General features: G+C 45.5%; 57 protein-coding genes and 1 tRNA gene (2 of these 58 running past the window's edge). 36 read left to right on the top strand and 22 right to left on the bottom strand.

Annotation, left to right across the window (positions count from 1 at the left end):
- The 5 genes from M2125_RS09130 to M2125_RS09150 all read left to right on the top strand — a co-directional run.
- Positions 1-569 carry the final stretch of a porin gene (locus tag M2125_RS09130; RefSeq protein ID WP_280742858.1) on the top strand. It extends 679 nt beyond the left edge of the window, so only the last 569 of its 1,248 coding nucleotides appear in the window; the start codon falls outside the window, past its left edge; its stop codon occupies positions 567-569.
- A gap of 198 nt (positions 570-767) precedes the next feature.
- A complete protein-coding gene (locus tag M2125_RS09135) occupies positions 768-1,694 on the top strand; it encodes an amino acid ABC transporter substrate-binding protein (protein WP_280741427.1) in 927 nt (308 codons plus the stop codon).
- A 31-nt stretch (positions 1,695-1,725) separates the two neighbouring features.
- Positions 1,726-2,514, top strand: a complete 789-nt coding sequence (locus M2125_RS09140) for an amino acid ABC transporter permease (RefSeq protein WP_280742859.1) — start codon at positions 1,726-1,728, stop codon at positions 2,512-2,514.
- Positions 2,515-2,525: 11 nt separating this feature from the next.
- Positions 2,526-3,194 carry an amino acid ABC transporter permease gene (locus tag M2125_RS09145; RefSeq protein WP_280741425.1) on the top strand — a complete coding sequence of 223 codons (669 nt, stop codon included), beginning with the start codon at positions 2,526-2,528 and terminating at the stop codon, positions 3,192-3,194.
- Between the two features lie 30 nt (positions 3,195-3,224).
- Entirely contained in the window at positions 3,225-3,959 is a 735-nt protein-coding gene (locus M2125_RS09150; protein WP_280742860.1) for an amino acid ABC transporter ATP-binding protein, read from the top strand.
- Here M2125_RS09150 and M2125_RS09155 read toward each other — a convergent pair.
- Positions 3,952-6,180 (bottom strand): tetratricopeptide repeat protein, encoded by a 2,229-nt coding sequence (locus tag M2125_RS09155; RefSeq protein ID WP_280742861.1) that lies wholly within the window; start codon positions 6,178-6,180, stop codon positions 3,952-3,954. The genes M2125_RS09150 and M2125_RS09155 overlap by 8 nt on opposite strands.
- 39 nt (positions 6,181-6,219) lie before the next feature.
- Entirely contained in the window at positions 6,220-6,654 is a 435-nt protein-coding gene (gene mscL, locus M2125_RS09160; protein ID WP_280741422.1) for a large conductance mechanosensitive channel protein MscL, read from the bottom strand.
- Between the two features lie 136 nt (positions 6,655-6,790).
- On the opposite strand from mscL, the gene petA reads away from it, so the two are divergent.
- The 7 genes from petA (at position 6,791) to M2125_RS09195 (ending at position 12,383) form a co-directional block, all read left to right on the top strand.
- Complete coding sequence (gene petA, locus M2125_RS09165; RefSeq protein WP_076024610.1) at positions 6,791-7,393, top strand: ubiquinol-cytochrome c reductase iron-sulfur subunit; 603 nt, start codon at positions 6,791-6,793, stop codon at positions 7,391-7,393.
- Between the two features lie 10 nt (positions 7,394-7,403).
- Positions 7,404-8,804, top strand: a complete 1,401-nt coding sequence (locus M2125_RS09170; RefSeq protein WP_076024611.1) for a cytochrome b — start codon at positions 7,404-7,406, stop codon at positions 8,802-8,804.
- 31 nt (positions 8,805-8,835) lie between these two features.
- Complete coding sequence (locus M2125_RS09175; protein WP_425334182.1) at positions 8,836-9,609, top strand: cytochrome c1; 774 nt, start codon at positions 8,836-8,838, stop codon at positions 9,607-9,609.
- Between the two features lie 70 nt (positions 9,610-9,679).
- The gene (locus M2125_RS09180; protein WP_076024613.1) at positions 9,680-10,291 is read left to right on the top strand and encodes a glutathione S-transferase N-terminal domain-containing protein; all 612 of its coding nucleotides are present in this window, start codon (positions 9,680-9,682) and stop codon (positions 10,289-10,291) included.
- A 20-nt stretch (positions 10,292-10,311) separates the two neighbouring features.
- Entirely contained in the window at positions 10,312-10,704 is a 393-nt protein-coding gene (locus M2125_RS09185; protein WP_076024614.1) for a ClpXP protease specificity-enhancing factor, read from the top strand.
- Between the two features lie 18 nt (positions 10,705-10,722).
- Positions 10,723-10,798 (top strand) — tRNA-Thr (locus M2125_RS09190).
- A gap of 79 nt (positions 10,799-10,877) precedes the next feature.
- Entirely contained in the window at positions 10,878-12,383 is a 1,506-nt protein-coding gene (locus M2125_RS09195) for a tetratricopeptide repeat protein (RefSeq protein ID WP_280741421.1), read from the top strand.
- A gap of 18 nt (positions 12,384-12,401) precedes the next feature.
- On the opposite strand, the gene M2125_RS09200 is transcribed toward M2125_RS09195, so the two are convergent.
- The 6 genes from M2125_RS09200 to hemA form a co-directional block, all read right to left on the bottom strand.
- Positions 12,402-13,718 (bottom strand): MFS transporter, encoded by a 1,317-nt coding sequence (locus M2125_RS09200; RefSeq protein ID WP_280742862.1) that lies wholly within the window; start codon positions 13,716-13,718, stop codon positions 12,402-12,404.
- Positions 13,719-13,740: 22 nt separating this feature from the next.
- On the bottom strand, positions 13,741-15,018 hold the full coding sequence (locus M2125_RS09205; RefSeq protein ID WP_280742863.1) for a DNA recombination protein RmuC: 1,278 nt from the start codon (positions 15,016-15,018) through the stop codon (positions 13,741-13,743).
- A gap of 19 nt (positions 15,019-15,037) precedes the next feature.
- Positions 15,038-15,346, bottom strand: coding sequence for a Grx4 family monothiol glutaredoxin (gene grxD / locus M2125_RS09210; protein ID WP_143742198.1), 309 nt, complete (start codon positions 15,344-15,346; stop codon positions 15,038-15,040).
- Between the two features lie 84 nt (positions 15,347-15,430).
- Positions 15,431-16,285, bottom strand: coding sequence for a peptide chain release factor N(5)-glutamine methyltransferase (gene prmC / locus M2125_RS09215; protein WP_076024618.1), 855 nt, complete (start codon positions 16,283-16,285; stop codon positions 15,431-15,433).
- A gap of 12 nt (positions 16,286-16,297) precedes the next feature.
- Entirely contained in the window at positions 16,298-17,377 is a 1,080-nt protein-coding gene (prfA, locus tag M2125_RS09220; RefSeq protein ID WP_280742864.1) for a peptide chain release factor 1, read from the bottom strand.
- A complete protein-coding gene (gene hemA, locus M2125_RS09225) occupies positions 17,378-18,691 on the bottom strand; it encodes a glutamyl-tRNA reductase (RefSeq protein ID WP_277540640.1) in 1,314 nt (437 codons plus the stop codon). It lies immediately after the preceding gene.
- 1 nt (position 18,692) lies between these two features.
- On the opposite strand from hemA, the gene M2125_RS09230 reads away from it, so the two are divergent.
- Positions 18,693-18,992: a hypothetical protein gene (locus M2125_RS09230; protein ID WP_233126767.1), complete on the top strand. Its 300-nt coding sequence runs from the start codon at positions 18,693-18,695 to the stop codon at positions 18,990-18,992.
- Here M2125_RS09230 and M2125_RS09235 read toward each other — a convergent pair.
- The 4 genes from M2125_RS09235 to M2125_RS09250 are packed head-to-tail and all read right to left on the bottom strand — an operon-like array spanning position 18,981 to position 23,532.
- Positions 18,981-19,748, bottom strand: coding sequence for a uracil-DNA glycosylase (locus M2125_RS09235; RefSeq protein WP_076024621.1), 768 nt, complete (start codon positions 19,746-19,748; stop codon positions 18,981-18,983). The genes M2125_RS09230 and M2125_RS09235 overlap by 12 nt on opposite strands.
- Positions 19,748-21,529, bottom strand: a complete 1,782-nt coding sequence (locus M2125_RS09240) for a M61 family metallopeptidase (protein ID WP_280741416.1) — start codon at positions 21,527-21,529, stop codon at positions 19,748-19,750. The genes M2125_RS09235 and M2125_RS09240 overlap by 1 nt, the downstream gene beginning before the upstream one ends.
- A 31-nt stretch (positions 21,530-21,560) precedes the next feature.
- Positions 21,561-22,277: a DsbC family protein gene (locus M2125_RS09245; RefSeq protein ID WP_076024692.1), complete on the bottom strand. Its 717-nt coding sequence runs from the start codon at positions 22,275-22,277 to the stop codon at positions 21,561-21,563.
- On the bottom strand, positions 22,270-23,532 hold the full coding sequence (locus M2125_RS09250; RefSeq protein WP_076024623.1) for an FAD-dependent monooxygenase: 1,263 nt from the start codon (positions 23,530-23,532) through the stop codon (positions 22,270-22,272). The genes M2125_RS09245 and M2125_RS09250 overlap by 8 nt, the downstream gene beginning before the upstream one ends.
- Before the next feature lie 40 nt (positions 23,533-23,572).
- Between M2125_RS09250 and ychF the strand changes: the two genes are divergently transcribed.
- Positions 23,573-24,667: a redox-regulated ATPase YchF gene (gene ychF / locus M2125_RS09255; RefSeq protein WP_280742865.1), complete on the top strand. Its 1,095-nt coding sequence runs from the start codon at positions 23,573-23,575 to the stop codon at positions 24,665-24,667.
- A gap of 81 nt (positions 24,668-24,748) precedes the next feature.
- Here ychF and M2125_RS09260 read toward each other — a convergent pair whose 3' ends face one another.
- Positions 24,749-25,099: a hypothetical protein gene (locus M2125_RS09260; protein WP_076024625.1), complete on the bottom strand. Its 351-nt coding sequence runs from the start codon at positions 25,097-25,099 to the stop codon at positions 24,749-24,751.
- Between the two features lie 98 nt (positions 25,100-25,197).
- On the opposite strand from M2125_RS09260, the gene M2125_RS09265 reads away from it, so the two are divergent.
- Complete coding sequence (locus tag M2125_RS09265; RefSeq protein WP_280742866.1) at positions 25,198-25,758, top strand: hypothetical protein; 561 nt, start codon at positions 25,198-25,200, stop codon at positions 25,756-25,758.
- Here the strand turns inward: M2125_RS09265 and trpC are convergent.
- Genes trpC through rpe form a run of 5 tightly spaced genes read right to left on the bottom strand, consistent with a single transcriptional unit; the run spans position 25,739 to position 30,367 of the window.
- The gene (gene trpC, locus M2125_RS09270) at positions 25,739-26,542 is read right to left on the bottom strand and encodes an indole-3-glycerol phosphate synthase TrpC (RefSeq protein ID WP_280742867.1); all 804 of its coding nucleotides are present in this window, start codon (positions 26,540-26,542) and stop codon (positions 25,739-25,741) included. The genes M2125_RS09265 and trpC overlap by 20 nt on opposite strands.
- A gap of 11 nt (positions 26,543-26,553) precedes the next feature.
- A complete protein-coding gene (trpD, locus tag M2125_RS09275; RefSeq protein ID WP_280742868.1) occupies positions 26,554-27,579 on the bottom strand; it encodes an anthranilate phosphoribosyltransferase in 1,026 nt (341 codons plus the stop codon).
- A 16-nt stretch (positions 27,580-27,595) separates the two neighbouring features.
- The gene (locus M2125_RS09280; protein ID WP_280741411.1) at positions 27,596-28,162 is read right to left on the bottom strand and encodes an anthranilate synthase component II; all 567 of its coding nucleotides are present in this window, start codon (positions 28,160-28,162) and stop codon (positions 27,596-27,598) included.
- Positions 28,146-29,651, bottom strand: a complete 1,506-nt coding sequence (gene trpE / locus M2125_RS09285) for an anthranilate synthase component I (protein ID WP_277540620.1) — start codon at positions 29,649-29,651, stop codon at positions 28,146-28,148. The genes M2125_RS09280 and trpE overlap by 17 nt, the downstream gene beginning before the upstream one ends.
- Positions 29,651-30,367 (bottom strand): ribulose-phosphate 3-epimerase, encoded by a 717-nt coding sequence (gene rpe, locus M2125_RS09290; protein ID WP_076024631.1) that lies wholly within the window; start codon positions 30,365-30,367, stop codon positions 29,651-29,653. The genes trpE and rpe overlap by 1 nt, the downstream gene beginning before the upstream one ends.
- A 49-nt stretch (positions 30,368-30,416) precedes the next feature.
- Here rpe and apaG point away from each other — a divergent pair, with 49 nt between their 5' ends.
- Positions 30,417-30,791 carry a Co2+/Mg2+ efflux protein ApaG gene (gene apaG, locus M2125_RS09295; protein ID WP_076024632.1) on the top strand — a complete coding sequence of 125 codons (375 nt, stop codon included), beginning with the start codon at positions 30,417-30,419 and terminating at the stop codon, positions 30,789-30,791.
- A 133-nt stretch (positions 30,792-30,924) separates the two neighbouring features.
- A complete protein-coding gene (gene mltA, locus M2125_RS09300; RefSeq protein WP_277540614.1) occupies positions 30,925-32,070 on the top strand; it encodes a murein transglycosylase A in 1,146 nt (381 codons plus the stop codon).
- Positions 32,071-32,087: 17 nt separating this feature from the next.
- Here the strand turns inward: mltA and M2125_RS09305 are convergent, their stop codons facing one another.
- From M2125_RS09305 to bioA, 4 genes are all read right to left on the bottom strand, one after another.
- Positions 32,088-33,284 (bottom strand): M20 aminoacylase family protein, encoded by a 1,197-nt coding sequence (locus M2125_RS09305; protein ID WP_076024634.1) that lies wholly within the window; start codon positions 33,282-33,284, stop codon positions 32,088-32,090.
- Between the two features lie 67 nt (positions 33,285-33,351).
- Positions 33,352-34,068 carry a dethiobiotin synthase gene (gene bioD, locus M2125_RS09310; RefSeq protein WP_076024635.1) on the bottom strand — a complete coding sequence of 239 codons (717 nt, stop codon included), beginning with the start codon at positions 34,066-34,068 and terminating at the stop codon, positions 33,352-33,354.
- On the bottom strand, positions 34,065-35,303 hold the full coding sequence (locus M2125_RS09315; RefSeq protein ID WP_280742869.1) for an aminotransferase class I/II-fold pyridoxal phosphate-dependent enzyme: 1,239 nt from the start codon (positions 35,301-35,303) through the stop codon (positions 34,065-34,067). The genes bioD and M2125_RS09315 overlap by 4 nt, the downstream gene beginning before the upstream one ends.
- Positions 35,300-36,640: an adenosylmethionine--8-amino-7-oxononanoate transaminase gene (bioA, locus tag M2125_RS09320; RefSeq protein WP_280742870.1), complete on the bottom strand. Its 1,341-nt coding sequence runs from the start codon at positions 36,638-36,640 to the stop codon at positions 35,300-35,302. The genes M2125_RS09315 and bioA overlap by 4 nt, the downstream gene beginning before the upstream one ends.
- A gap of 101 nt (positions 36,641-36,741) precedes the next feature.
- Here bioA and bioB point away from each other — a divergent pair, with 101 nt between their 5' ends.
- The 19 genes from bioB to lpxC all read left to right on the top strand — a co-directional run.
- The gene (bioB, locus tag M2125_RS09325; RefSeq protein WP_083657591.1) at positions 36,742-37,779 is read left to right on the top strand and encodes a biotin synthase BioB; all 1,038 of its coding nucleotides are present in this window, start codon (positions 36,742-36,744) and stop codon (positions 37,777-37,779) included.
- A gap of 16 nt (positions 37,780-37,795) precedes the next feature.
- Positions 37,796-38,416 carry a 2-polyprenyl-3-methyl-6-methoxy-1,4-benzoquinone monooxygenase gene (gene coq7, locus M2125_RS09330; protein WP_198929333.1) on the top strand — a complete coding sequence of 207 codons (621 nt, stop codon included), beginning with the start codon at positions 37,796-37,798 and terminating at the stop codon, positions 38,414-38,416.
- Between the two features lie 270 nt (positions 38,417-38,686).
- Positions 38,687-39,115 carry a division/cell wall cluster transcriptional repressor MraZ gene (mraZ, locus tag M2125_RS09335; RefSeq protein ID WP_076024638.1) on the top strand — a complete coding sequence of 143 codons (429 nt, stop codon included), beginning with the start codon at positions 38,687-38,689 and terminating at the stop codon, positions 39,113-39,115.
- A gap of 12 nt (positions 39,116-39,127) precedes the next feature.
- Entirely contained in the window at positions 39,128-40,078 is a 951-nt protein-coding gene (gene rsmH, locus M2125_RS09340; protein WP_280741407.1) for a 16S rRNA (cytosine(1402)-N(4))-methyltransferase RsmH, read from the top strand.
- Positions 40,075-40,341, top strand: coding sequence for a cell division protein FtsL (ftsL, locus tag M2125_RS09345; protein ID WP_280741406.1), 267 nt, complete (start codon positions 40,075-40,077; stop codon positions 40,339-40,341). Before rsmH ends, ftsL begins: the two co-directional genes overlap by 4 nt.
- The gene (locus M2125_RS09350) at positions 40,338-42,110 is read left to right on the top strand and encodes a peptidoglycan D,D-transpeptidase FtsI family protein (protein WP_280741405.1); all 1,773 of its coding nucleotides are present in this window, start codon (positions 40,338-40,340) and stop codon (positions 42,108-42,110) included. Before ftsL ends, M2125_RS09350 begins: the two co-directional genes overlap by 4 nt.
- A gap of 8 nt (positions 42,111-42,118) precedes the next feature.
- Positions 42,119-43,645 carry a UDP-N-acetylmuramoyl-L-alanyl-D-glutamate--2,6-diaminopimelate ligase gene (locus M2125_RS09355; protein WP_280742871.1) on the top strand — a complete coding sequence of 509 codons (1,527 nt, stop codon included), beginning with the start codon at positions 42,119-42,121 and terminating at the stop codon, positions 43,643-43,645.
- On the top strand, positions 43,645-45,087 hold the full coding sequence (locus M2125_RS09360) for a UDP-N-acetylmuramoyl-tripeptide--D-alanyl-D-alanine ligase (RefSeq protein WP_280742872.1): 1,443 nt from the start codon (positions 43,645-43,647) through the stop codon (positions 45,085-45,087). The genes M2125_RS09355 and M2125_RS09360 overlap by 1 nt, the downstream gene beginning before the upstream one ends.
- Positions 45,078-46,247: a phospho-N-acetylmuramoyl-pentapeptide-transferase gene (gene mraY, locus M2125_RS09365; protein WP_076024643.1), complete on the top strand. Its 1,170-nt coding sequence runs from the start codon at positions 45,078-45,080 to the stop codon at positions 46,245-46,247. Before M2125_RS09360 ends, mraY begins: the two co-directional genes overlap by 10 nt.
- Before the next feature lie 49 nt (positions 46,248-46,296).
- Positions 46,297-47,880, top strand: coding sequence for a UDP-N-acetylmuramoyl-L-alanine--D-glutamate ligase (murD, locus tag M2125_RS09370; RefSeq protein ID WP_076024695.1), 1,584 nt, complete (start codon positions 46,297-46,299; stop codon positions 47,878-47,880).
- Positions 47,877-49,148, top strand: a complete 1,272-nt coding sequence (gene ftsW, locus M2125_RS09375) for a putative lipid II flippase FtsW (protein WP_277540598.1) — start codon at positions 47,877-47,879, stop codon at positions 49,146-49,148. Before murD ends, ftsW begins: the two co-directional genes overlap by 4 nt.
- On the top strand, positions 49,145-50,218 hold the full coding sequence (gene murG, locus M2125_RS09380) for an undecaprenyldiphospho-muramoylpentapeptide beta-N-acetylglucosaminyltransferase (RefSeq protein ID WP_076024645.1): 1,074 nt from the start codon (positions 49,145-49,147) through the stop codon (positions 50,216-50,218). Before ftsW ends, murG begins: the two co-directional genes overlap by 4 nt.
- Complete coding sequence (murC, locus tag M2125_RS09385) at positions 50,215-51,651, top strand: UDP-N-acetylmuramate--L-alanine ligase (protein WP_277540595.1); 1,437 nt, start codon at positions 50,215-50,217, stop codon at positions 51,649-51,651. The genes murG and murC overlap by 4 nt, the downstream gene beginning before the upstream one ends.
- A 13-nt stretch (positions 51,652-51,664) precedes the next feature.
- Positions 51,665-52,654, top strand: coding sequence for a D-alanine--D-alanine ligase (locus tag M2125_RS09390; RefSeq protein ID WP_076024647.1), 990 nt, complete (start codon positions 51,665-51,667; stop codon positions 52,652-52,654).
- Positions 52,655-53,512: a cell division protein FtsQ/DivIB gene (locus M2125_RS09395; protein ID WP_076024648.1), complete on the top strand. Its 858-nt coding sequence runs from the start codon at positions 52,655-52,657 to the stop codon at positions 53,510-53,512.
- A complete protein-coding gene (ftsA, locus tag M2125_RS09400; protein ID WP_076024649.1) occupies positions 53,509-54,738 on the top strand; it encodes a cell division protein FtsA in 1,230 nt (409 codons plus the stop codon). Before M2125_RS09395 ends, ftsA begins: the two co-directional genes overlap by 4 nt.
- Positions 54,739-54,786: 48 nt before the next feature.
- Positions 54,787-56,124, top strand: coding sequence for a cell division protein FtsZ (gene ftsZ, locus M2125_RS09405; protein ID WP_076024650.1), 1,338 nt, complete (start codon positions 54,787-54,789; stop codon positions 56,122-56,124).
- A 116-nt stretch (positions 56,125-56,240) separates the two neighbouring features.
- Entirely contained in the window at positions 56,241-56,741 is a 501-nt protein-coding gene (locus M2125_RS09410) for a peroxiredoxin (protein WP_076024651.1), read from the top strand.
- A gap of 27 nt (positions 56,742-56,768) precedes the next feature.
- On the top strand, positions 56,769-57,529 hold the 5' portion of the coding sequence (lpxC, locus tag M2125_RS09415; protein ID WP_076024696.1) for a UDP-3-O-acyl-N-acetylglucosamine deacetylase. The gene runs 154 nt beyond the window's last position; 761 of the gene's 915 nt are visible here — the first part of the coding sequence; it begins with the start codon at positions 56,769-56,771; the stop codon falls past the right edge of the window.

Here is a 57,529-nt window from a genome sequence, read left to right on the forward strand (position 1 = left end):
GTTTAGAGGCTGATTACACATACAACAAGCTCTACATTACTGCTGCTTACCAAGCTCTGAAGCAACAAACCATTGCTAACGACTTGACAGCAATCTGGGCTAACCAACAGGCTAACGGCGCAACTACTGCCCCTGTGGCCCCTGCTGCTGCTTCAATTACTGGCACAGCTTCTAACGTGCAAGACAACCAACTCTATGCTGCTGCAACATATGATTTCGGTATCTTGAAGGCCTATGCTCAGTACGTAACACGTAAAGCAACTGACACTGATAACACTAACTACTACGGTAAGCGTTCTGCTGAGCAGATCGGTGTTCGTAGCTACATCACTCCAACTGTTGAAGCTTGGGCATCTGCTGGTTTAGGCCGTTACACAACTTTTGGTACTACACAACCAACAGCTAACTTCAATGGCTGGCAGTTAGGTTCTAACTACTGGTTGAGCAAGCGTACAAACTTGTACGCTATCTACGGTTCAACAGTAACATCTACAGCTGCTACAGCTTCAGGTACAACTGTTGGTGGTAGCATGAACAACTACGGTATTGGCGTACGTCACACTTTCTAATTTAACGCTAGCGTAAGCTAGTTGATGATTAGTTTGGTATTAAATTAACCCACTGTGGAAACACGGTGGGTTTTTTCTTTATGACTTCCTTTTCTTGAGCTGGCAAATATCCTGATAAATCCCACTTGACCGAAGAATGTATTGTGTAGATCATATGGAATGGAGATTTAGTGAATACTCATTATTAATAAGGGCAATATGACATCCAATAAGCCAGTGCGAGCGCTTTTAGCCTCTCTTTTATTCATTGCTTGCGGTCTATCCGTTTCTCAGGCGGCTTTGGCAGCAAGTGCCACTCTAGATAAGATTAAATCTTCTGGAGCCGTAACGATGGGGGTACGTGAGTCCTCCATTCCGATGTCTTACACCACTGGTGATAATCGCTTTGATGGCTATCATGTTGAAATTTGCCGCATGATTTTGGCCGATATTAAAGATAAGCTTGGCATGAAGACGATCCAGATTAACTATCAGCCAGTCACCTCTCAAAATCGCGTACCCTTGGTCCAAAACGGCACAGTAGATATCGAGTGTGGTACCACGACCAATAACGTTGCGCGTGCGAAAGACGTTAATTTTGCGTATACCTTGTATGTTGAGGAGGTGCGTATTGCTGTAAAAGCAAATTCAGGCATTACTTCAATTGCTCAGTTATCTGGTAAAAAAGTGGCCACAACAACAGGCACCACTTCAGTGAAGTTGCTACGTCAACATGAAAAGGCTAATGGTGTAAATTTTGAAGAGGTATATGGTAAAGATCATGCCGATAGCTTCTTGTTGCTGGAGTCTGGGCGTGCTGATGCATTTGTGATGGATGGTTCTATTTTGGCGGGGAATATTGCTAACTCCAAAAATCCAAAAGACTACAAAATCGTTGGTGAAGTACTCAGCACTGAGCCAATTGCTATCATGACTCGAAAAGATGATCCCGAGTTTTTAGCTGCTGTGGATGCTGCAATTGCAAAAATTGTTGCTAGTGGTGCAATGCCTAAACTGTGGAATAAATGGTTTTTATCGCCGATTCCACCAAAAAATATTGTTGTAGGGCTTGAGTTATCTCCCGCGACAAAAAATGCCTGGGCTAATTTGAATAACAAGCCTGCTGAAGATTACTTAAAGAAATAAGTCGCTTCTTTTTTAATTTAGGCAGGCTAATATGGCTTTAGATTTTGGTGTCTTTTGTAAAAACACCTTAGATGGAGAAGTGGTTGATCACTGCTTATCCTCTTTGCTTGGGCTTGGTCAAAATGCCGACCCAAGTTATTTGGATTGGCTCATGAAAGCTTGGGGTTGGACTTTAGCGGTATCTGGCTTGAGTTTAATGATTGCCTTGCTTCTAGGTGCTGTTATGGGATCATTGCGGACTCTTCCTGATAATGGGCGTCTCAGTAGGTTATTGGTGCGAGCTTCAACTGCTTGGGTTGAGTTATTTAGAAATATTCCAATCTTGGTGCAGGTATTTCTTTGGTATCACGTCATCCCAGCATTTATTCTGCCCTTAAAAGCATTGCCTGCTTATTGGCTGGTGAGTCTAGCTCTCGGCTTTTTTACCTCAGCACGAATTGCCGAGCAGGTGAGGGCAGGCATTCAATCTCTGCCAAGTGGGCAGCGTGCCGCAGCTACAGCTTTGGGTTTAACCACTGTGCAAAGTTATCGCTACGTTATTTTGCCAATGGCTCTACGTATTGTTATTCCACCCTTAACTTCAGAGAGCATGAATCTCATTAAGAACTCTTCTGTAGCATTTGCAGTTTCAGTGCCAGAGCTCACATTATTTGCGATGCAGTCCCAAGAAGAAACTTCTCGTGGGGTTGAGATTTATTTGGCGGTGACAATCTTGTATGCCCTATCTGCTTTTGCGGTAAATCGCGTAATGGCTTTGATAGAGAAGCGAAGTCGTATTCCTGGGTTTATTTCTCCAGTCAATAGCGCTGGTGCACACTAGATGGTGGCGATATGTTAAGTCTAGACATCAGTTTCTATAACTGGGATTTATTCACTAACTACATTCTTAAGGGGCTGGTATTTAGTGCCCAATTAACCGTCCTGGCAACCATTGGTGGAATAGTTTTTGGGACCTTTTTGGCATTAATGCGCCTTTCGGGAAAGCCCCTTTTGGTTTATCCCGCAACGTTCTATGTCAATACCATGCGAGCAATTCCATTGGTAATGGTTATTTTGTGGTTCTTTCTCTTGATGCCCATGTTGATCGGTCGACCAATTGGCGCTGACTTATCTGCAATCATTACATTTATTGCATTTGAAGCTGCTTTTTTCTCTGAAATTGTTAGGGCTGGAATACAGTCAATTCCAAGGGGACAAATTTACGCTGGGGAAGCATTGGGAATGACATACGGCCAAAATATGCGCCTTGTTATATTGCCGCAAGCCTTCAGAAACATGCTGCCAATTTTTATGACACAAACGATTGTTTTGTTTCAAGACACCTCCTTAGTCTATGCAATTGGTGCCTATGATTTATTGAAAGGTTTTGAAATTGCAGGTAAAAACTTTGGTCGACCAATCGAAACTTATATTTTGGCGGCCTTAACGTATTTCATCATTTGCTTTTCACTTTCTAAAGCCGTTCGTTTGATTCAAGCCAAAGTGGCCATCATTCGTTAGTTAATTCTGCTTCTTACTAAATAGATCATCATGATTGAACTTAAAAATGTTTCAAAGTGGTATGGCTCTTTTCAGGTCCTTACGGATTGCAGTACATCCATTAAAAAGGGAGAAGTAGTGGTTATTTGCGGGCCTTCTGGGTCAGGCAAATCAACGCTGATTAAAACAATTAATGCTTTGGAGCCATTTCAAAAAGGCGAGATCAATGTTGATGGAGTTGAGCTGCATGATCCTAAAACCAATTTACCGAAGTTACGTGCTCGCGTAGGAATGGTTTTTCAGCATTTTGAATTATTTCCACATCTCAGCATTACTGAAAACTTAACCCTTGCCCAGGTTAAGGTACTCGGACGTTCTGTCGATGAAGCGAAACAGCATGGCTTAAAGTACCTGGAGCGTGTGGGTTTAATTGCTCAAAAAGATAAATTTCCTGGACAACTTTCGGGCGGTCAGCAGCAGCGCGTTGCAATTGCTCGCGCCCTGAGTATGGATCCGATTGTGATGTTGTTTGATGAGCCTACATCTGCTTTGGATCCAGAGATGGTGGGTGAGGTATTGGATGTCATGGTCAAGCTTGCTAATGAGGGTATGACAATGTGCTGCGTTACCCATGAAATGGGCTTTGCCCGCAAAGTAAGTAATCGTGTGATATTTATGGATCAAGGTCGCATCATAGAGGATTGCAGTAAAGAAGAATTCTTTTCTCGTCCTGAAGAGCGCTCACCAAGAGCTAAAGATTTCTTATCAAAAATATTGGCTAACTAGCCTGCTTTACTAGAAATTCTTCGAGACAATGAACAGGTTGTAGATCTCTAAAAAGAATTTCTTTTTTTTGCTCTATCTGCTGACGGATTTCTGAGGCCTTTGTTTGATTGGTAATGAGTTCTACTGCCAGTAAAACATAGTCAGCATTTGTTTTTGCCACAAGAGAACCAAGACCAAGTCGCTTGAGAATACCGCTTGCAAGTCGACCGCGCATAAATTTTCCGTCTTTTGTGACGATGGGCAGATTACATTCAATAGCCTGCATTGCGGTATTAAAGCCTGAAAAACCTATCGTGTCTAAATACAAGTCAGATTGTTTCATTAGCCCGTAAAAATTTTCCTTACTTAAAAAAGGAATAAATCTCACATAATCAGTAAAAATCAAATTATTTGCTTCAAATATTTTTTCTAGACGACCCCTAAGAATCTGGGTCAATTTACTTTCAAAGTTGAAAAATATGAGTTGGCATTGACCTAATTTTTTTGCAATTTCCACAAAAACCAAATCATTTTCTGGATTGTATTTTGAGGGTGAGCCAGGACATAGAATTAATGGTATGTCATCAGTCAGCCCAAGATTTTCTAGTTTCAAGCCCCTAGGAAGATTGGTCGATGGCAAAAAATAAGCACCTAAATTCGGGAGTAAAAAAATCTTTTCGGAGTAATTTTCTTCTGCATTTTCAGGTTCAAGATCTTCTGCCGAGATGAAGTAATCGATGGTTTCGATGCCAGTCGTTTCTGGGTGTCCCCATGAGGCCAGTTGAAGTGGTGCCAGCCTGAGTGAGGCCAACTCCAAGGTCAATGGATCCATGCCTATTTCTGGGTAAAGCAATACATCAATATTTTTATCTAGAATCGTGCAACACCATTTGGAAAGATCTTGTTTGACCTTTGTATAGCTAGCACTATTTTTTTCGGCTAACTCGGTTTCTTCGTCCATTGCCATTCCAAGGTCGAAGAGGTGAATCTGAAATTGACTTTTATCTAAATTTAATAAGACTCCCTTTGTAATCGCATGCCAAACGGGGTGATTTGAGAAATGCGCGCTCACTATACCCAGTCGAATTTTGCTTGATGATATTCCTCTTGATTTGGTGAGTAATAATCCATTGGCCTGCTGCCAAGATTGCAGAATAAGCGATCTCATTTTTGCGTAACGACTTAATAATTTTTTATTATTGCTCTCTTGATAGGCTAGGTAAAAAAGCGAGCGCGACCCACAATTGATTAACTCTCCACTCGACCTTGAACTTTTTAACCATGCCTCAAGAGTGCCCAATTCCTTTTCAAGCTGAGTTCTCGATAACGCCATTTGATTTGAATCTACTGCTACCTTTGGAATTTGTGCCACGGTTAGGGCAAATCGTGCATTGGCATCATTGGGATTAAGGTCCAAAGTAGCTTGATAATTTTTTTGAGCCTCCAAAGAATCGCCTTGGTCATAAAAAATTTCGCCAAGTAGGTAAGTGGCTCGTGGATTTTGTGGATTTAATTCAAGCGCTTTTTTGGCGTAATCACATGCATCATCAAATTCTTTTAGTGATTTATAAGTATTTGCGCAATTAATGTAGGCATCTAGATACCCTGGACTGATGTGAATGGCCTGCTTATAGTAATTTAATGCTGTCCGATAGTTGCCGACATTGTGATGCACATTGCCAAGATTATTGAATGCCTCGGAAAAATGAGGGTTTAGGTGAATCGCTCTTTCAAGGCTGGCGATTGCATTCTGATATTGGCCAGTTTCATTCAAGCAAACGCCTAAATTGCTGTAAGCCTCTGGATAATTAGATCTTAGCGTAATTGCATTCTGATAGGCAATGATTGCCGCATCTAATTGTTTTAGGTTTCTTAAGGCATTTGCAAGGTTATTGTGAATTTCTGGGATGCTATCTTGAAGGCTTATTGCGAGATTAAACTCCTCAAGCGCCTCTGTAAATTGACCTAGATTTTGATAGATCAGTCCAAGTGTGTTGTGCGTGTAGGGCGATTCATTGTTAATGGCCAGGGCATTTTTCAAGAAATTCAAAGCTTGTGTGTATTCACACTTTTGATAGGCGCAAATCCCAGCAAGATTGAGAGCATCAAAATTATTGGGATCAATTCTTATGGCGTTTAAGAATTTTTTTTCTGCCTCTGTAACCTTACCCGCCTGAAATAAAGTGAGGCCTTCTGAAAAGAGGGTCTGAGATTGCAGTCTCAGATCTTGGACATTGTTCATTAATTCCCGCTTAATTTTTTTGGCGGTCGCAGGGCTGGGCTATTTATTTTTCAAGCTATCCCGAATCTCACGTAGCAAAACGATATCTTCAGGCGTTGGTGGTGCGGGTGCGGGCGTAGGCGCATCCATAATCCGCACCTTATTAACGACTTTCACCATTTGAAATATTACAAACGCCAGTAAAAGGAAGTTAATAGCAATAGTGATGAAGTTGCCGTAGGCAAAAATGGGAACCCCGGCTTTTTTGAGGGCCTCATAAGTGTGTGGAATGTTGTCAGGAGCCGTTCCTAAGACAATAAAAAGGTTGGAAAAGTCAATATGGCCACCTAAAAGAGTCGAAATTAATGGCATCACGATGTCATTTACGAGGGAATCAACAATTTTCCCAAATGCGCCACCAATAATGACGCCGACTGCTAAGTCAATGACATTGCCTTTCACCGCAAAGTCCCGAAATTCTCTTAAAACACCCATAAATGCTTTCCTTTTAGATTTAATCGAGATTAACTCAAAATTACCCTATAACTTTCTTGCATACCCATCTTTTTACTTTAAAATCCTACCTTTAAGCAATTTCCACCCATAAATGCTCTTTTTAGGAATTTTGTAAATGAGTGACAAGCCCTGTATGGACAAGGATCGCCGTAATTGGTTGATCGCTACTTCTGCTGTTGGAGGCGTAGGCGCAGCCGCTGCTCTCTACCCATTTGTTGACAGTTTTGAGCCTTCTGAGCGCGCTAAGGCCGCTGGTGCTGCTGTTGAGATTGATATTACAGGTATGAAGCCTGATGAGATGCGGGTTGTAGAGTGGCGTGGAAAGCCGGTTTGGGTAGTGCGTCGTACTCCTGAGCAGGTTGCTGAGCTTTCTAAGATTGATGGCGAATTGGCTGATCCAGACTCATTGCGTGATCCAGCTCAATTTACCCCACCCTATGCCCAGAACCAATGGCGTTCTATCAAGCCTGAATATCTTGTTGTTGTTGGCATCTGTACTCACTTAGGTTGCTCCCCAAATGCTAAATTTGAGGCGGGCCCACAACCATCTTTACCAAACACTTGGCCGGGCGGCTTCCTTTGCCCATGCCATGGCTCCACATTTGATATGGCAGGCCGCGTATTTAAAAACAAACCAGCCCCAGATAACCTTGAAGTCCCTCCGCACATGTACTTGAGCGACACCAAGATTCTGATTGGCGATGATAAGAAGGCCTAAGGAGAGATAAATGGCATTTCACGAAAAAGAAGTCCCGGCAAACGCTCCAGCCGCTCAGAAATTAATGGCTTGGATTGACTCACGCCTGCCTGTAACTGAGGCCTTTAAAAGGCATATGAGTGAGTATTACGCTCCAAAGAATTTGAATTTCTTCTATATTTTTGGCGCCTTAGCAATTGTTGTTTTAGTCATTCAGATTCTCACTGGTATTTTTTTGGTGATGAACTACAAGCCTGATGCAGCAAAAGCATTTGAGTCCGTTGAATACATCATGCGAGAAGTTCCATGGGGCTGGTTGATTCGCTACATGCATTCCACTGGCGCTTCTATGTTCTTTGTGGTGGTTTATATGCATATGTTCCGCGGCTTGATCTACGGGTCATATCGCAAACCACGTGAATTAATCTGGATTTTTGGTTGCGCAATCTTCTTGTGCTTGATGGGTGAAGCATTCTTTGGCTACTTGCTGCCATGGGGCCAAATGTCCTATTGGGGCGCTCAAGTGATTGTGAACTTGTTTTCCGCCATTCCATTTATTGGGCCAGACCTCTCTTTGTGGTTACGTGGCGACTATGTTGTAGGCGACGCAACGCTAAATCGCTTCTTTGCATTCCACGTCATTGCTATTCCATTGGTATTAATTGGTTTGGTCGCAGCACACATTCTTGCTTTGCATGAAGTTGGCTCGAATAACCCAGATGGCGTTGAAATCAAAGATACATTGGATTCACAAGGCCATCCAGTGGACGGCATTCCTTTCCACCCCTTCTACAGTGTGCATGATGTGATGTATTTGGGCGGCTTCTTGATGATTTTTGCTCTTATCGTATTCTTTGCTCCAGAGATGGGCGGTTACTTTTTAGAGGCCAATAACTTTATTCCAGCTAACCCTTTCCAAACCCCTCCGCATATTGCTCCAGTTTGGTATTTCACGCCTTTCTATTCGATGTTGCGTGCAACAACGACCAGCTTTTTATTGCCTTTGTGGATTTTCTTGGCCTTAATCTTGGCGATGTTTGCTAAGAGTGCTAAGCAGTGGAAAACAAAAGGCCTCTGTCTAGCAATCGCACTGGTATTGGCTGCCGGTTTCCATTTCTTTGATGCTAAGTTCTGGGGCGTGGTGATTATGGGTGGTTCAGTGGTAATCATGTTCTTCTTGCCATGGCTTGATCACTCACCAGTGAAATCTATTCGTTACCGTCCACAATTCCATAAATATATCTATGGCATCTTTGTGGTCTGTTTTGTGATTTTGGGCTATCTTGGCATTCAACCACCATCACCTATGTTTGAGAAGCTTTCTCAGGTTTGTACTATTTACTATCTGGGCTTCTTCTTGGGAATGCCGTTTTGGAGCAAGCTTGGTACATTCAAGCCAGTTCCAACGCGCGTTACTTTTAAGTCACATTAATTCAGACACCAAAGAGATATTAGGAACTAGTATGAAACGAATTCTGCAAACTTGGATGGGCGTCTGCCAAGCAACGGTTTTGGTTGCTGCCCTGGGTTTTGGTGTTACTGCAAATGCAAATGAAGGCGGCTTCCCATTGGATGCTGCACCGAATCGCGTGAGCAGTAATGCCTCATTACAAAATGGCGCAAAGTTGTTTGTGAACTATTGCTTAAATTGTCACGCGGCAGCAAGCTTGCGTTACAACCGCTTGCGTGACATTGGTTTGACTGATGAAGAAATCAAAGATAACTTGATTTTGAATGACGCCAAGGTGGGTGATTTGATGACCATCTCCATGACGCCAAAAGAAGGCAAATTGTTCTTCGGCAAAAATCCTCCAGATCTATCGGTCGAGGCGCGTGCTAGAGGTACTGATTGGTTGTATACCTACTTCCGCACCTTCTACAAAGACGACAACACACAAACTGGTTGGAATAATTTAGTTTATCCAAACGTTGGTATGCCACATGTTTTATGGCAACTTCAGGGTATTCGTGCTGCGAAATTTGAGGAGAAACCTGATCCTCATGAAGAGGGCAGAACTGAGAAAGTATTTGTTGGCTTTGAGCAATTAACTCCAGGCACCATGAAGCCACAAGAGTATGACGACAATATTGCCGATTTGGTTTCTTTCATGTCCTGGATGGCTGAGCCTGCACAATTAGAGCGCAAGCGCCTAGGCGTTATTGTTCTATTGTTTTTGGCGATCTTCACTCTATTCGCTTGGCGTTTGAATAAGTCCTACTGGAAAGATGTCCACTAAGAATAAGTGGACATCTTTTAAGAGCAGATTTAAAGCAGTAATTTGTAGTATTGATTAAGGAAATATATTTATGATGGTGTTGTACTCGGGCACAAATTGCCCATTCTCGCAACGCTGCCGTCTTGTGCTTTTTGAAAAAGGCATGGACTTTGAGATCCGCGATGTTGACTTGTTTAATAAACCAGAAGACATCTCGGTGATGAACCCATACGGCCAAGTGCCAATCTTGGTTGAGCGTGATTTAATTTTGTATGAGTCAAATATCATCAATGAATACATTGATGAACGTTTTCCGCATCCACAGTTAATGCCGCCCGATCCAGTGGCACGTGCTCGTGCACGATTGTTCCTCTTCAATTTTGAGAAAGAGCTATTCGTACACGTTGCCGCCTTGGAAAATGAAAAAGGCAAGGCTGCTGAAAAAGTTCATGAAAAAGCGCGTTTAGCTATTCGTGATCGCTTAACTCAGTTGGCACCTATTTTTGTAAAAAATAAGTACATGCTCGGTGATGAGTTCTCTATGCTCGATGTTGCGATTGCCCCTTTGTTGTGGCGCCTTGAGCACTATGGCATTGATCTCTCACGCAATGCAGCACCCCTCTTAAAGTACGCAGAGCGTATTTTTAGTAGACCTGCCTACATTGAAGCATTAACACCTTCAGAGAAGGTAATGCGCCGCTAAGCGGTTCATTCGCAGTCTGTATGCTTGAGGTCCCAAGCAATAAACCCTACCTAATCCGTGCGCTACATCAGTGGTGTACGGATTTTGGTTTTACGCCCTTTATTGCCGTCTTTGTTGATTCAAGTGTAGAAGTTCCCATGGAGTTCGTTAAGAATGACGAAATCGTTCTTAATCTCTCGGTAGAGGCCTGCCATCAGCTACAGATGGAGAATGATTGGATCAGCTTTCAGGCTCGATTTGGAGGTGTTCCAAGAAAGATCATGGTCCCCGTGAGCCATGTTTTAGCTATCTATGCCAGAGAAAATGGGCAGGGCATGTCTTTCCCATTTGACCCAAAATCAGTCTCAAAAGATATAAAACCTGAGGTCGACACGGCAAAAACTGCCAGACCTAAGTTTACGATCGTGAAGTAGGTTAAAATATTATCCGTTGCCCCTTTAGCTCATCTGGTAGAGCAACTGATTTGTAATCAGTAGGTGGTCTGTTCGAGTCGGACAAGGGGCACCACCACTTCTCTAGCCTTACCACTGGCGCCCTCAATTTCTTTTTTACTTATCTTTTGGCCTTCCTGGGATTTGGAAAATTTATGAGTCTTGAAGTACAAATTCTTCTAAGAAATTCTTTAGAGCATATTCAGGCTAAGGAATATGGCGTTGCTAAAGAGCTGCTCCTAAAGGCAAAAAGTTTAGATCCACTCAATCCAGATGTTCTGCGATTTTTGAGTGTAGTGGCCGCACTGCAGTATGACCATGAAAATGCTCTGATATTGATTGATCAATGCATAGTAATAGCACCTAGCAATGGAATTGCGCATAGCAATAGGGGGAATATACTTAAAGAACTTGAGCGTTATGATGAGGCCCTTATCGCATTGGATAAGAGCCTTGCGCTCTCACCAAATTATGCTGAAGCCTACAATAATAAAGGTAATGTATTGCAGGCATTACATCGTTACGAGAATGCTTTGCCTTGGTATGACAAGGCTATTTCATTGGCTCCAGCTTATGCAGAAGCATATAGCAATAAGGGAAACTGTTTCGGACAGCTTCGGAGATATAAAGATGCAATGGAGTGTTATTACGCAGCCATATCAATCAACCCTCAATTTGCGGAGTGTTATTGGAGTATGGCCGCTCTACAACTAGCACAGGGCGAACTTGAACTCGGGTGGAAAAATTATGAGGCTCGATGGTTTATTGATCACCCGATTGCTTATCTATATGCAAATGTAGCTAGATTGGAAAATACTGAAGATGTCGCAGGAAAAAAAATCTTAATTTGGTCTGAGCAAGGTCTAGGAGATACAATTCAATTTTGTCGATATATAAAAAAGTTATCTGATCTTGGCGCTCAACTTACATTTAAGGTGCAAGAGCCTTTATTGAATGTTTTGGGGAAATTGAGCAAATATTGTAGGCTTGTTCCAAATGGTGAGGTATTTGAAGAATCTCAGTTTGATTCTCAGTCACCATTATTAAGTTTGCCATTGGTTTTTGGCACTACCCTAGAGACAATCCCGGCGCAAATACCTTATCTTGATTTTGATCATGACAAGAAGAATCTTTTTCTTAGAGAGATTGGGGCTTCACAAAAGCTAAAAGTGGGTGTTATATGGAATGGCGGGTTTAGAGCAGATTCTCCGGAGCTATGGGCTATTAATAAGCGCCGCAATATAGAGCTTGATTTGATCTGCAGGCTTAAGGATGTGTCTGGTGTTGATTTCTATAGCTTGCAAAAAGGCGACCCCGCGGAGTCCGAGTTGCGAGCTAGAAAAGAGGAGCTTTGGCCAGACCTAATTAACTATGCAGACCTTTTGAACGATTTTTCAGATACTGCAGCCCTGATGGAATGCCTGGATTTAATCATCTCCGTTGATACCTCCTCAGCCCATCTTGCCGGAGCGCTTGGGAGGCCGGTTTGGATTTTGAATCGCTATGATTCATGCTGGCGCTGGTTGCGAGGTCGGTCAGATAGCCCATGGTACCCAACTGCAAAAATCTATCAACAAAATACACCGGGTGATTGGATTGGTGTCATAGAGGATGTCAAAGTAGATCTTGCATCCTTAGCTGCGGCACATTCAAAACGCTAGCTTTTTGTATCTATAAGCCTAATGATTTAAGTTCTTCCCTTTTGTCTCGGGCAAGAAAATGGCTGCAATGATTGCTGCGGTACCCAAAAAAAGTGTTGGATACCATAGACCAGCCAAAGAGTCGGGCCATTGTTGATTGAGCCAGGTGACGATTAAAGGTAGAAGCCCTCCTATCCAACCTGCTGCGAGATTATGCGGAAGGGCGGCTGCACTGCTTCTTGATTTGGCTGGAAAGAGTTCTGCAAGTAGGGCTGTTTGAGGTCCAACGACAAGCGCTAAGATTCCTGATAAGCCAATCAGAATGGCAATAATATAAATCGTCCCCGGGTTGCCCCGGATGATATGAAATGCAGGGATGATACATAGTGCCCCTAGAATCAACCCACCGAGTACCACCGGCTTTCTTCCAACCTTGTCTGATAACCACCCAGAAAAAATAGTGAGGGGCATGAGCGATAGGGTCGCATAAATGCTAATGTTATCCGCGAGATATGCAGGTAGTTGTGTAGAAGTTTTTAGGAAGATTGTTGTGTAAACCTGGGTGCAGAAGAACAATATTGCGCCACCCGATGAAACGCAGAAAAAAAGTACAAACATTTTTTTTAGTGTTGCTCGGTCTTTCAGATTCTCACGAAGAGGATTGTTTATTTGGTTTCCATCTTTGATGAGATTAAGAAAGACGGGCGTTTCTTCAAGTGCCAGTCTGGCTTTAAATCCAAGGAGTAAAAGTACTAAGGAGATCCAAAAGGGTACACGCCATCCCCAAGATTGGAATTCTTCTGGGCTTAGCCAATGTTGGAGTAAGGCGATTTGCAAAGTGGAGGCAAGAATACCTAATGGCCCCATCAACTGTAAGAAACTTGTCTGAAAGCCTCGATGTTTCTCCCCCGCATGCTCGGTCAAATACACTGCACTGCCACCGATTTCACCTCCAGCTGAGAGTCCTTGCAATAGCCTGAGTGAAACAAGCAGTATGGGAGCCCAGATTCCGATCTGACTATGTGTTGGTAAAAAGCCAACACACACAGTAGCGACACCCATGAGCACAATAGTGATCATAAAGACCGGCCTGCGACCAATACGATCGCCCAAGCTACCAAAGATAGCAGCCCCTACAGGGCGTACGATCATGCCTACTCCAAAGGTTGCTAGACTTGCTAGCAGGCCTGAAGCAGGATCATGGGAGGGGAAGAATAGGGGTCCAAATGTCACTGCTAGAGTGGCAAATGTCAGAAAATCGTACCATTCTAAAAAGGTGCCAAAGCAGGCAGCAATCGCCACTTTTCTGTAGGTCTGCGCCGCTTTATTTGATGCAGAGATAGTTTTCGTTATCACCAGCTAAGTGAGCAAGAAATTGTTAGTCTGTATCGGATTCCGAGGAATCTAACAGGGGGGTAGAGATGGATTTGCTGGGTTTGACGCCGAGCTCTCGTACTCTTTCTGCAGTTCGAATCAAGTTTCCTTTGCCAGACTTGAGTTTATTGAAGGCATCGTGATAGCTGGTTTGAGCCTGATCCAAACGTTGCCCTAGTTTTTCTAAATCATCTACAAAGCCGACAAATTTATCGTATAGCGTGCCGCATTGCTTGGCGATTTCAAGGGCATTACGGTTTTGATGATCCTGTCTCCACAGATGTGCCACGGTTCTGAGGGTGGCCATCAAGGTGCTAGGGCAAACCAAAACAATATTTTTGGCCAAAGCTTCTTGATAAAGGTTTGGTGCGGTTTTGAGAGCTAGTAAAAAAGCGGGTTCGATCGGCACAAACATCAATACAAAGTCTACCGAGCCTACGCCATAGAGGGCGCTATAGTTTTTATTTGAAAGACCCTGAATATGCTGACGTAAAGACTGAATATGGGCCCCAAGTTCTTGCTCTGCTACCGTTGGATCAGTTGTCTGTGCATATCGGGCATAGGCTGTGATGGAGACTTTGCTGTCAACCACTAGACTTCTGCCTTCAGGTAGTTTGACTACAACGTCTGGTTGTAAGCGTGAACCGTCAGTCAGAGTGTGGCTATCTTGTACTACGTACTCTTCACCTTTGCGCAGGCCTGAGGACTCGAGAATCGACTCCAGAACTAGTTCGCCCCAATTTCCCTGAACCTTAGAGTCTCCTTTGAGTGCTTGGGTAAGCGAGCGAGTCTCATCAGACATGCGTAAATTTAAATTAGCCAAGCGTTCAATTTCACTCTTGAGGGCAAAGCGTTCGCGCGCTTCATTTCCATAAGAATTACTAACCTGCTCTTTAAATTCTGTGAGCTTAGTTTGCAGGGGCTTTAATAGAGCGTCTAGATTGGCAGCATTCTGCTCGGTAAAGCGCTTGGATTTATCTTCCAAGATTTCATTAGCTAAATTCTTAAACTGACTCGTTAACGCTTCCTTAGCTTCATTGAGGGACTCCAATCTACCAAGGCCTTGTTTGCGCTCTGAATCGAGTGCTGCCTCTAAACGAATTGCATTTTGAATAGCCTGGTCTCGCTCATCTCGAAGCAGGGTGGACTTCTCTGATTGTGCTTGCACTTCTTGCTTGCTCAGAGCAAGTGCTGAGCGTAAGCTCAAGGCATAAAAAAGAAGGCCTACACAAAGGCCAAATGGCAGACTAAAAAGCACTAGCGAGCCGAGATCGAAAGTCACTAGAGGTCGACTTTTTAAATTAAGACTTTACTAATTTTTGTAATTCGCCACTCTCAAACATTTCGGTCATGATGTCAGATCCGCCAATGAATTCGCCATTAATGTATAGTTGCGGAATCGTTGGCCAGTTAGCATATTGCTTAATGCCTTGGCGGATGCCTTCGTCATCAAAGACGTTAACAGTGTGCAGATTGTCGGCACCACATGCGTGCAGAATATTAATAGCATTGCCAGAAAATCCACATTGTGGAAATTGCGCCGTACCCTTCATAAATAGGACAACTGGGTGACTAGTGACGATTTCTTTAATTTTTGCTTGGGTATCCATCAATTTTTCCTTAAGTTAAAGCTGCTTGACTATATGACAGCCTATTTTGAATATCTCAATTTTAAGACTTTATGCAGAAAAAGGTTATTTGCTAATACTTTTTCTAGCCGATGCGCAACGGGCATGACCAGATAAGTCCTTGTGCACTTGCGCGCCTTCAAGGTTGGCATTTTTCATGAGGGTAATCACTGCTTCTGATTGGTCAAAACCGTGCTCAACGGCAAGTAAGCCCCCAGGCTTCAAATAATGACCCGCTTGCGAGATGATGGTTTCTAGACAGCTTAATCCAGTAGAGCCATCTGTCAGTGCGGATACAGGTTCAAATCTCAGATCCCCTTGGCTCAAATGAGGATTCTTATTCGCAATGTAAGGAGGGTTGCTCAAGATAATGTCAAATGACGTCTGGTCAGCGAGGGCTTCATACCAACTGCCCTGTCTAAATTCGACCCGATCGATCAGTCCTAGGGTGGCTGCATTTTGCTTGGCAATCATTAATGCTTCGTCAGATTGGTCCGTAGCCGTTATTTGAGCTTTTGGCGCATTGTGTGCCACGGCAAGAGCAATTGCTCCTGAGCCCGTTCCCAGGTCCAAGATACGGGGTTGATCACTTAATTTTGCAAGCTGAGTAAGCGCAATTTCAACTAAAAGTTCAGTTTCTGGGCGCGGAATAAGGACGCCGGGACCTACCTTCAGCTCAATGTTGTAGAACCCCTTTTCCCCTAACAAGTAGGCAATGGGCTCCCCACTCATCCGTCTAGATTGAAGATACATCCAGTCCTCTAGTGCCGCTGGACTTAACTCCAAATCATCTTTGGAAAGGAGGGCTGAGCGTGGTAATTGATAGTGCTTTTCTAAAATAAAAGCGAGGAGTATTTTGGCCTCATTGCTAGGAAGCGTTGATTTTCCCAGCAATGCACGCAGCGAGTTACTTGAGCTCATTGCCAACTGAAATCAGTTGTCGCCTAAAGCAGCAAGCAATTCAGCTTGATGCTCGGATGCAAGGGCATTGCAAAGGTCATCGATATCGCCATCCATCATGGCATCAATTTTGTAGAGCGTCAGATTGATGCGATGATCAGTAATGCGCCCCTGGGGAAAGTTATAGGTACGAATCCGATCACTGCGGTCGCCTGAACCTACTAAAGACTTGCGGGTTTGTGCTTCTAGTTGGTGTTTCTCACGTTCACGGGCATCCATAATGCGTGACACTAGAACCTTCATAGCTTGTTCTTTATTGCGATGTTGACTACGATCATCCTGACATTCCACTACGGTTCCCGTAGGCAAATGGGTAATACGAACAGCCGAATCTGTTTTATTAATATGTTGTCCACCGGCACCCGATGCCCTGAAGGTATCAATGCGTAACTCCGCTGGATTAATTTTGACGGCCTCTAACTCATCCGCTTCAGGCATGACTGCAACCGTACATGCCGACGTATGAATACGACCCTGAGTTTCAGTCTGGGGCACCCGTTGCACGCGATGGCCACCGGATTCAAATTTAAGACGTGAATACACTGACTGTCCAACTAGGCGTAATACCACCTCTTTGTATCCACCTAAATCCGATTCAGCAGAACTGACCACTTCAACCTTCCATCCTTGGCGCTCTGCAAATCTGGTGTACATCCGCAAGAGATCGCCTGCAAACAAAGCGCTCTCATCGCCGCCTGTACCAGCCCGAATTTCTAGGAAGACATTGCGATCATCGTTCTCATCTTTAGGAAGCAGGAGTTTTTGTAAAACACCCTCCAGCGCTTCCATGGTGGCAAGAGCCTGTTTTTGTTCTTCGTCGGCAAAGTCCTTCATTTCTGGATCTTTACGCATCTCTTCGGCCGCTTGTGCATCTGCTTCAGCCTGTTTATAGAGTGCAAATTGTTCAACGACCGTAGCAATATCAGAATGCTCGCGCGTGAGTTTCCGATACGCATCCATATCTTTGGTTGCTTCTTCGGTGGTTAAAAGGGAATTTAGTTCGGCTAAGCGTGTGTCTAGATGATCTAGCTTAGCCCGCATGCTGGGCTTCATCTATTGGTCTTCTGATTTTGTATGGGATGAGAAAAGCTTGGGTAAGAGTTTGATGAGGGCATCGCGCTCAGTACCATTTGAGTGTTGTAGGGCATGCAAAGAGCCATGTAGAAATTTATTTGTTAGGCCTTGTGCCATCGCATTGAGTACCTCTTGGGGATCATCGCCACGCATCAGTCGCTTCATGGCGCGCTCTAGCTCAAGTTGTCTTAGACGTTCACCTTGCTGTTGAATATCTTGAATAAGTGGCACGGTCTTCCGTCCACTCATCCAGTGCATGAAGTTGCCAACACGATCTTCAATGATGGCTTCTGCCTGACTCACCGCGGCTTGACGCAACGAGGCACCGGTTTGAATCATGACCCCTAGGTCGTCTACGGTATACAAATAAATATCGTTGAGGCGCGCAATTTCAGGTTCAAAATCACGTGGAACAGCCAAGTCAATCATGACCATCGGCTTATGACGCCGTTGTTTAAGTGCGCTCTCCACCATGCCTAAACCAATGATGGGAAGAGAAGATGCCGTACTGGAAACGATGATGTCAAATTCATGTAAGCGACTTGGCAACTCAGAAAGCTTGAAGGACTCAGACTGCACCTCTTGGGCTGCGATAGTGTCGGCTAATTCTTGGCCACGCTCTACGGTGCGATTAGCAACTGCAACACTTTTTGGTTTATGTGCCACAAAATGAGTGGCACATAAAGAGATCATGTCACCCGCACCAATGAAAAGCACACGTTGATCAGCAATACTTCCAAAGATTCGCTCTGCCAAACGGACCGATGCCGCCGCCATAGAAATCGAGTGAGCACCAATTTCAGTGGAACCGCGTACTTCTTTTGCCACTGCAAATGTTTTTTGGAATAGTTGATTCAGGTAGGTCCCGAGCACACCTGCATCGTTTGCGGTGCGTACAGCGTCTTTCATCTGTCCCAGAATTTGCGTTTCCCCAATCACCATTGAATCAAGGCCGCAGGCAACTCTGAATGCATGCCGCACAGCATCCGATTGAGGGAGGGAGTAAATGTGGGGCTGAAGACTGCTTGGAGCGAGTCGCTGGGTTTTTGCTAGCCAGTCAAACGTGGCTTCGTGAAGTATGGATGCGGCATCATCGTTAGCGGCACAGTAAACCTCGGTACGATTGCAGGTTGACAAAATAGTGGCTTCTGGCAGGCCGGCCTGATTCGCGCCAACTAAGTGATGGCGAAGATCGTGTAGGGCTTCCTGAAGAAATTCAGGGTCAAAGGCGACCTTTTCCCGAATGGCGACCGGCGCTGTGTGATGATTGATGCCGAGTGTCAACAACTTCATAATGGCGATTATAGATTTGAAGATGGTATTAATGGGGGCATCAATGGGGTTTTTGGCTTTTCTGGTAATTGGCGCCTTATCGGGCGCGTGTGCTTGGGCTTGCTATCCTGGCCAAAAACTGCCTGGACGACCGTGGCAGAAATTATTGATTTGCGCCCTTGGAGGCTTTGGCGCATGTATTGCAAGCGCTTATTTGGGGCAGTTTGCTGGGTATTTCCAGTCTGGCCAGATGATCGAGTGGATCGTCGTTACTCTAGTTTCTGGTCTTGTAAGCGCTCTAATCGCGGTTTTAATCAAATAAATTGTCTTGGCTGACGCTTGGTGGCGCGTTTTCTACCCATCGAATAGGTTCAAGATTGTGCTTTAAAAGCCACGCATTGGCCTTAGTGAAGTGCTGGCAGCTGGCAGCTGCACCAGGATACAAAAAGGGTTGATTGGTTTTGTGGACCCCTAGGCCAGAGGGGTGGGAGGATTGCAAAATCAGCTGATCAGAGGCTAATTCAATTAAGGGGAGTTTGGACTGGGCGTGACCGCCCCAAAGCATCCAAATCAAGTTTGGCTTCTGAATGGCTAAGGAAGTAATTAAACGATCAACGAGGGCTTTCCAGCCGATATGGCTGTGGCTGGCGGCTTCCCCAAGTCTGACGCTCAAAGCGGTATTGAGAAGAAGTACACCTTGTTCTGCCCAAGGATGCAGGTCACCATTAGCTAGGGTGCCAAAACCCTCCAAAGATAGTGCTTTATTGATATTGCGCAGAGAGCTAGGAAATGCCCGTGAATGTATTGGAATGTGCGACGGAATAGAAAACGCCAGGCCTTGCGCTAGTCCTGGGGAGTGATAGGGATCCTGGCCAAGAATAACCACCCGAACCCGATTGAGTGGTGTCAGTTTGAGCGCTTTGAAGAAATTCTCCGGGCTAGGACAAACAAGATTGGCCCCAAGCGCAAATTCTTTTTGTAGATTGGCCTGTAAATTTCCCCAATCTTCCGTTTGAAAATAATCACCCAGCAGTAGGCGCCAATCCTCTGGAATATCTTTTTCAGAAAAGGCAGCCATTAAGCGGGGGTAAGTGCAAACTGCTGTGGGGCCTGAGAAGAATGTAGAACAGCCATAGACTCATGCTCTAAGTCATCGCGGTAGAAAGAGAAAGCAATTGGCATATCTTCTTGTAGGCTGCCGAGTAATTGATCTAGGCGAGCGCTGGTGACGCGCTGACCGTTTATGTTGGCAAGTAAATCGCCTGCAGCAAGGCCTGCTGATTGAGCCGCTCCGCCATCCAAAACAGCAGTGATTTTCAGCCAGCCATTGATTTCCGTGTAGCGTATGCCCAGTTGCAGTTTGATGCGCTCGAGCTGAGTTTGCTTCTTTGGGCTTACTAAAATGGCTTTAGGATCAAACCACTTTTGCAGTGGAATATCTTTTACGCCAAAAATGTAATCTGATTTAAAGCGACTCCATATTTTAGTAAAGCCATCCCCTAGTAAATTAAATATCAGCGGGTCCAAGCCATCTTCAGCGATCCCTACTTGATTGACCCCGTGTGTTTGCCAGATGAGGCGCATGAGGTCATCAAGCGATTTGCCGTGATTGGTAAATTGGCGAATGCTTAAATCTAGTCCCAATGCTAAAAGCGCACCTTTGCCGTAATAACTGACAACCTTGTTGGCCGTGTTTTCGTCGACCTGATAGTACTTTGTCCAAGCATCAAAAGAGCTATCGGCTAAGCTTTGTTTTGTTCTTCCTGGTCCACGCAACACGCTATTCCAGTTCTCAGCAAGCAAATTTAAATAGGTTTTTAGATCAATCCGCTTGCTGCGAAACAGTTGCAAATCATCGTAGTAGCTTGTGAAGCCCTCAAACAGCCAGAGTAAGCGCGTATGGTTGCGACGGTCTAGCTGATAGGGTTGAAATGATTTAGGCTGAATTCTTTTTACTAACCATGCATGGAAATACTCATGACTGCATAGGCCCAAGAATTCACGATAGCCCGCCTCATCAAGAGGCACCGCATTTTGTGGGAGTTGATCCCGCCGGCACAATAATGCAGTGCTGTTACGATGCTCAAGTCCACCATAACCAGCGAGCACAGCATTTACCAAAAAGAGGTAACTATTAAATGGTGCTTGCTTTGCTTTTGGCTCAAAGAGCCCGATGGTAGATGAGCAGATTGCCTGAAGATCGGTCGCAAGATGCGCCGCATCAACTTCATGAAGGCATCCCTGAATCGCCATTGCATGTGGTGTGCCATTGCTCTGCCAATGGATCATCTGAAATTCACCAAAAGCAATTGGGTGATCTAGTAAATCATCATAATTTTTGGCTAAGTAAAAACCGTAGCCCTTTGGATCAGTTTTAACAGCGCGCAAGCTCGTTTGAATTGTCCAGTGCGCTGTTGCGGCAGACTCACTAGGAACAAGGGCGAGTGCGCAGGGTAAATGCTCTTGGCCCTTGACAGCAAAACATAAACTGCTTGGATTGAAAAACCCGCGTTCATGATCTAGATAGGCTGCGCGTACAGAAGAATCGAAGGCATACACCGTAGTCAAAATTTCAACTGGACTATTGACCTTGGGAAGACGCCATTGATCGTTATCTATTCTTTCTAGCGTCAGCGGTTTAGTTCTATCACCCTCTAGATAGGCATCTATCGTTTCAATTTGTTTGCTGAAATCACGGATTAAATAGCTACCCGGAATCCAGGAAGGCATTTGAATGATTTGCCCATGCGGATCTGGGCGTGCAATGCGTAATTTAACTGCAAAGCGATGGCCGTGAAGATCTGCAGGCCAAACTGTATAAACAATTTCAGGTAAATCAGAACTCAAGCTAGTGCTCATTGTGTATGTCGTCGCTAGTGATTTTGGGCGGTTATTTCTGTGCGTTCAATTTCTTTTCGATATCTGCAATTTGTGCTGCCCCAGGTATGCGACTGCCATCAACAAAAAAGAGAGTGGGGGTGCCTGTAATTCCATACGTTTTGGCGAGAAGCAGATTTTTATCTAATGGCGTGGTGCAATCTGTTTTACCGCTTAAGGGCGTGCCATTAATCATCCAATCGGTATACGCTTTTGATGGGTCAGCGGAGCACCAAATTTGTTTAGCTTTCACTGTTGAGTCGGCGGAGAGTATCGGAATGAGATAGGTGTAGATGGTGACATTCTCTAGTTGCTGCATTGATTTTTCTAAACGCTTGCAGTAGCCACAATTCGGATCGGCAAACACTGCTAGTTGGCGCGAGCCATTGCCATGAATAGTTTTAAATGCGTTTGCTTGTGGTAGGTCAGACCATTTGATGCGATTTAAATCAGACTGCCTTAGTTCGGTAATATTTTTTCCGGTAGCGACTTCGATAATGTCACCCTGAATTAAATACTTACTATCTTTATCAGTGTAGAAGACATCGCTTCCAACAAGCACTTCATATACTCCAGCGATTGGTGATGGGCTAACGCTTTTAATCTTTGCGCTAGTGCCGAGCTTTTTCTGAAGATCGATCTTAATTTGCTGTTCAGATTGTGCATAGCTTACTGTTGCAAAAAACACAGTAGTGTAGATGAGTATTAAAGCGGCTACAAATTTATTCAAAATCAATATCTCCTAATGCGCGTTCAATCAGGCGCTGTTTAATAAAGTGGCTTTTATTGACCAGACCCAGCCCCCAGTTGCGAATTTGGCGCTCAGCACTACTCGAGCCTGAAAATAATTTTTTGAGCTTGTCTGTAACCCATAGTAAGGCGTCAGTATCGCCTTGGCGCTGACGCTCATAACGACGTAAAAGCACCAGATCACTGAGCGATCTAAATGCTTCACGCTGATTCAAAATGTGAAGTAGCGAAGCCACATCGCGCATACCTAGGTTTAGTCCTTGCCCTGCCAAAGGGTGCATCACGTGGGCAGCATCGCCAATCAGCACAACCTTGGGGAATTGTGCGGGACCAATAAAACGTTTGGCACGAATTTTTCTTAATGGAAAAGCGGCAACTTCAGAATTCAGTGTGAGATTACCCAGCTGTTTGCAAATCGCACCGCCAGCAATCTCTTCAAATTGCTTTACCCAAGCAGTTTGATCCAGTTTGAGAAGTTCAGCAGCTTTTTCTGGCGAAGTTGACCACACCATGGAGGCTTGCTGATGAGGAAGTGGGAGCATTGCAATGATATCGCCATCCGGTAAGAACCATTGATAGGCCGTTTCCAAATGGGGGTGAGTACAAATCCAGTTGGCAACTACAGCGCTTTGCGAATAACTTTCTTCGCTGGCTTCAATGCCAATCGCAGAGCGAATTTGCGAATGAGCACCGTCTGCTGCAATGACAATTTGGGCGCGTATAGACTCACTCTTTGCCAAGTGAAGGGTGGTACCATCTTGATCCACATCGATGGTTTGCAAGCTATCACTGCAGCGTTCTAATTTATTTTGGAAGCGACTCGCTTGATCTAAAGTGTGTTCAATTAAATTGGACTCACCAATCCAGGCCAGTTGAGGTGTGCCAGATTCGAAGGCTGATAAATGCAGTTGATCGGTTTTCTGGGCGCGATCCCCATAAATACGCATGTCGCGCACTGGCTGCATGCGGCCGTGATCCAAGGCATCCCAAATTTGTAAGCGACGGAGTATTTTTTGCGTGCCGGGTGAAAAGGCATAGATTCGTTGTCCCCACTGAGGGCCTTGAGGGCTAGGGCATGGGTTTGCTAAATCAGGTGCAATTTGGACGGTTTGTAGACCCATTTGGGCTAAACCGAGCGCACAAGCCTTACCAACAATGCCTCCGCCAACAACGGCGACATCAAAAGTGCGTGTTTGGGCCAGTTTATTTGGGTTATTTTGGTGTGCATCAGACATAACTCGATGATATCGAAACCGAGCCCTTTACAATACGTTCATGTCTTTGAAATGTGGCATCGTCGGCCTGCCTAATGTCGGCAAATCTACCCTCTTTAACGCGCTTACCAAAGCTGGAATCGCTGCAGAAAACTATCCCTTCTGCACGATTGAGCCCAATGTAGGTGTTGTTGAGGTTCCTGACCCCCGTTTAGCGGCTTTGGCTGAGATCGTCAAGCCAGAGCGGATACTTCCTGCCACAGTCGAGTTTGTCGATATTGCTGGTTTAGTGGCGGGCGCCTCCAAAGGAGAGGGTCTTGGTAATCAGTTTTTGGCGAATATTCGCGAAACCGATGCCATTACCCATGTGGTGCGTTGTTTTGATGATCCCAACATCATTCACGTTGCCGGGAAAATTGATCCAATTGCAGATATTGGCGTAATTGATACTGAGCTGGCCTTATCTGATCTCACTACGGTGGAGAAAACATTAAATCGCTCCTCTAAGGCCGCCAAATCAGGAAATGACAAAGAAGCTGCCGCATTAGTAGCTGTGTTGACTAAAGTGCAAGCCCACCTAGATCAGGCTTTACCGGTGCGCAGCATGCAGTTAACGGAAGAGGAAAATCTTGTTTTAAAGCCACTGTGCTTGATTACAGCCAAACCAGCGATGTATGTTGCCAATGTGAAAGAAGATGGATTTAGTAACAATCCACACTTAGATGCTGTAATTGCGCATGCCGCTAAAGAGGGTGCTCCAGTTGTGGCGGTCTGCGCCGCAATTGAGGCAGAAATCGCTGATTTGGATGATGCTGATAAGGTCGAGTTCTTGTCAGATCTAGGTATGGATGAGCCGGGCTTGGACCGCGTTATTCGTGCTGGCTACCGTCTTTTGGGCCTGCAAACCTACTTTACGGCTGGTGTTAAAGAAGTGCGTGCATGGACGATTCATCAGGGTGATACAGCCCCACAAGCTGCTGGCGTGATCCATACTGATTTCGAGCGCGGCTTTATTCGCGCGCAGACGATTGCCTACGATGATTTCATTCAATTTAAAGGTGAAGCCGGATCCAAAGAGGCTGGAAAAATGCGCGCAGAGGGCAAGGAATATGTCGTCAAAGATGGCGATGTGCTCAATTTTCTGTTTAATGTGTAGCTGCTCAAAACAGCTTAGCTAGCCTTGCAAAAAAGCCCTTACATTTCTGTAGGAGCTTTTTGTTGCTAGCTTGGAAGTGGTCTAGTTCGCCTTAACGGCCTTCTCTAGACATTTTGAAATCTCTTCATAGCGTTTTAAGGCCAATTGTGTTGGCAATACCTCTTTTTTACGACCATCATCATTTGCAACCATTTTGATATAGCCCATAGCGCTCAAATTTTTGAGGCGGCCATGTAAAGTCGCTTGAGAACCCAGGTCAGCAAGAGAGATTAGATCGCCTACTAAGGTAGATTCATTAGCTTGGTATGACAATACGATTTTATTAAGCAAGCCTTCTTCGATGTTGTCCAGTTTTTTCCCTGGATTAATGCGATCTAAGACATCGATCAGATTTAAAAATCGTAGATAGGATGAGGGTTTATTACTTGGCATGTTTTGGATGATTTGCTTAGATGCTTTTATAAGTATATTCCCTTAAAGTACAAAAATAATCAAGAAGCTACTACTTAAATCAAATTATATTGCTTGCAATGACTAAGTACACAACAGAAGGTCTCATTGGCATTGCAATTAGCGCGATTACTTACGCGCTACTTTTTTATCTAAATGACTGGTTAACGCAGTATGTAGTCTATGGTTTGGGTGTGAGCTGGATTTATTTACCCGCTGGCTTACGTTTATTTTTAACCCTCATCTTTGGATTTCCTGGTGCGCTTGGTATTGCATTAGCCACTTTTTTAATTAGCTACTTGGGCGTCTTCTCGCAAGACCTCGTCACTTGCATTGGTATTGCAATCATTTCAGGCTTTGCGCCCTATCTTGCGAGAGTGTTTGTTTTAATGAATATCAAGATTGCACCAGATTTAAGCGATCTTAATTTCCCCAAGCTCTTATTTTGCATGGTGATTTATGCCTTATTCAGCTCTGGTTTGCATCAATGGTGGTTTGCCACTAGAGGCCTTGCAAATACTGGGGGTATTAATTACTTTATTGCGATGTTTACGGGCGACGTAATGGGCACAGTTTTGTTGGTGACCAGTATTAAGTATGGTCTAGATTATTTAAAGGATTTCAGAAAAATAAGGCCTTAAGTCCTTCGCCTGGGTCGTTTGCGCGCATAAAGGCTTCCCCCACCAAAAATGCATTCACATTATGCTCACGCATCAGTTCAACGTCATTGCGACCCATGATTCCTGATTCAGTCACCAAGGTTTTATCCTGCGGCACCATAGAGAGTAGGGATAGGGTTGTTTGGAGAGTTACTTCAAATGTTTTGAGGTTGCGATTATTAATCCCAAGTAGAGGTGTTTTGAGTTCGAGAGCGCGCTCGAGTTCTGCGGCATCATGCACTTCTACTAGAACATCAAGGCCTAACTCGTGAGCACACACCTCAAGCTCTTTCATCTGATGAAGTCCAAGGCAAGCAACAATCAATAGAATCGCATCAGCCCCAATGGCACGAGCTTCATAGATTTGATAGGGGTCAATCGTAAAATCTTTTCTTAAGACTGGAATCTGACATGCTGCACGCGCCGCTTGGAGATAGGCATTGCTGCCTTGAAAGTAGTCTGTATCAGTTAAAACCGATAAACAGGCTGCACCATTTTTTTCATACGTTTTTGCAATTTCTGCTGGAACAAAGTGCTCACGCAGAATGCCTTTGCTGGGGCTAGCTTTCTTGATTTCAGCAATCACCCCAGGCATTCCTGCGGCAATCTTTTGATGGATAGCATGAATGAAGCCACGTGTTTTCAGCAAGGGATCATGTTGATTGGCCTCTGCTTGTTCACGCTGATTTGCCAGCGAGATTTTTTTTGAGTGTGCCGCAACCTCTATTTTTTTGGTCGCAACAATTTTATCGAGAATATCGCTCATGAATTCAGTAATTAGTTAATTTGGCTGGCGCTTACAAATTGATTGAGTTTTTGACGGGCTGCTCCTGAGGCAATTGCGACTTTTGCCATTGCAATACCTTGGGTGATATCTTTTGCAATACCTGCAACATACAAGGTAGCTCCAGCATTGAAGCAAACGATATCACTTGCTGGCCCAGCTTTGCCATCCAATACATCAAGCACTATTTTTTTCGATTCTTCTGCATTGGCGACTTGAAAGCTATTGGTCAATGCCGTACTGAAACCAAATTGACTTGGATGAATTTCGTATTCGCGCACTAAACCATCTTTAAGTTCGCCAACAAGAGTGGGGCCCTCAAGAGAAATCTCATCCAGTCCATCACGGCCATATACAACCAAAGCATGTGTCATTCCAAGAGCATGCAAGACCCTTGCCTGGATACCCACCAGATCTGGATGAAAGACGCCCATCAAGATGCGTTTTGCATCTGCTGGATTAGTTAGTGGTCCGAGGATATTAAAAATCGTGCGCACACCCAATTCCTTGCGGATGGGGGCTACATTTTTCATGGCAGGGTGATGGTTAGGCGCAAACATGAAGCCTGCCCCCACCTCCGTGATGCAATGAGCAACTTGGTCGGCTGATAGGTCGAGTCTGACGCCGAGAGATTCTAAAACATCAGCACTGCCAGATTTACTACTCACACTGCGATTGCCGTGTTTAGCAATTTTTGCTCCTGCGGCTGCCGCAACAAACATCGCTGCAGTAGAGATATTGAAGGTGTGCGCCCCGTCGCCCCCTGTGCCAACTACATCGACCAAATGACTGCGGTCAGTGACTTCTACGGGTGTGGCAAATTCGCGCATGACTTGTGCTGCTGCTGCAATTTCACCAACAGTTTCTTTTTTAGTCCGCAGTGCAATTAAGAGGCCTGCAACCAAAGTGGGGTGCATTTCTCCGCTCATAATGAGGCGCATCATTGCTGTCATTTCATCATGAAACAATTCTCGATGTTCAATGCAGCGCTGTAATGCTTCTTGGGGGGTAATGGGCATAAGCTGGTTTGCTGAATTAATTATTTTTCAGAAAATTCTGAAGCAGCGCATGGCCATACTCTGAAAGAATGGATTCAGGGTGAAATTGCACGCCTTCAACTGCCAGCTGGCGATGACGCACACCCATAATTTCACCATCAGAAGATGTAGCGGTAATTTCCAGTTCTGCTGGAATAGAGCTTTTCTCAATTGCAAGCGAGTGATACCGAGTCACCTTAAATGGATTAGGGAGATCTTTAAAGACGCCCTCACCAGTGTGTGAGATCAAATCAGTCTTGCCGTGCATGACTTTTTGGGCGCGAATAATTTTTCCACCAAATGCTTCACCAATCGCCTGATGACCCAAGCACACTCCAAGAATGGGAATCTGACCTGCATAGCGTTTAATTGTGTCCACTGAAATTCCAGCCTCTGCTGGACTACAGGGTCCCGGTGAAATACAAATACGCGCAGGATTTAAGGCGGCAATTGCATCAACAGTAATCTCGTCATTACGAACTACCTTTACCTCTTCACCCAATTCTGCAAAATATTGCACGAGGTTGTAGGTAAAAGAATCATAGTTATCAATCATTAGGAGCATCAAGTCCTCCTTGTACTAAATCGGCGGCCATTAAGACGGCGCGCGCCTTGGCTTCGGTTTCTTTCCATTCGGCAGTTGGATCAGAGTCTGCCACTACCCCAGCACCCGCTTGAGAGTGAAGCATGCCATCGTGAATGACGCCGGTACGAATTGCAATGGCTACATCCATATCGCCCGAGTAAGAGAGATAGCCAACCGCGCCGCCATAAACGCCCCGTTTGACAATCTCCATCTCATCAATGATTTCCATTGCTCTTATTTTTGGTGCACCAGATAAGGTTCCGGCAGGAAAGGTAGCGCGTAATACATCCATATTGCTCATATTGTCGAGCAATTCTCCCTCTACAGAGCTGACGATATGTTGCACGTGAGAATATTTCTCAATCGACATCGAGTCAGTCACTTTGACAGAACCGGTTTTAGCAATGCGCCCAACATCATTACGCGCAAGATCAATCAACATCACATGCTCAGCAATTTCTTTTGGATCAGCCAATAGTTCTGTGGCTAGACGTTCATCTTCTTCGGGAGTGGCGCCACGCGGACGAGTTCCAGCCAACGGACGAATAGTCACCATCTTTGCCGATCCCCGCTTTTCTTGGCGTACCAAAATCTCTGGGGAGGAACCTACCACTTGTAAATCCCCAAAGTCGTAGTAGTACATATAAGGCGATGGGTTTAAGGAGCGCAATGCTCTATAGAGTGACAGGGGTGAATCTGTGAATGGTTTGCTAATGCGCTGCCCAATCACAACCTGCATGCAATCGCCTGCCAAGATATATTCTTTGGTTTTGCGAACTGCATTTTCAAAATCTTCAGTTTTAAATCGACGAATTAACTCTGTTTTTTTGCTGGCTCTAGAAGTAGGCATGCTCACCGGTTTGCTTAAGCAAGCAAGTAACTCTTTAAGTCTGGCATGAGCCCTTTCGTAGCCATCAGGCAAGCTTGGGTCGGCGTACACGATGAAATAGATTCGTCCAGCTACGTTATCCACCACTGCAAGTTCTTCAGTGAGCATTAACTGAATATCGGGAACGCCTAATTCATCGGGAAGGCTATGCCTTGCCAAGCGAGATTCAATATACCGAACGGTGTCATATCCAAAGTAACCAGCCAAGCCACCGCAAAAGCGAGGGAGGCCAGGTTGTAGTGCAACCTTAAAACGCTTGAAATAAGCATCCACAAAATCGAGCGGATTATCGCGATTGGTTTCAACTACTTTGCCATCAGTAAGAACCTCAGTAAGCGGCTCAATTGGGGTACCAACGGTTCTTAAAACAGTTTTGGCTGGTAAGCCGATAAAAGAAAAACGCCCAAAGCGCTCGCCACCTAAAACGGATTCGAGTAGGTAGGTATTTTTTTTACCAAAGGCCTGTGTCAGCTTTACATAAAGCGATAAGGGGGTTTCTAGATCAGCCAAAACCTCTTTTACGAGAGGGATGCGATTAAACCCCTGTTTAGCTAGGGCACTAAATTCTTCACGTTGCATTAGATGTTTCCTAGCTCAGTGCGCATCGCCTCAATCACTGCCGTGTAATTTTCTTTGCCAAAAATAGCAGAGCCAGCCACAAAAGTATCGGCACCCGCTTTTGCAACTTGAGCAATATTGTCAACTTTGATACCGCCATCTACTTCAAGGCGAATATGGCGACCAGTTTCTTGTTGATACCGGTCTAGGCGAGCACGTACATCAGCAATTTTCTGCAGCGTGCTCGGAATAAATGATTGCCCACCAAACCCTGGATTGACTGACATGAGTAAAACAAGGTCAACTAATTCAAGGGTGTGATCTAAATAGGCAAGCGAAGTTGCTGGATTTAAGACAATACCGGCTTGGCAACCTTGATCTCGAATGAGATTGAGCGTGCGGTTTACATGGGGGCTCGCTTCTGGATGAAAGCTAATAAGGTCTGCTCCAGCCTTGGCAAAATCCGGAACAATCCGGTCAACTGGCTCAACCATTAAATGGACATCGATCAGGGCAGGTTTGCCGTTTTTCATGGCGTGCGGACGGATTGCCTCACAGACCAGGGGGCCAATAGTGAGGTTGGGGACATAATGATTGTCCATCACGTCAAAGTGAATCCAGTCGGCACCCGCAACTAATACGTCTTGAACTTCCTTGCCTAGACAGGCAAAGTCAGCCGACAAAATAGAGGGGGCAATGACAAATTGGGTGTCTGAAGTTGATTTCTGGCTATCCATCCCTAGATTCTAGCTTGCAGTTGGCTTCTGGATGGAGCAGAATTCCTCCATGAACCCTCACGAAATCAGCATTATGGTCAGAACTCAGTATTTATCAGAGCAATCTGACCCAGATAATCACCAATTTGCCTTTGCTTACACCGTCACTATCCGCAACACGGGACAGTCTAGTGTTCAGTTGATTGCCCGTCATTGGCTCATTACGGATGGAGATAACGACGTTCAGGAGGTTCGGGGTTTGGGTGTGGTCGGTCAGCAACCCTTATTGCGCTCTGGAGAGCATTTTGAGTACACCAGTTGGGCTACTTTACCCACCCCAGCGGGAACCATGCGTGGCGAATATTTTTGCGTTACTGAGGATGCCCAGTTCTTCCAAGCCCCCATCCCTGAGTTTGCGCTGGTAATGCCTAGAACCCTACATTAAAGCTTGATAGAGCTATTTTTTCCCTTTGCCGGTCCAAAGGACAATGAACAAGAGCAGCGCCAGTGCCAGACCTGCTTCAAAGACAAACATCAGCATTGGGTATTCATCAAGTAAATTGGCAATCATGATTTCTATGTTCAGATTAAAAGCGATGCAGTGTGTTGGGGTAAAAAAGACTGTCCTAAGTGTATTCCTTCTCGCGGTAGCAGCGTTGATTTTGGGGTGCACTACCCCACCAACCCGTGGCCCCGCAAGCCGCCCCTCAAGCGCCAATGGCAGCGCCTACAGCTCTTCAAAAGCAAGCTTTACTCTGGCATCGTGGCAGGATTTACCAGGCTGGCAAGATGATGACTTATCCCAGGCATGGCCCGCATGGCTAAAGAGTTGTGACGCGCTGCGAAAACGAAGTAGTGAGGTCAACTGGCGCACGGTATGTTCGCAAGTCGACTCAGTCAACGGTAATAGTACGACTGCCATTCGTCGATATTTTGAAGCGCACTTTCAGGTGTATGAAGTACGCAATTCCTCTGGCAGCAATACTGGCTTAATCACCGGCTATTACGAACCCGTGATGAATGGCTCTCTTGTGCGCACTGCAAGTTATACCGTTCCTCTCTATCGCTACCCCAGCGCCTGGAAAAATACTAAGCCTAATCCAGGACCTACTCGTGCACAATTGATCAGCTCAGGAATGCTGACGGGCTCTGAGATTGCTTGGGTTCAAGACCCTGTAGCGGCAGCATTCATGCAAATACAGGGCTCAGGAAAAATTCGTCTTGAGGATGGCCGCGTTCTTCGTCTCGGATTTGCCGGTACAAATGACCAACCATTTAAGTCATTTGCACAGTGGCTGTTAGATCGTAAGGAAATTACTCGTGGTGAAGCTACGATGCAGGGTATTTCAAATTGGGCAAAACAACATCCTAGTCGCGTCGATGAAATGCTCAATGCCAATCCCCGCTTTGTCTTTTTCAAAGAGCTGCCGGGCAATGTCAGTGCTGAGCTAGGGCCCAATGGCGCGCTGGGCGTGCCTTTAACGGCGGAAAGAAGTATTGCAATTGATCTTCAGGCAATGCCTTTAGGCGCCCCAGTATTTATACTAACTACTAAACCATTAAGCAGTCAGCCATTACAAAAATTAGTCATGGCGCAAGATACGGGTAAGGCAATTGTAGGTGGTGTCAGGGCCGACTATTACTGGGGTTCTGGTGAGTCTGCCGCAGAAATGGCTGGCCGTATGAAACAAAATGGAAGGATGTGGCTATTACTTCCTCGCTAGACCTGACTAAAAAAGAGTTAACTTTTTTCTAGAAAGCGCTGAGCGAGATTGACCCAGTAGTTCACACCAACCGGAATCAAAGCGTCATTAAAGTCATATGAGGGATTATGAAGATGGCATGGTCCCATACCATGGCCAACAGAGCGGTGATCGCCATCCCCATTACCCAGAAAAACATAGCAGCCAGGTTTCTGGAGCAGCATGAATGCAAAATCTTCGGCGCCCATAGTTGGATCAATGCGGTTGTCTACATTTTTATCTCCCACCAAATCTCTCATGACTTCGGTGGCAAATTGAACCTCTGCATCGTGATTGATAAGTGGTGGGTAATTACGGCTGAATTTAATTTCTGCTTGGCACTCGAAAGCGCTGGCAATGTTATGTGAAAGTTCACGTAGGCGACTTTCAATTAAATCGAGTACCTCTAGGGTAAAGGTGCGAACAGTGCCCCCAATAAATGCGCTCTCAGGAATGACATTACTGGTTTCCCCAGCATGAAATTGGGTGATGGATAAGACTGCAGCATCTATTGGGCGCTTATTGCGGGTGATGATGCTCTGTAGGGCTTGGGCAATTTGTACTCCAGTCAGCACGGGGTCAGCGCTGTTATGGGGCAAGGCTGCATGACCGCCTTTACCGGTGATCATGATTTCAAAGCTATTGCTAGAAGCCATCATTGGACCGCTTGTCACACCGAAGTGGCCTTCCGGTAAGCCGGGCCAGTTATGCAATCCAAACACTGCATCACATGGAAATTGTTCAAAAAGGCCGTCGTTAATCATTTCTTGAGCACCAGCACCACCCTCCTCTGCGGGCTGAAAAATGAATATGACAGTCCCTTTAAAGTTGCGGTGATTTGATAGATATTCGGCGGCGCCCAAGAGCATGGCTGTATGACCATCATGACCGCAAGCATGCATTTTTCCTGGATTTTGCGAAGTATGCGCAAAAGAGTTGTGTTCTTGTAGGGGTAGTGCATCCATATCGGCGCGCAAGCCAATCATCTTGCCTGGACCGAGATCGCCCTCTAATTTGCCAACGACCCCTGTTTTTCCCAAACCACGAAAAACGGTAATACCCCAGCTTGAAAGTGCTTGGGCAACCAGATCTGATGTGCGATTCTCTTCAAAACGCAATTCTGGATGGGCATGAATATTGCGCCTTATTTCTTGAATTGCTTGAGCGGAATCGACGATTTCAGGTAGTAATCGCATAGCTTCATCTTATCCGAAACTGATCCTCAATGCACTTAGTGTCAGCCTCTAGAGTCAGTTGATAGGTTCAGGGGGTATTTATATGCTGTGCAGCAAATTGCAATGCGTCTAAAGAATAGGGCATATCGCTTGCCTTTCCCAAGTCTTTTGGCAACGAGGGGATTAGCCCCAAATAGGGTGCTGCAATACGTTCTTTGAGTGTTTGGATATTTTCATGAAGTAGTGGCATCGCATTAGCAAGGGTATTAGCAACCCATCCTGCAATTGGTAGATTGCGAGTTTTTAATGCTTCACAACTTAACAAAGCATGGTTAATACATCCCAAACGCATGCCAACGACCAGAATCACCGGTAGATTCATTGATTGGGCTATGTCACCTAAATTCTCATCCTGGTTAAGGGGCACCAAAAATCCACCTGCACCCTCTACGATTACTGCATCAAAATTCCTGGAAATTTCATGAAAAGCCTTGAGAATGACATCACTTTCTAAATGAATGCCTTTGGCTTTTGCGCTCAAATGTGGCGCTGCTGGTTGATCCAAAATATAGGGACATAAGTGATTCACTTGATCGGCAGGGAGCTTGGATGCGATACGCAATGTTTCGAGATCTTCATTCAGACTTTGCCCATTGTGATCAAGGTAAGTACCCGCAACCACTGGCTTGAAACCAACGGTATTGATCCCAGTTTCTCGCAGTTTCACAATGAGCGCACCGCTCACCAATGTTTTGCCAACTTCGGTATCGGTGCCAGTAATAAAGAATCCCGGCGTTCTCTTCATGATGTAGATTCCAACACTTTTTTCTCGATTACTTGCAATGTTTTAATCAGCTCCCGTACATCTTCTTCGCTATGGTTGGCGGAAAAAGTAATGCGTAAACGCGAGCTACCTACGGGTACGGTTGGAGGACGAATTGCTGGAATCCAGTACCCCGCCTCATCTAATAACTTTGCAGCTTGCAATGCATTTGCATTACTCCCCAACACAATAGGTTGAATAGGCGTTGGTGAATTTAACTTCTGCCATTTTGAGAAGATCATTTCAGTCTGCCAAATAGAAATCAGTCTAACTAGTTGGGCGCGACGTAATTGTCCTTCATCCCCCTCTATGAGCTCTAAGCTCTTTTGCACGGTATAGCCAATAGCAGGAGGTGTAGCGGTACTGTAAATGTACGGACGACCTTTTTGAATAAGCCATTGAATCAATGACTCCTGCGCACAAATGAAAGCGCCACTCACGCCAGCCGCTTTCCCAAGAGTGCCGATATAGACGAGCCTATCAGAGGCAATATTGAGTTGCTCTAAGAGGCCATGACCATGCGCACCAAGCACGCCAAAGCCATGGGCATCATCCACTATGAGCAATGCATCTTCTTTGGTTGCAAGTCTCAGTAATTCTTGAAGTGGGGCAATGTTCCCATCCATGCTGAAGACGCCATCGACCACAATCATTTTTAGGGGAGAGGAATCTTTTTCTATTAACTGAGCCAGAGTATCTAAGTGGGTATGATCAAACAAATGTACTGTTGCTTTGGTTTGTGCTTTTGCTAAGCGGACCCCATCAATCAGGGAGGCATGATTTAAAGATGCCGAATAAATACTAGCTTGGCCTTCTGGCGCTAATCTTGCGAACCCAGTCAGCGCAGCAATATTAGCCATGTATCCAGTGCTAAAAAAAAGTGCTTTTACATCTGGTATGTGCTTATCTTGAAACTGCGCCAATTTTTTTTCTAGCAAGTCATGAGCAATGCTGTGGCCACTAATTAAGTGTGATGCCCCGCTCCCAACGCCAAATTTGACAACCCCTTCTCGGAGCGCCTCTACTAAGACTGGATGATTGGCAAGGCCCAAATAGTCATTACTACAAAAGGCCTTCAAGCTTTTTTGCTCTACATGTACATGCGTATCGCAAGGTGATTGAGTAATGCGTAATTTTCTGAGTAATAACTCTGAATTCAATTGCGCAAGTTGCTGCTGTGCCAAATCAATTGCATAAACATGTTTTTTATCTGTCATGCTAATACCTGCTCAAGTGCACGTTGTACTGCCTGACCTAGTTCGATAGTTTCATTGGTTGATAGAACATAAGGAGGCATGACATAAATAGTATTGCCAATGGGTCTGATAAGCACTCCCTCGTGCAGACTGGCAGAAAACATTTCTCGTGGAAAGGTATTTGGATTTTTCAAATACCCAGTACGTACATCAAAAGCAAGAATCATGCCCTGCTGGCGCCAGTGCTCTATGCGAGGATTAATTTTTGCCCATGCAAATGCATTCGCTAAATCCTTTGATCGCTCAATATTTTTCTCAAGCACATTATCAGTTTCGAATATTTCTAAACAAGCCAAGGCGGCCGCGCAGGCGAGGGGATTGCCGGTGTAGGAATGGGAATGTAAAAAGCCGTGTTTAGTTTGGTCTTGATAAAAGGCGCGATAGATGGTGTCTGTTGTGAGGCAGATAGATAGTGGTAGATAACCGCCGCTAATACCTTTTGATAAGGTTAAAAAATCAGGCCAAATACCCGCATGCTCGCAGGCAAAAAATTTACCTGTACGGCCACAACCGACAGCAATTTCATCGGCTATCAAATGGATTTCATAGCGATCACATAAGACTCTTAGTTGGCGAAGATATGCAGGCGAATACATCGCCATCTGCCCTGCGCACTGAATCAGTGGCTCCACAATGATTGCCGCAATGTTTTGATGCTCTTTAGAAAGAATGGTTTCCAAATCTGTTGCTGCTCGCTTGGCGACATCCTCTGCCGTTTCTCCATCTTGGGCTAAGCGTGCGTCTGGTGATGGTGCAGTCAATACTTCCTGAAGGAGCGATCCATAAGCTTCGCGAAAAATCGCCACATCAGTAACGGCAAGTGCCCCCAAGGTTTCACCATGGTAGCCATTATGCAAGCAGACAAATTTTTTCTTTGCAGGTTTATTTTGATGTCGCCAATAATGGTGACTCATCTTTAAAGCAATTTCCACTGCCGAGGCGCCATCAGATGCATAAAAAGCATGCCCTAAATTCCCTTGGGTTAATGCGGATAGTTTTTCCGATAGCTGCACAACCGGTGGATGTGTGAAGCCTGCAAGCATCACGTGCTCAATTTTTTCTAATTGCTCGCAAATTGCCTGATTAATGCGTGGGTTTGCATGACCAAATAAATTAGTCCACCAAGAGCTAATGCCATCGAGTATCACTCGTCCTTGATCATCGTAGAGCCATGCTCCCTTACCTTTTGTAATGGCAATTAAGGGCAAGGACTCGTGCTGCTTCATTTGGGTGCAGGGATGCCAAACTGCAGATAAGCTCCTTGAAACCCAGTTCATTTGATTTAGATTAGAACTCATGGTGTTTTTCATTCCTTATATTTGACCATTAGTTTTTGCTCGTATAGGCTTCTTTCTGTTATGTTTATGCCTTGATTTAATCTAATTTCTGGAATTCGACCATGCTGGACGCTCAAACCACTAAAAAACCCCTTACCCATATCAAATCAAGGGCTGGCTTGCGCAAAGAGCTTGACGCAGCTGGAAATTGGACGGTCGCTCAAATCGAGGCCTTATTTGCGCTGCCTTTTAATGAGCTAATGCGCCAGGCTCAGGAAACGCATAAAGCCAGTTTTCCGGAGGGCGATATTGAATTGGCCACCCTCTTATCCATTAAGACGGGCGGCTGCCCTGAGGACTGTGGGTACTGTCCTCAAGCGGCTCGATATGACACAGACGTCAAAGCGGATAAGCTGATGGATCTAGACCAAGTGCTGGAGGCTGCTAAAGCTGCCAAGGCCGCTGGGTCAAATCGTTTCTGTATGGGTGCAGCATGGCGCGAACCCAAAGACCGCGATATTGAAAAAGTGACTGCCATGATTAAGGGCGTAAAAGCCCTGGGATTAGAGACTTGCGCCACCCTCGGAATGTTAGAGGCAGGCCAGGCTCAAGCCCTTCAGGAGGCTGGTTTGGACTTCTATAACCATAATTTGGATACCAGCGAAGATTTTTACCGCTCGGTAATTTCAACTCGCGGCTACCAAGACCGTTTAGATACGATTTCAAATGTGCGCGCTGCAGGCATGTCTGTTTGCTGTGGTGGTATTGTCGGAATGGGCGAGTCACGGGAGCAGCGTGCTGCATTCTTGACTCAATTGGCTAATTTGAGTCCTTACCCTGAATCAGTGCCAATTAATCATTTGGTACCCGTTGCGGGAACACCATTGGCAGATCAAAAGCCGCTCGATCCCCTTGAATTCGTTAGAACCATTGCCGTCGCTCGCATTACTATGCCCCGTGCAAGAGTGCGTTTATCTGCCGGACGCCAAGAGCTGGGCAGGGCCGTCCAGGCTATGTGTTTTATGGCTGGCGCCAACTCGATTTTTTATGGTGAGCAACTACTTACTACCGGTAATCCCGAGGCAGAACAAGACCGAGAGCTGCTGGCTGAGCTAGGCTTAAAGACCAAACAAAGCTGCAAAACTGAAGTTTTGGTCTAATTTTCTAATGACCCCCATTGATCGCCTCATTATTGAATTTGATACCGCCCTGCGATCGGTCGTGGGGGGTGCAAATTCTCAGCGCCCAACGCCTGGCTCAGAACACACAAGCAATTCGTTTTTAGATGCGAGTGAACGCGAGCATGCTGCTGGCCTGATGCGCGTCAATCATGTGGGCGAGGTATGCGCCCAAGCCCTATACCAGTCCCAAAAGTTGGTGGCCCGTAAGAAAGAAATTCAGCAGATGTTGGATCACTCTGGCCAAGAGGAGATGGATCACTTGGCTTGGTGTGAAATGCGCCTGCAAGAGCTTGGTTCTCATACCAGCTACCTCAACCCTTTTTGGTATGCCGGCTCCTTTGCGATCGGCCTAGTAGCAGGCTTAGCGGGTGATAAGTGGAGTTTAGGTTTTGTAGCTGAGACAGAAAAACAAGTTGAAAATCATCTGGAGAGCCATCTCAAAAAATTGCCCGCAGAAGATCGCCGATCCAGAGCGATTGTTGAGCAAATGCGTGTGGATGAATTTGCGCATGGGCAGGCTGCCTTGAAAGCTGGTGGGGTGGATTTACCTCGTCCAATCAAGACAATCATGCAGCTGATGTCAAAAGTAATGACAAGTAGCGCTTACCGAATTTAATTCGATAATTTATTTGTACTTTTTTATTGAATATACTGTTCTTAAATACAGTATATTTTGGCAATACATGGGTAAATAGCTAAGAACTACTCTTAAGTATATTTTCCAAGGCCTTGTTTCAAGTAGTAATTTTAATATCTGTATTTTATCAAGACATGACGCTAAGTGTTTGTAAACACTAGAGAAATTCCCAAAAAATTACCCAAAAACACTTGACCCTAGTATGTTGATCCTCTAAAGTGGGAGGAAGTGTGAAAAAGTGGGGTAAAAGTGTTTCAAGGTGCGTCAGCTCTCAATTTGGATGCAAAAGGCCGCATGTCTGTGCCGGCAAAGCATCGTGACGCCTTGTTGGTGCAGGGTGAGGGTCGCATTACCCTTACAAAACACCCTGATGGATGCCTTTTATTGTTCCCACGCCCTGAATGGGAAGCCTTTCGTGCAAGAGTGGCTCAGTTGCCAATGGATGCACATTGGTGGCGCCGAATTTTCCTAGGAAATGCTGCTGAAGTTGATTTGGATAGTGCCGGCAGAATTTTAGTGAGCCCAGAATTACGCTCAGCGGCGGGCATTGAAAAAGAAGTGATGTTGCTTGGTATGGGCAGTCACTTGGAGTTGTGGGATGCAGCCTCATATGCTGCAAAAGAGCAAGCCGCGATTGCGCAAGGCATGCCTGAAGCACTCAAGCAATTTAATTTTTGATGACATGGCACCATGAACATAACTCATCGCCCAGTATTACTGGCCGAGGCGGTGACGGCGCTAGTCGACGGTCCACTCATTCAAAAACAAACATCAGTCACTCCGCTTTTGGTGATCGATGGAACGTTTGGTCGTGGAGGTCACACGCAAGCATTGCTGGGGCAATTGCCTACCCATGCACGCATGATTTCCTTCGACAAGGATCTCGATGCGATAGCGGTTGCCAAAAAAATAAACGATCCACGCTTGACAATCATTCACGACAGTTTTGCGCAGATGGATCAATATGCACGCCCAGAATCAGTCGATGGCATTTTGTTGGATTTGGGAATCAGCTCTCCCCAGGTGGACGAGGCACATCGCGGTTTTTCTTTTCGTCGCAATGGCCCACTCGATATGCGCATGGATACCGAGCATGGCTTCACTGCCGCACAATGGTTAGAGCAAGCGCCGCAGGAGGAAATTGCGCGCGTGATTAAGACATATGGTGAAGAGCGTTTTGCATTTCAAATCGCTAAAGCAATTGTTGCTAAGCGAGAGGAGGGCCTTGCTCCAAAGACTACTTTCGAATTGGCTGCTTTAGTTGCAGGCGTTGTGCGCACTAGAGAGGCAGGACAAGATCCGGCAACTAGAACATTTCAGGCTTTGCGAATTTTTATTAATCGTGAATTAGAAGATTTAGAGCAAGGCTTAAAAGCAGTCTTGCAATTATTGAAACCTGGTGCACGGTTAGCGGTGATTAGTTTTCATTCTTTAGAAGATCGCATCGTGAAGCAATTCATGCAAGCGCATGCGAAAGTAGAGGTGCCTCGAGGCTTGCCTCTAAGAGAAATAGATTTGCCACAAAGTGCATTAGAAATCATCGCACGAGTGAAACCGAGCGAGCAGGAGGTGCAAGAAAATCCTCGTGCACGATCAGCAATCATGCGGGTTGCTCAAAAGCGGATGGGGTTGCCAGCATGAATCGCGCAACCTTGACTCTACTTTCGCTCTTATTAGGTTGCGCTTTGTCTTTGGTGGCTGCCCAACAGCATGCAAGAAGATTATTTGTTTCTTTAGAGCAAGCCCAAATTGAAGAGCGTCGCTTAAATCAAGATTGGTTGCGTCTGGAGTATGAGCAGCGTAATTTATCTAAGTCAGCTCGTATACGGGATGTAGCGCGTAATCAGTTAAACATGGTGCCTATTTCTCCTGATAGAACGGTCTATCTGAAGGAGGCCAAATGAGGCCGGTAGGTTTTTCTACTACACCCAATTTAGTGTTGCGTTTGCCGATGTGGCGCTCGCGCCTGATGTTATTCCTTTTGTTTTTTGTATTTATGATGCTTTTGCTGCGGGCTTTCTGGATTCAGGGCCCGGGTAATGCTTTTTACGAAGCCAAGGGAGTGCGTGGTACACAGCGTGAACTTGAATTGCCAGCCTCGCGTGGAAAAATATTGGATCGCAATGGCAAAGTCATTGCTACGAGCCTAGAAGCAAAATCAATCATCGCATATATCGATACAGTTCCGGATGACTTATCGTCTGAAAAAATCCATAAGTTAGCAGCACTGTTGCAAATGAATGATGCTGATTTACGGAAAAAATTACGTGAAGAACGTAAGCAAGTATTTTTAAAGCGCCAGGTTGAGCCTGATATCGCTCAGCAAATTAAGCAATTAGAAATTCCTGGAATTGGACTGAACAACGAGTACCGACGCTTTTATCCCGAAGGTGAAGCAATGGCGCACGTGGTGGGCTTCACTAATGTGAATGACCAGGGCCAAGAGGGCATAGAGTATTCGAGGGAGGATGCGTTGGCTAGACATGCTGGGCAGCGTCGTGTAGTCATAGACCGTCTGGGGCGCGTGGTTGAGGAAGTGGGTATTGACCGGTTGCCGCAAAACGGCAAGGATTTACAGCTCTCCGTAGACAGCAAGATTCAATATATTGCTTATAACGCAGTTAAAAATGCTGTTGAGCAACATCATGCAAAAGCAGGCAGCGCTGTTGTTCTTGATACGCAAACCGGCGAAATTCTAGCGCTTGCAAATTATCCGAGCTACAACCCTAATGATCGGAGATATCTCACGGGTGAGCAACTGCGTAACCGGGCGTTAACAGATATGTTTGAGCCTGGATCAACTATTAAGCCGTTTACTGTTTCAACTGCTTTGGAAAAAGGGGTTATTACACCTAGCTCCACTATGGTAATCGGCGCAAGTTATTTGATTGGTAAAAAACCAATTACCGATACCCACCCCAATGGAACTTTGACAATCGCTCAAGTGATTCAGAAATCAAGCAATATTGGGGCTGCAAAAATTGCCATGAACTATCTCACACCAGAAGAGATGTGGGATATGTATTCTGCTGTTGGATTTGGTCAAGCACCCAAGATTGGTTTCCGTGGTGCAGTAGCGGGTACCTTACATCCCTATAAAAAATGGGCTGAAAGTGATCAAGCTCGTATCGCTTTTGGTTATGGCCTCTCTGGGTCATTATTTCAGATAGCGCGTGCATATACTATTTTCGCTCGTGATGGAGAGTTGGTTCCGATTACGATCGAACGCAGCCCGGAATTTAAACCTGGTACCAAAGTGATTTCCCCTAAGACTGCCCAGGAAATGCGTGCGATGCTTGAAACGGTAACGCTCCCTGGTGGCACTGCTGTGAAAGCTCAAGTGGATGGCTATCGCGTAGGTGGAAAAACTGGAACTGCACATAAGCTAGTTGGAAAAGGTTACGGCAATAAGTATCTCGCTTATTTTGCAGGAATTGCGCCGATCAGCGCACCCCGTATTTCAGTAGCAGTCATGATTGATGAGCCGACGGGCGGAAGCTATTACGGCGGCGATGTGGCAGCGCCAGTATTTTCGACCATTGTGAGTGAAACTCTGCGTACTTTGAACGTATTACCAGATATTACGACTAGGCAAGCCAGTATTGAAACTGTAGAGCCTGCAGAGGCTCATAGTGTGACACACAAAACATCACACGTGCTTGCTAAGAAATGAAGGTAGATATGATGATTGACCTTCCTCACCTTATTTCGCATTTGCAGAGCATCAGTTCAGCATCGGCTCGTATCAGTGCCGATAGCCGTCAAATCAAAGTAGGCGATATCTTTTTTGCGTATCCGGTAGGTCATGGCACAGCACTACGTGATGGGCGCCAATATATTTTTAGTGCCTTAGCTGCAGGAGCAGCTGCAGTGGTGTATGACCCTAAAGATATTGGCGCTAAATACGAAGGACAAGCAAACTGTTTCCCAGTAGAGGATTTAGCATCACATGCGGGCTATTTGTGCGCTCAGTGGTATGGCAATCCAAGTCAAGATTTAGATGTGATTGGTGTAACTGGCACAAATGGCAAAACAACTATCACTCAGTGGTTGGCACAAGCACTAGATACTTCTGAGCATCGCGTGGCTGTATTAGGAACATTGGGAAGTGGTTTTCTTGAATCCTTAGAGCAAACTGGATATACAACTCCTGATGCACCCCGTCTACAAACTCAATTACGAGATTTTCTAAATCGTGGCGCTAAACAAGTGGCAATGGAAGTGTCATCTCATTCCTTAGATCAGGAACGGGTTGCAGGAGTGACATTCAAATGCGCTGTCTTTACAAATTTGACCCAAGATCATTTGGACTACCACTGCACTATGGCTGACTATGCGGAAGCGAAAGCAAAGCTATTTCAGCAACCAGGCTTAGAAGATGCGGTTTTAAATTTAGATGATCCTTTTGGGCGTGAGCTAGCGATTCAATTGCTGACGAAAAATACCAGCAAAGTATGGGGATATGCTTTAAGTGAAGTTGCTTTTAAAGGTTTTGAGAAATTTGGAAGCCGTTTGCTGCGGACTTATGTCAAGGATTACAAGTTAAGTCATCTTGGGTATGAGGCGGTATTTTGCTGTGAAGGACTTGCTTCTGATTTGATTCACCTTTCCGTTCTTGGGCAATTCAATTTAAGTAATTGTTTGGCTGTGTGGACGGTCCTCCTTTCCCAGGGTTTGACTAGCACAGAAGCTAGCTTGCGACTATCTAAGCTGCGTCCTGTTGCAGGACGTATGGAAATAGTGCCATTAAATAAGAATCACCCGATGGTAGTGGTTGATTATGCGCATACACCGGATGCTTTAGAAAAAGCCCTGTTAGCTTTGCGTCCTGTAGCACAGGAGCGTGGCGGAAAAATCTGGTGTGTCTTTGGATGCGGCGGAGACCGTGATGTTGCGAAGCGCCCTCAAATGGGTGCAATTGCGCAGCAATATGCTGACCATGTCATTTTGACTAGTGACAATCCCCGCTCAGAAGAGCCAGAAAGTATTATTCAGATGATTCGCTCTGAGATGAGGGTAGATGCTCAGAATGTCCAAGTGATTACTGATCGTGCTGCAGCCATTATGTCTGCAGTTCGTCATGCCCATCCGCACGATCTCGTGCTGGTTGCTGGCAAGGGGCATGAGTCAACACAAGAGATCAATGGCAAGAAGTTCGACTTCTCTGACCAGCAACATATTCAGTTGTCTGCCGGAGTGGGAGTGTGATGCCAGTCATGACAACCCTTGCGGATATTTGCGCTATGCTGCCCGGCAGTCAGTTAATCAATATTTCTGAAGCGGAAGCGCGAAATTTTATGTTGAGTACAGTGGGTACTGACAGTCGACAGGTGGAGCCAGCAGAATTATTTATCGCTTTAGCGGGCGATCGATTTGATGCCCATGATTATTTGGTCGATGTTGCGAAAGCAGGGGCAGGTGCTGCACTGATTAGCAAAAAAGAAGCTTGCCCAGCACACCTTCCAGCGGTATGTATTGCAGATACCCGTCTCGGATTAAGCGTTTTAGCCAAAGCTTGGCGAGCAAAATTTTCCCTGCCTTTGGTTTTGGTGACTGGTAGCAATGGAAAGACTACCGTAAAGGAAATGATTGCCTCAATATTTAAGGCGGCAGTTGGTGAATCACATGCTCTGGTTACAAAGGGAAACCTGAATAACGATATTGGCTTGCCATTAACACTTTTATGCCTAAGACCAGCTCATCACTTGGCAGTCATTGAGCTGGGAATGAATCATCCTGGTGAAACCGCGCAACTGGCTCATATTGCTGCTGCAAATATTGCGCTCATTAACAATGCGCAACGTGAGCATCAAGAGTTTATGGCTACAGTGGCTGCTGTAGCGCAAGAGCATGCTGATGTCTTGCGAGCCTTACCCAAGGATGGCATTGCAATCTTCCCTGCAGATTCTGAGTTTGATAGCGTTTGGCGAACTGCCGCGCACGGCCGCCAGATTATTGATTTTGCTTTGCTCTCTAATGGCGCGATGTCGCAAGCAGCGGTCACTGGAAGACTGCTTAGTAATGGTCAGGTACAAATTGAAACAAAGCAGGGCTCTATTGAAGTTCAATTAAAAACCATGGGCAATCACAACGTCCGCAATGCCCTGGCTGCAACTGCGGTTGCTTTGGGTGCAGGCGTCAGTCTTGAGAATATTAAAGTGGGGCTAGAAACATTTATACCTGTTACTGGCCGCATGCAGGCAAAGAACTTAGATGCCAACCATCTTCTGGTTGATGACAGTTACAACGCTAATCCTGATTCTGTGCGAGCTGCCATTGATGCTTTGAAGCAAACGACTGATTTCTCCTGGTTGGTTTTGGGTGATATGGGCGAGGTGGGTGACCAAGGGCCTGCATTCCATCATGAGGTGGGTTCATATGCTGCTGCTCAAGGTGTTGCCCGACTGTTTGCGCTAGGTGAGCAATCGCAAAAAGCGGTTGAGGGTTTTAAGCAAACGACGAAAAAATTCAATCTTTCGTCTAAGGCTGAGCATTTTGCAGATGTAGAGAAATTAAATGCGGCCCTGCTTGAAGTATTACAGGCAGAGGGCGGCAATACTAAGTTAACAATTTTGGTTAAAGGTTCACGTTTTATGCGTATGGAGCGTGTGGCAAAAGCCTTATTAGGGGAGGCTAACACATGCTCTTGATCTTGGCGCAATGGTTGCAAGACGATTATGGATTTTTCCGCGTCTTTAATTACATCACTTTTAGAGCGGTAATGGCAACGGTAACTGCCTTATTAATTGGTTTGGCAGCGGGTCCATGGGTGATTCGTAAATTGACTGCATTAAAAATGGGTCAAGCAGTACGGACGGATGGACCTCAAACCCATTTGGTGAAATCCGGCACGCCCACCATGGGTGGCGTATTGATATTGCTATCCATTTTTGTCTCTTGCATGCTTTGGGCGGATATCAGCAATCGTTTTATTTGGATTGTGATGATTGTCACTTTTGGTTTCGGTTTGGTTGGTTGGGTTGATGACTATCGGAAGGTGGTTTACAAAGATCCTAAAGGCATGGCTTCAAGAGAAAAATTCTTTTGGCAAACCTTAATTGGCCTATTTGCTGCGATCTATTTGGCCTTCTCGGTTTCAGAAGTGAATAACTTAAGGGTGCTCCAGTTATTTTTTGATTGGCTAAGAAGTGGTTTTGCACTTGATTTACCAGCCAAGTCAAATTTATTAATTCCATTCATGAAGGAGATTAGTTATCCCTTAGGTGTAATGGGATTCATTATTTTGAGCTACCTCGTCATCGTTGGTAGTAGCAATGCAGTTAATCTGACCGATGGCCTTGATGGCTTGGTCATCATGCCAGTGATATTGGTAGGGGCTGCATTAGGTGCCTTTGCTTATGTAATGGGTAATGCAATTTATGCGAAATATCTCTTGTTTCCATATATTCCAGGCGCTGGTGAACTGATGATTTTTTGCGGCGCCATGGGCGGCGCTGGTTTAGCGTTTCTTTGGTACAACACCCATCCCGCTCAAGTTTTCATGGGTGATGTTGGAGCGCTGGCATTGGGTGGGGCTTTAGGCACGATTGCCGTAATCGTGCGACAAGAGATAGTTCTCTTTGTAATGGGCGGCATTTTTGTTGCAGAGACATTTTCAGTGATGCTGCAAGTTTTTTGGTTCAAGGTAACTAAAAAGCATTATGGAGTTGGTCGTCGAATTTTCCGGATGGCCCCGCTGCACCATCACTTTGAATTGGGCGGCTGGAAAGAAACCCAAGTAGTAGTGCGTTTTTGGATTATTACGATTCTTTTAGTTTTGATTGGCTTATCCAGTCTCAAATTACGGTAAGCCCGATAGAAAAATGCATAACTTAGAAAACACTTTTGCTAATCCAATCATGCTAAATGATGAGGGTTATCAGGCTCCTAACAATTTCCTCATACTGGGATTGGGTGAGTCGGGTGTTGCTATGGCAAAGTGGTGCTTACGCAATGGCGCGAAAGTTTCATTGGTTGATACCCGTGCTCGCGAGCAGTTAAGCCCCCGTCAGTTAGCCTGGCTTGGTGAACTTGAATTTGCTGGATTGCAAGCTGCGCATTTTGGTGTATTCAATGAGTCTCTTTTGGCTAATGTTGAGGTAATTGGTATTAGTCCAGGTTTATCGCCTATTCAAGAGCCTACCCAATCTTTCTTGGCCCAAGCGCAAAAAGAAGTCATTGATATTTGGAGTGAGATTGAATTTTTTGCGAGAGCAATTGCGGCCATGGGCCGGACTGCCCAGGCCCATGACAGCAAATATGAACCAGCTATTTTGGCTGTTACTGGTACGAATGGTAAGACTACAACTACCGCTTTAACAGGGCGCCTATGTGAGCGTGCTGGCAAGAAGGTTGCAGTTGCTGGCAATATTAGTCCGGCCGCATTAGATAGATTGATGTCCGCCTTGGATGGTGCGGATCAAATAGAAGATATGCCAGATGTATGGGTGCTTGAGCTTTCTAGTTTTCAGCTACTTCATACCCATTCGCTCAATGCGACTGCAGCCACAATTTTGAATCTCACTCAGGATCATTTGGATTGGCATGGGGATATGCAGGCATATGCCAACGCTAAAGCAAATATATTTGGTCCGAATACCATTTGCATTCTGAATCGCAATGACCCATTAGTAATGGGTTTAATTTCAGAGGCTCAAAAGACCGATAGATCCATCGTGACTTTTGGATCTAGTCGTCCCGATGAGCAGGGCGCTTTTGGCATTGAACATGATCTGCGTGCTGGCGGAATTGATTGGCTGGTATGGGCTGAAGTGGATGAGGAATTAGAACCTCAACCCAAAAGACGCCGCAAGAGTGCCATTGTTGAAGATGAACCTTTGCGTTTAAAAAGATTAATTCCTGCAGATGCATTACGTATTCGAGGTCGACACAATGCTTTGAATGCTTTAGCAGCGCTTGCATTAGCAAGAGCAGCTAGGCTACCGATGAATATGCTCTTGCATGGTTTACGTGACTACCAAGGTGAACCACATCGTGTTCAGAGTATTGCCATCATCGAAGGCGTGGAATATGTTGATGACAGTAAGGGAACTAATGTGGGTGCCACTGTTGCAGCGCTAAATGGCTTAGGCAATAGCGAAGCAGGTAAGCGTATTTGGTTAATTGCTGGTGGCGATGGCAAAGGTCAGGATTTCAGTCCACTGCGTGATCCGGCAATGCGTTTTGTAAAAGGCACTTTTCTCATTGGTAAAGATGGCGCTGCCATTGGTGGCGCTCTGGGTGAGGCTATACCTTGCGTAATGAGCGGTACATTGCCAGAGGCTGTCAAAGCAGCAGCCTTGCAGGCCCAGTCTGGAGATATTGTGCTGCTATCACCTGCATGCGCAAGCTTGGATCAGTTTCGTGATTATGTTGAACGTGCTGAAGTATTCGCATCTGAAGTGCAGGAATTAGCAATGCGATTTGATGGGGTACATGCATGAGTCTAAAAGATAAGCTATTCCCTGAAAACCGTTTGGGTCTCGGACGCTTCTGGAATTTCTCTAGAGGCGGTATCGATAATTTCCGCAGCGGTTTACGCGATGCTGTGTCTGGAGTGGAGCAAACACGTTCACGCATGATGGAGTACGACCAGTTATTGGTATGGGCGGTCTTGTCTCTGACACTCATTGGCTTGGTCATGGTGTATTCCGCCTCTATTACTTTAGCTGATGGTCCCAAATACGCAAACTACAGTAGTAATTTCTTCCTGATTCGACACGTTGTTTCTTTAGTGATCGCTATTGGCGTGGGTATTTGGACATTTAAGATTCCATCAAAAGTATGGGATCGCTATTCCCCGATTATTTTTGGTTTTACCGTGTTGCTCTTGATTGCCGTTTTAGTTCCCGGTTTGGGCAAAGGTGTCAATGGTGCAAAGCGTTGGATCCCTTTGGGCATTATGAATTTTCAGCCATCTGAGCTGATGAAATTTGCTGCCGTTATCTTTGCTGCTACTTACACAGTTCAGCGCCAAGAGTATTTGCATTCCTTTGTTAAGGGCATGTTACCAATGGGTATTGCGGTGGCATTGGTGGGTGGTCTATTAATGGCAGAGCCCGATATGGGTGCCTTTGTGGTGGTTGCTTTAATTGCCTTTGGCATCTTGTTCTTGGGCGGCATTGATGCCAAATTATTTGGTGGTTTATTAGTCGTTGGCCTGATGAGTGGCGCAACGATGATTGCCTTGTCACCTTTCCGTAGGGGTCGGATGTTAGCCTTTATGGATCCCTGGGAAGTAAATAATGCAGCTAATAAGGGATACCAACTAACCCATTCCTTGATGGCCTTTGGCCGAGGTGAATGGTTTGGCACTGGCTTGGGTGGAAGTGTGGAGAAACTGCATTACCTTCCTGAGGCCCATACTGATTTCATCATGGCCGTGATAGGTGAAGAGTTGGGATTTGTTGGTGTAGTTGTCATCATTTTCTTGTTCTACTGGATTGTGCGTCGCGCCTTCTTAATTGGTCGCACCGCCTTGCAGTTAGATCGTAGTTTTGCTGGTTTAGCTGCGAAGGGCGTTGCGATTTGGATTGGTTGGCAAGCTTTTATCAACATGGGCGTGAACTTAGGCCTTTTACCAACTAAGGGGTTAACTTTGCCTTTGGTGAGTTATGGCGGCTCTGGCATTGTGATGAATGCAGTAGCTATTGCAATGTTGCTACGTATTGATTATGAGAACCGTATATTGATGCGTGGAGGGAAGTTATGACTCAACCCTCTATATTGGTAATGGCTGGTGGAACTGGCGGACATATTTTTCCCGGCTTAGCAGTTGCAAGCTATTTGCGCACATGTGGCTGGAAAGTGTCTTGGCTTGGTAATCCAAGCGGTATGGAGTATCGCCTGGTGAGTGCGCACCATATTCCATTTGAAGCGGTAGACTTCGGTGGTTTGCGTGGTAAGGGCTTAAAAACCAAGTTGATGTTGCCCATAAATTTATTCCGTGCGGCTGTGCAAAGTTGGAAAATTATGCGTCGCTTAAAGCCAAATGTGGTTTTGGGTATGGGTGGTTACATTACCTTCCCAGGGGGCTTAGTTTCTAAAATATTGAAGCGTCCTCTAGTGCTGCATGAGGCCAATTCTGTGGCTGGCAGCGCCAATCGTGTTTTGGCAAAAATAGCAACTTGCACATTGACAGGCTTCCCTAATACGATGGAAAACGCTGAGTGGGTTGGTAATCCAATACGAGAAGTATTTGATGTATTAGCTACACCTACAGTGCGCTATGAGCAACGTCAAGGAAGATTGGCACTCTTGGTGGTAGGTGGCAGCTTAGGTGCAGCCGCATTAAATGAGACGATTCCAGCCGCCTTAGCTTTAATACCTTTCGAGTCACGTCCCGTCGTCATTCATCAGGCTGGAGAAAAACATTTGGCAGAGCTTCAGGAGCGCTACATAAGCTTGGGTGTTCAGGCTGATGTACGTGCATTTATAGATGACATGCCAGCAGCATATGGCCAAGCAGATTTAGTTATTTGCCGCTCTGGGGCGATGACTGTTTCAGAGTTAGCTGCTTGTGGCGTTGCTTCTTGTTTGATTCCATTTCCATTTGCAATTGATGACCATCAAACTGCTAATGCACGATTTTTATCAGATGCAAAAGCAGCCATTTTATTGCCCCAAAACAATCTCAATCCAACAGATCTGGCTTTAATGATTCAACATTTTGATCGCAGTGCTCTCAAACAGATGGCTCAATATGCTCATGCATTAGCAAAGCCTCATGCCACAAAGCGAGTTGCAGAAGTATGTGCACAATGCGCCGGAGTCAGTCTATGAAGCACATAGTTCAGCAAATTCATTTTGTAGGAATTGGTGGCGCCGGCATGAGCGGTATTGCTGAAGTCTTGCTAAATTTAGGGTATCAAGTTTCCGGCTCCGACTTATCTGAGGGTATCTCCACTAAACGTTTGCGTGAGCTTGGTGCCGTAATTTATATTGGCCATGACGCTAAAAATATTGGCACTGCAGAGGCTGTTGTGATTTCTACTGCTGTCGCAGGAAATAATCCCGAGGTTCTGGCGGCTCGCGCAGCCAAGGTGCCGGTCATTCAGCGCGCTGTCATGCTGGGTGAGTTGATGCGCTTAAAGCAAGGGATTGCAATTGCGGGGACTCACGGCAAGACAACTACCACTAGTTTGGTTGCATCTGTATTAGCAGAAGGCGGCCTAGATCCTACTTTTGTGATTGGTGGAAAACTGAATTCTGCCGGAGCAAATGCACGTTTAGGGCAGGGCGATTTCATTGTGGTTGAAGCCGACGAGTCAGATGCTTCATTCTTGCAGTTATTTCCTGCGATGGAGGTAGTGACGAATATCGATGCCGATCATATGGATACCTATCAGCATGATATGGCTCGGTTAAAGCAGGCCTTCGTCCAATTTATTCAGCGGATGCCCTTTTATGGCATTGCAGTTTTGTGTATTGATGATGCCAATGTCAAAGATATTATTCCATTTGTATCGCAGTCCATTCTGAGCTATGGGTTATCTGAAAACGCTGATATTCGTGCTTCGAATGTGAGAGCAGACGGCACCACGATGCATTTCACGGTTGATCGTCGCACTATTCGTAGACATGGAAATCAGCCAGGCCGCTTAGAAATTCAACTCAATCTGCCTGGCCTACATAATGTACGAAATGCACTAGCTGCAATTGCTATTGCTACTGAATTAGGTGTAGGTGATGAGGCCATTATCAAGGCTTTATCCCAGTTCGATGGTGTAGGGCGTCGCTTCCAACGCTATGGTGATATTCCTCTGGCATCTGGTGGTAGTTACACCTTGATCGATGACTATGGCCATCATCCTGTAGAAATGGCTGCCACTTTAGCGGCTGCCCGGGGGGCATATCCTGAACGCAGATTGGTTTTGGCCTTCCAGCCACATCGATATACACGCACGCGCGATTGCTTCGGTGAGTTCGTTCAAGTCTTGCGCAATTTTGATGCTTTGGTTTTGACAGAGGTTTATCCAGCAGGCGAAGCACAGATTACTGGAGCAGATGGCAAGAGCTTGATGAAAGCCGCTCTCACAACTGATAAGAATGCAAAGTCATTATTGGATTCCCAAGCAGTTGCATTTGCTCCTTCTGTTGCTGAGATGCCAGAAAAGTTACATGCAATTTTGCAAAATGGTGATGTTGTGATTACGATGGGGGCGGGTTCTATTTCTGCTTTGCCCCATACACTGTCGGAGGCTAAAAATGTCTAATTTGCCTAGTTCGATGAAATCTTGGGGTGAGCGCGTCAAAGAGGATTTAGCCAAGCTAGATATTCAAGCCTTAGGTAGGGTGGGTGTTTTATTGGGCGGTCGCTCTGGCGAGAGAGAAATTTCTTTAATGTCTGGCAACGGTGTTTTAGAGGCGCTACTTTCAAAGGGTGTCAATGCTCATGCCTTCGATACGGGTCTTCGTTGCCCCACTGAGTTAAGCCAAGAAAAATTTGATCGTGTCTTTATTTCTTTGCATGGCCGTTATGGTGAGGATGGGACGATTCAGGGTTTGTTGGAGCTCCTTAATCTTCCCTATACCGGCAGTGGGGTGCTCGCATCTGCTTTAGCAATTGACAAAATTGTTACAAAGCAAATTTGGCTCAGCAATCATTTATCTACCCCTCAGTACGAAGAGCTTACTGCCAAGAGTGACTGGAATGCGGTTGCTCAGCACTTGGGTTTACCTTTAATCGTGAAGCCTGCAAATGAGGGATCCTCATTGGGCTTAACAAAGGTTAGAACGGTAGAGGAATTACCAGCCGCATATCAATTGGCTGCTGGCTTAGATAAGAAGGTCATTGCCGAGACTTGCATTATTGGTGACGAGTTAACTTGTCCTATTGTGGGTGAAGGTGAGAATGCAGAAGCCTTGCCAGTCATCAAAATTGTTCCTCCAGAGGCAAATTACGACTTTCATCACAAGTATTTCTCAGATGAAACGAAATATTTATGCCCTACCGGCTTAGCTCCAGAAGTCAATTTGGCCGTTCAAGAGCTGGTTGTAGCAGCTTATCGCGCTCTGGGTTGTAGAACTTGGGGTCGGGCAGATGTGATGTTGGATCAAAAAACTGGTAAGCCTTATTTATTGGAAATGAATACTTCACCTGGAATGACATCACATTCATTGGTCCCAATGGCTGCAAAAGCATCGGGTGTGGAATATGCCGATCTCGTACTTTGGATATTGGGCACTACTTTGAAAAATAAGGTGGGTGCTAAGTAAATGAGTAGCTTCCTGAACCGCTCCGGAGAGGTATTTGCCTCGCTGATGTCGCCACTTTGGAATCATCCTGAGCGGATGCAAAAGCTCAGCCGTTTTTTATTGCGCTGTTTTGCAGTGATGCTTTGTATTGGTATTTTGGTTTGGCTGAGTCAGCGCCCCGTATTTGCTTTGCGTCAAGTTCAAATTGAGCCAGTAGCGGGACAAACTTTGCAACATATCAATCGTTCAGCAGTCAAACAAGAAGTCCTCGAGACAGTGCAAGGTAATTTCTTTAGTGTGAAATTAGAGGATGTAAAGCGTGGTTTTGAGTCTCTTCCTTGGGTGAGACACGCCAATGTAAGAAGGGTATGGCCAAACGGACTGATTATCAGTATTGAAGAGCAAAAACCATTTGGCACCTGGGGTGGTGTAAATGGAGACACGCTAATGAATACTCACGGTGAAATCTTTCCCGGGCATAGAAGCGAAGTGGCCAATGAGCTCACGCTAATTGATTTTTCTGGGCCTGATGATGCTAGCCAAGAAGTAATGCGTTTATATGAAAAAGCAAATGCTTGGTTTAAGCCATGGGGCGCTGAGGTAACTAGTTTGGCCTTGTCAGATCGCTATGCCTGGCACATTAAGTTATCCAATGGCATGAAGGTGGAATTTGGTAGGGATGAAGAGAGTTCTGATAAGTCGCTTACCGAAGAGCGGGTTGCACGTCTTTTTAAGTATTGGCCGCAGGTACAGGATAAATGGGCTAATCGTGTAGATGCAGTGGACTTGCGTTATGCAAATGGATTTGCAGTGCATTTAGTGGCTGCTAATTTAAAAAAGAACGATGTCGATAGTAAAAAAGTGAGCACAAGTAAATGAGTAAAGACAATCGCGATTTATTGGTTGGTTTAGATATCGGCACCTCAAAGGTGGTTGCCTTGGTTGCTGAATTGGGCCCAGATGGCCAATTTAATGTGGTCGGTGTTGGACAAACCGCCTCTAAGGGACTAAAAAAGGGGGTTGTCGTCAATATTGAAGCAACCGTGCAATCTATTCAGAAGGCATTAGAAGAAGCTGAGGTAATGGCTGATCGTCAAATTGTTCAGGTATTTACGGGGATTGCTGGAAACCATATTGTTAGTTTCAATTCCAGTGGCATGGTTGCTATTCGGGATAAAGAAGTAGGCCCTGGGGATGTTGAGCGTGTATTAGAGACTGCTAAAGCAATCAATATTCCTACTGATCAACAAATTCTGCATATTCTCGTTCAAGAATTCATTATTGATGGTCAGGAAGATGTCCGTGAACCGATTGGTATGAGTGGACTGCGTTTAGAAGTCAAGGTTCATATCGTCACTGGTGCAGTCAGTGCCGCCCAAAATATTGTGAAATGTGTGCGTCGTTGCGGCCTTGAAGTCAATGACTTAATTTTGCAGCCTTTAGCTTCGAGTTTGGCAGTTCTCACCGAAGATGAAAAAGAGCTCGGTGTTGTGTTGGTAGATATTGGGGGCGGTACAACTGATATTGCTATTTATTGTCAGGGCTCTATTCGTCATACAGCAGTCATTCCAATTGCTGGAGATCAAATCACCAATGACATTGCTATGGCTTTGCGCACTCCCACGATTGATGCGGAAGATTTGAAAATTCAGCATGGTATTGCTCGCCAAGATATGGCCGATCCAACCGCCATGATTGATGTTCCTGGAGTCGGAGACCGTGAGCCACGACCTATGTCCAAGCAAGCCTTAGCCGCTGTGATTGAGCCGCGCGTTGAAGAGTTATTTACCTTGGTCCGCGGTGTGGTGCGAGATGCAGGCTATGAAGATATGGTTTCTTCTGGAGTGGTCTTAACTGGCGGAACTACTTTAATGCCTGGCATGGTTGAGTTGGCTGAGCAAGTCTTCTTACGCCCCGCGCGTATTGGTACACCAGAGTATCGCGGGCATTTACATGAAGTATTACGCAGCCCAAGATTTGCTACCAGCATTGGTTTATTAATGGAAGGTCAGGCACAACTATTGCGTGGCCGTCGTGTTTCTCAGTCAGGCGCATTTCAGGAAGTGATCTCGCGCATGAAGGAATGGTTTGCAGGAAATTTTTAAGTTTTTTCGTCGTCGTCAATGTAGTAAATTTATTACCTAGGAGGGTATATGGAATTTGAAATGTTAGATCAAGAAACAGCTGGCAAAACCATTATCAAAGTGGTTGGAGTCGGAGGCGCTGGCGGCAATGCAGTCCAGCACATGATTCGTCGCGGTGTAAACGGCGTAGAGTTCATTTGCATGAACACCGATGCTGGCGCCTTAGTGCGTTCAGAGGCATCTGTGAATTTGCAACTGGGTTCTAGCGGACTGGGAGCTGGTGCTAAACCAGAAATCGGTGCGGCCTCCGCTGAAGAAGCGCGTGCTCGGATCGCAGATGCTCTGCAAGGTGCACACATGGTATTTATTACCGCTGGTATGGGTGGCGGTACGGGTACTGGTGCAGCCCCAATCGTAGCCCAAGTAGCAAAAGAGATGGGTATTTTGACGGTTGGTGTGATTAGTAAGCCATTTGACTTCGAAGGTGTTAGGCGTTTAAAAGTGGCAGAAAGAGGCGCTGCTGAATTAGAGAGCTATGTTGACTCGCTCATCGTTGTTCTCAATGAGAAACTCTTTGAAGTGATGGGTGAAGATGCTGAGTTTGATAAAGCATTTGCATGTGCTGATGATGTATTGCATAACGCTGTTTCAGGCATTGCGGAAATCATCAATGTTCAAGGTTTGATTAACGTCGACTTCGAAGACGTAAAAACCGTGATGGGCGAGCAAGGTAAAGCCATGATGGGTACTGCTACTGTTTCTGGCATGGATCGTGCGCGCTTGGCTGCAGAGGCTGCCGTTGCATCGCCATTGTTAGAAGGCGTCGACTTATCTGGTGCTCGCGGTGTGTTGGTCAACATTACTGCAAGTCGTTCCTTGAAGTTATCTGAAACACGTGAAGTAATGGCTGCGATCCGCGGCTATGCTGCTGATGATGCTACAGTTATTTTTGGTACCGTGTATGACGATAGCTTGGGTGATGCATTGCGCGTGACTGTAGTGGCAACTGGTTTAAACAATCCTCAAGCTAGGCAAAGCAATCAACCCGAAGTGGTTTGGAGGCAAGCGACTGGTACACATGATGCGATGCCAACCATGGCTGATTTGAACAGTTTTGCGCCTACCAGTGCAGCTGCTGCAATCGGTAGAGGTGTAAATGACTCAGCATTAGGTACTAGTGCTGGTTTAGCAATGACCGGATTTGGCGCTGCTCCAGCCGCTGCTCAACCAGCTTCTACTGGTGTTGATTACAGTCAATATGATTTGCCACGCGTATTCCGTAGTTCACGTGATACTGCAGCTGCTCCAACTCTAGGCGCTGATAGCTCACCTCAGGCAAAAACCATGTTGGATAAAGGGGCTGATTATTACGAGATTCCTGCCTTTTTACGTAAACAAGCAGATTAAGTAACAGCTCAATACAATAGATAGTTGCGAAATGCCAGCGCGGCGCCCCTCCGGACGACGAATCCCGCGCTTGCGTTGGCATACTTACGAACAACAACTATTTACTGGGAGATCCCATGATTGCAGTCGGACAAAAGTTACCAAATGCCACCCTCTATGAATTTTTGAATGAGCCAACTGAAGGCTGTTCTTTGGGGCCCAATGCATTTGAAGTTGAAAAGCTAGTAGCCGGTAAAAAAATTGTGATTTTTGCATTACCTGGTGCATTTACGCCAACTTGTTCTGCTCAGCATGTGCCTGGCTATCTTGAGCACTTTGACGCAATCAAGGCGAAAGGCGTTGATGAGATTTGGTGTATTTCTGTCAATGATCCATTTGTAATGGGTGCTTGGGGCCGTGATTTACACGTCGGCAATAAGATCCGTATGTTTGGTGATGGTAGTGCTGAGTTCACCAAAAAAATTGGTATGGAATTTGATTTGATTTCTCGCGGCTTGGGTGTGCGCTCACAGCGTTATGCCATGATCGTTGAAGATGGTGTTGTTAAAACACTAGATCTCGAAGCTCCGGGTAAGTTTGAAGTGAGTGATGCTGCTTCTGTATTGAAAAAGCTTTAATCAATCTCAACCACTTTAATATAAATGATGATGAAGCAACGCACAATCGCCACACCGGTGAAGACCGTGGGGATTGGCTTGCATTCAGGGCGCAAGGTAACCATTACAATTAAGCCTGCGCCCATTAATGCAGGGGTCTGTTTTGTGCGTGTTGATTTGCCAGATCAGCCCGTTGTTCCGGCAACCGCTTTAGCAGTGTGCGATACCCGTTTAGCATCCGTGATTCAAAGAGATGGGATACGTATTTCTACGGTAGAGCATTTGCTTTCAGCATGTGCTGGCTTAGGCCTTGATAATTTATTAATTGAGCTGGATGGTGAAGAAGTGCCCATCATGGATGGAAGTGCTGCCTCATTTCTATTCTTAATTGAGTCTGCTGGTATTGTCGAGCAAGATGCTCCCCGTCAATTTGTGGTGATTAAGAAAGCAGTAGAGGTGTGTGAGGGCGATAAACTTGCTCGTCTTGAGCCCTTCTTTGGATTTAAGCTCGATTTCACAATTGATTTCAAACACCCTGCAGTAGATAAGACGGGGCAGAGATTCATTGTCGATTTTGCAGAACATGCCTACCGAGTTGAAATTGGGCGTGCACGCACTTTTGGTTTTGCTCATGAAGTTGAAGCGCTCCGTGAGATGGGTTTAGCGCGTGGCGGAAGCTTGGATAACGCCATCGTTCTAGATGAACATCGCATCTTGAATAACGAAGAGCTGCGTTATGACGATGAGTTTGTAAGACATAAAATTCTCGATGCCATTGGCGATTTATATTTAATTGGGCACCCCATTGT

This window comes from Polynucleobacter sphagniphilus (assembly GCF_029892205.1).
GTDB classification, from domain to species: Bacteria; Pseudomonadota; Gammaproteobacteria; order Burkholderiales; family Burkholderiaceae; genus Polynucleobacter; species Polynucleobacter sphagniphilus.

Excerpts from the sequence above, each read along its gene's own strand:
- M2125_RS09135 (WP_280741427.1), top strand. The coding sequence starts at position 768 with ATGACATCCAATAAGCCAGTGCGAGCGCTTTTAGCCTCTCTTTTATTC.
- M2125_RS09140 (WP_280742859.1), top strand. The coding sequence starts at position 1,726 with ATGGCTTTAGATTTTGGTGTCTTTTGTAAAAACACCTTAGATGGAGAA.
- M2125_RS09145 (WP_280741425.1), top strand. The coding sequence starts at position 2,526 with ATGTTAAGTCTAGACATCAGTTTCTATAACTGGGATTTATTCACTAAC.
- M2125_RS09150 (WP_280742860.1), top strand. The coding sequence starts at position 3,225 with ATGATTGAACTTAAAAATGTTTCAAAGTGGTATGGCTCTTTTCAGGTC.
- M2125_RS09155 (WP_280742861.1), bottom strand. The coding sequence starts at position 6,180 with ATGAACAATGTCCAAGATCTGAGACTGCAATCTCAGACCCTCTTTTCA.
- mscL (WP_280741422.1), bottom strand. The coding sequence starts at position 6,654 with ATGGGTGTTTTAAGAGAATTTCGGGACTTTGCGGTGAAAGGCAATGTC.
- petA (WP_076024610.1), top strand. The coding sequence starts at position 6,791 with ATGAGTGACAAGCCCTGTATGGACAAGGATCGCCGTAATTGGTTGATC.
- M2125_RS09170 (WP_076024611.1), top strand. The coding sequence starts at position 7,404 with ATGGCATTTCACGAAAAAGAAGTCCCGGCAAACGCTCCAGCCGCTCAG.
- M2125_RS09175 (WP_425334182.1), top strand. The coding sequence starts at position 8,836 with ATGAAACGAATTCTGCAAACTTGGATGGGCGTCTGCCAAGCAACGGTT.
- M2125_RS09180 (WP_076024613.1), top strand. The coding sequence starts at position 9,680 with ATGATGGTGTTGTACTCGGGCACAAATTGCCCATTCTCGCAACGCTGC.
- M2125_RS09185 (WP_076024614.1), top strand. The coding sequence starts at position 10,312 with ATGCTTGAGGTCCCAAGCAATAAACCCTACCTAATCCGTGCGCTACAT.
- M2125_RS09195 (WP_280741421.1), top strand. The coding sequence starts at position 10,878 with ATGAGTCTTGAAGTACAAATTCTTCTAAGAAATTCTTTAGAGCATATT.
- grxD (WP_143742198.1), bottom strand. The coding sequence starts at position 15,346 with ATGGATACCCAAGCAAAAATTAAAGAAATCGTCACTAGTCACCCAGTT.
- prmC (WP_076024618.1), bottom strand. The coding sequence starts at position 16,285 with ATGAGCTCAAGTAACTCGCTGCGTGCATTGCTGGGAAAATCAACGCTT.
- prfA (WP_280742864.1), bottom strand. The coding sequence starts at position 17,377 with ATGAAGCCCAGCATGCGGGCTAAGCTAGATCATCTAGACACACGCTTA.
- hemA (WP_277540640.1), bottom strand. The coding sequence starts at position 18,691 with ATGAAGTTGTTGACACTCGGCATCAATCATCACACAGCGCCGGTCGCC.
- M2125_RS09230 (WP_233126767.1), top strand. The coding sequence starts at position 18,693 with ATGGCGATTATAGATTTGAAGATGGTATTAATGGGGGCATCAATGGGG.
- M2125_RS09235 (WP_076024621.1), bottom strand. The coding sequence starts at position 19,748 with ATGGCTGCCTTTTCTGAAAAAGATATTCCAGAGGATTGGCGCCTACTG.
- M2125_RS09240 (WP_280741416.1), bottom strand. The coding sequence starts at position 21,529 with ATGAGCACTAGCTTGAGTTCTGATTTACCTGAAATTGTTTATACAGTT.
- M2125_RS09250 (WP_076024623.1), bottom strand. The coding sequence starts at position 23,532 with ATGTCTGATGCACACCAAAATAACCCAAATAAACTGGCCCAAACACGC.
- ychF (WP_280742865.1), top strand. The coding sequence starts at position 23,573 with ATGTCTTTGAAATGTGGCATCGTCGGCCTGCCTAATGTCGGCAAATCT.
- M2125_RS09260 (WP_076024625.1), bottom strand. The coding sequence starts at position 25,099 with ATGCCAAGTAATAAACCCTCATCCTATCTACGATTTTTAAATCTGATC.
- M2125_RS09265 (WP_280742866.1), top strand. The coding sequence starts at position 25,198 with ATGACTAAGTACACAACAGAAGGTCTCATTGGCATTGCAATTAGCGCG.
- trpC (WP_280742867.1), bottom strand. The coding sequence starts at position 26,542 with ATGAGCGATATTCTCGATAAAATTGTTGCGACCAAAAAAATAGAGGTT.
- trpD (WP_280742868.1), bottom strand. The coding sequence starts at position 27,579 with ATGCCCATTACCCCCCAAGAAGCATTACAGCGCTGCATTGAACATCGA.
- M2125_RS09280 (WP_280741411.1), bottom strand. The coding sequence starts at position 28,162 with ATGCTCCTAATGATTGATAACTATGATTCTTTTACCTACAACCTCGTG.
- trpE (WP_277540620.1), bottom strand. The coding sequence starts at position 29,651 with ATGCAACGTGAAGAATTTAGTGCCCTAGCTAAACAGGGGTTTAATCGC.
- rpe (WP_076024631.1), bottom strand. The coding sequence starts at position 30,367 with ATGGATAGCCAGAAATCAACTTCAGACACCCAATTTGTCATTGCCCCC.
- apaG (WP_076024632.1), top strand. The coding sequence starts at position 30,417 with ATGAACCCTCACGAAATCAGCATTATGGTCAGAACTCAGTATTTATCA.
- mltA (WP_277540614.1), top strand. The coding sequence starts at position 30,925 with ATGTTCAGATTAAAAGCGATGCAGTGTGTTGGGGTAAAAAAGACTGTC.
- M2125_RS09305 (WP_076024634.1), bottom strand. The coding sequence starts at position 33,284 with ATGCGATTACTACCTGAAATCGTCGATTCCGCTCAAGCAATTCAAGAA.
- bioD (WP_076024635.1), bottom strand. The coding sequence starts at position 34,068 with ATGAAGAGAACGCCGGGATTCTTTATTACTGGCACCGATACCGAAGTT.
- M2125_RS09315 (WP_280742869.1), bottom strand. The coding sequence starts at position 35,303 with ATGACAGATAAAAAACATGTTTATGCAATTGATTTGGCACAGCAGCAA.
- bioA (WP_280742870.1), bottom strand. The coding sequence starts at position 36,640 with ATGAGTTCTAATCTAAATCAAATGAACTGGGTTTCAAGGAGCTTATCT.
- bioB (WP_083657591.1), top strand. The coding sequence starts at position 36,742 with ATGCTGGACGCTCAAACCACTAAAAAACCCCTTACCCATATCAAATCA.
- rsmH (WP_280741407.1), top strand. The coding sequence starts at position 39,128 with ATGAACATAACTCATCGCCCAGTATTACTGGCCGAGGCGGTGACGGCG.
- ftsL (WP_280741406.1), top strand. The coding sequence starts at position 40,075 with ATGAATCGCGCAACCTTGACTCTACTTTCGCTCTTATTAGGTTGCGCT.
- M2125_RS09350 (WP_280741405.1), top strand. The coding sequence starts at position 40,338 with ATGAGGCCGGTAGGTTTTTCTACTACACCCAATTTAGTGTTGCGTTTG.
- M2125_RS09355 (WP_280742871.1), top strand. The coding sequence starts at position 42,119 with ATGATGATTGACCTTCCTCACCTTATTTCGCATTTGCAGAGCATCAGT.
- M2125_RS09360 (WP_280742872.1), top strand. The coding sequence starts at position 43,645 with ATGCCAGTCATGACAACCCTTGCGGATATTTGCGCTATGCTGCCCGGC.
- mraY (WP_076024643.1), top strand. The coding sequence starts at position 45,078 with ATGCTCTTGATCTTGGCGCAATGGTTGCAAGACGATTATGGATTTTTC.
- murD (WP_076024695.1), top strand. The coding sequence starts at position 46,297 with ATGCTAAATGATGAGGGTTATCAGGCTCCTAACAATTTCCTCATACTG.
- ftsW (WP_277540598.1), top strand. The coding sequence starts at position 47,877 with ATGAGTCTAAAAGATAAGCTATTCCCTGAAAACCGTTTGGGTCTCGGA.
- murG (WP_076024645.1), top strand. The coding sequence starts at position 49,145 with ATGACTCAACCCTCTATATTGGTAATGGCTGGTGGAACTGGCGGACAT.
- murC (WP_277540595.1), top strand. The coding sequence starts at position 50,215 with ATGAAGCACATAGTTCAGCAAATTCATTTTGTAGGAATTGGTGGCGCC.
- M2125_RS09390 (WP_076024647.1), top strand. The coding sequence starts at position 51,665 with ATGAAATCTTGGGGTGAGCGCGTCAAAGAGGATTTAGCCAAGCTAGAT.
- M2125_RS09395 (WP_076024648.1), top strand. The coding sequence starts at position 52,655 with ATGAGTAGCTTCCTGAACCGCTCCGGAGAGGTATTTGCCTCGCTGATG.
- ftsA (WP_076024649.1), top strand. The coding sequence starts at position 53,509 with ATGAGTAAAGACAATCGCGATTTATTGGTTGGTTTAGATATCGGCACC.
- ftsZ (WP_076024650.1), top strand. The coding sequence starts at position 54,787 with ATGGAATTTGAAATGTTAGATCAAGAAACAGCTGGCAAAACCATTATC.
- M2125_RS09410 (WP_076024651.1), top strand. The coding sequence starts at position 56,241 with ATGATTGCAGTCGGACAAAAGTTACCAAATGCCACCCTCTATGAATTT.